Below are 57,671 nucleotides of genomic sequence, written 5' to 3' on the forward strand. Positions count from 1 at the left end.
TTTAAGATTAAAATTTATACTTAAGTCCTACTTGACCACTTAAGTAAGTTTCATTTTTATTATCTACTTTACCTGCTAGTATTTGTTTAGCACCAAAGCCAAGATTCATACTGAGTTGATTTGTAAAATCTATATTACCCCCTACGATAATTTGCCCATATGTTTTTTTCTTGTTGTTAGCTTCTACACTAGTAAAGAAAGCATTATTTACAGCTAGGTTAGCTGTGTAATCATCACCACTATTGATAACAAATTGTTCTATTTTTGGAGTTACAAAAATATAAGAGTTTTCATTCATATATTTTCTAAATTCAGCACCCACTTCAACACTTACAGAATTGTTTTTCATAGAATCAATATCTTTAGCAATAGCACCATTTTCTGTATGAGATGGAGTATAACTAAAATAATAATTTATCCCTGCAAAAGGTTTGATAAATAAAGTATTATCACTAAAGTCAAACACACGACCTGCATTAGCACTAAGTCCTAAGAATTTGCTTGTATAATCTGAGTTATATGCACCATCTGTTTGAATATTGTCTTGTTTAGTTGGAGAAACTTGAGCATAAGCTTTAAGATTAAGTTCCCATTGTGGAGCTACATTGATAGTAGAATACATACCTAATTGGAAGTTATCACTTTTTTGTTCTAAATTATTGTCTTTGATTTTAGCATTTGCATAAGTAAAATAAGCACCCCATAAAACATTATCATTAGCTTGTTTATCTACCCCTACGGTAGCACCATACATTGCACCACTATCTCCATCGATAATGTTAGCACCACCAAAAGCATTAGCCCAAATACTATTGGTATATTCATTTACATAGCTTGGTCTCATATCACTATCTAAAGCAGCAAATTTAAGGCCATTCATTTTAGAAGCATAAGTTCCAAAAGGATTGTTTAGCATTGCTACACGAGAACCTATAGAAACATCATTAGAAATATTCATAGTGGTATTTACTGCACTAGAAGCTGAATTGAGATTGGATACAGATTTACCTGTATTGTCTGTGTCTTTTTTGATTTGTAGGGCTAGTTTTACACCTTCTCTACTTGCTAAATCTGCTCCTATACTTCCTAATTGTTCTGTGATAGAACGAAGTGCTAGGATAGAAGCTTTATCATTAGCACTAAGATTTAAATTTAAGTTTTTATTTACTAAATCAACGTATTTTTCATCATCGATTTTACCGCCGTTTTGCATAGCTTCTTGTTGAAGCTTTTTAAGCTCTTCTTTTTGTTTTTCAAGGGCTTCTTTAACTTTTGTCCATTCTTCTTCTTGACTAGGATCAAATTCATTTTTAAGCAATTTATCTATAGCATCTATATCTACTGTGATTTGATTAGTTAAATTTTTAGCCGCTGCAGTAGCACCTCCATTGATCACTAAGCATTTATTGCCACCGCAGTTTTGAACGTTAAGTTTATAATCTACTAAGCCTTTTATTCCATCGCCATATTTCTCTTCATCGCTAATATCTATAACAGCTCCTGTTTCTAATTCATCTTTGCCATGAAGATCAGTTGAAACATAATCATTTAAAAATTTTACAAGTAATGCACCTGCATTGTTCTTTGCTTTTAAGATATCTTCATTGAAATTTTAGCTTGACCATCACTACATTATTTGCTTCTAAGTCTGTATAAGAGCGTTTGATAAGTCCAAAATTTGAATTTGTAAGATTTGCAGTTCCATTTACCTTAACAAAATTTCCATAAGTAGCAAAAAGAGTTTCATTAGCGGTAAAATTTCCATTTATAGTTAAGCTATCATTAGCACTTTTTCCTTCTGTTCCATTATAAAGAATTATACCTGAGCTTTTTTTCATCCTCGGTAATGGCTTCACCTCCTAAGCTAGTCATAGTTAAATCTCCATTAATCACCGAAGGTGCAAAAGCTTGTAAAATTATATCTGTTGTTTTAACCTCTTTAGCAGTAGCATTTAAATTTGTTACATAAGCAGGATGGTCGCCATTATTGTGTTTAAAGCTTAAAGTATTGTTTTTACCGATATCAATGTTCAATCGATAATCAGCACTATCAGAGCCATCGCTTGGTAAATCTCCAATGCCCATTTTAATACTTAAATCTTGCCCTTTGTAATTATCAGGATTTTTGAGATTGATATCCTTACCATTTTCTTCAAAATAATTTCCTATATCTGAAGACTCTGTAAGATTGATTTCTTGTGCAAAAGCACCTGAATAAAGCAAAGTTGCTGCACCTAAGCTTAGCAATATCTTGCTCGAAGCATTTTTCTTCATAAGTTTCTCCTTCAATAAATTTAAACTGAAGGAAAAATTATACCCCCCCCCCCTTTTTTTTTTTAAATAAGCTTAAAAATAAAACTATAAATTTTTAATGAAAAATTATAAAACTTAATATATCAAAGTTTTAAGGGTAATAAATCGATCTTAACTTCATATAAAAAATTCTAAAAATTTGAAATAAACTTATGATTTACTTAAAATTAGCATGATGGTGGAAGCGAGGGGAATCGAACCCCTGTCCAAAAATAATCCCACAAAGACCTCTACATGCTTAGCAAAGATGACTACTTCACCCTACTTCGCTCATCTTCCAAAACTCAAAAGCAAGGCTAAGACTTTATTTCACCTCAACGCTTGTCAAACGCAAGGCTACACTATCAAAAATGACCGAAAATTAAGCTAGATAGTATGACTTAAATTTCAGGCTCGACTGAACTTACGCAGCTTTAGCGTAAGCAGGAGCGAATTTAACGTTGTTTGCGTTTAATTTTATTTGGGCTTTTTACGCTTTGCCCAAAGCGACATGCCATCTAAGCAGACTTACTCCTGTCGAAGCCAAGTCGCTCCCTTATTTAGAAATAATATTTGGAACATTAACAATTAAAGGATTAAAAACCGCTAAAACAGAATCATCATTTTCATATGAACGACAATATTTTTCAAACTGATCACTCATCAAAAGCATCCAATCCGTAAATTCATCACTAGCAGGCCCGTTAAAGCGATTTGCTTGTGCCATCATCTCTTCGCAAAATACGCAAAAATCAGTCACTTCTTCAAGATTTAAGCGTCTTGCTGCCCAAGCGGTATTGTGTGCTAAAGTTTCAAGCTCTTTTATAGCTTCTTTATAACGCACACTATCGCTTCCAAGCTTGATGATTAAAGGTTCAAACCTATCGCACATGGTTCTAAAAAATTGTAAAAATTTTTCTATATCGTCAATTTCATAATCTAATTCTAATTTTGTTAAAATTCCCATTTTTAAACCATAATCATTAAAGTTTAATGTAAATTCTAGCAAATTTTAGCTAAAATCTTATTTTAATTTTTCCAAAATATAAGCAAAGATATGGATAGAATAGTAGAAATAGAAAAATACTCCTTTGATGAAACTTACGAAACTTCGTTGCGTCCTTCAAATTTTGATGGTTATATAGGTCAAGAAAGCATTAAAAAAAATTTAAATGTCTTTATAGCTGCAGCTAAAAAACGCAATGAATGTTTAGATCATATACTTTTTAGCGGTCCTGCAGGACTTGGAAAAACAACACTAGCTAATATCATCTCCTATGAAATGGGTGCAAATATCAAAACAACCGCCGCTCCTATGATAGAAAAAAGCGGGGATTTAGCCGCTATTTTAACCAATCTTAGCGAAGGAGATATACTTTTTATTGATGAAATTCATCGCTTAAGCCCTGCTATCGAAGAAGTGCTTTACCCTGCAATGGAGGATTACCGCCTTGATATTATCATAGGTAGTGGTCCAGCCGCCCAAACCATAAAAATCGATTTGCCAAAATTTACTCTTATAGGAGCTACAACGCGTGCAGGTATGCTTAGTAATCCTTTGCGAGATCGTTTTGGTATGCAATTTAGATTAGAATTTTACAAAGATAGCGAACTTGCTCTCATCTTGCAAAAAGCAGCTTTAAAACTTAATAAAACTTGCGAAGAAAAAGCCGCACTTGAGATCGCTAAAAGAAGTCGTTCAACCCCTAGAATAGCTCTAAGGCTTTTAAAAAGGGTAAGAGATTTTGCTGATGTTAATGATGAAGAGATTATCACAGAAAAAAGGGCTAATGAGGCCTTAAATTCTTTAGGAGTGAATGAGCTTGGTTTTGATGCGATGGATTTAAGATATCTTGAACTTTTAACTGCTGCTAAACAAAAACCTATCGGACTTGCAAGCATTGCTGCGGCTTTAAGCGAAGATGAAAATACCATAGAAGATGTAATCGAACCTTATTTACTAGCTAATGGCTATATAGAACGCACTGCAAAAGGGCGTATAGCTAGTACAAAAAGCTATAGTGCTTTAAAATTAAACTATGAAAAAACTTTATTTGAGGAGTAAATTTTGCAAAATGGAAAATTCTTTCTTATAAGCTTTATTTTAGTTATTTTATTTCTTTTGCTTTATCTTTTTAAAGGTTTTTTACTTGTAATTATCATAGCTAGTTTAATGGCGGTAGCTACCTCAAATATCAATGCGAAATTTTTAAATCTTACTAAAGGGCATAAATTTTTAGCTTCCATTCTTACAACAACTTGTATGGTTTTGCTTTTCTTTGCACCTTTTGTTTATGCTATGATAGAACTTGCCAAAGCTTTAAAAAATTTTGATATTAATTTAGTCACACAAACACTTGATTATGTCAAAAACTATCAATTTACCTTGCCTGAAAGCTTTAATTTTTTAGAACCTAAAATCAAAGAATTTTTAGCTTCTATAGATTTAAATAGCATTTCTAAACAAATTCTAAGTTATGCTTCAAGTTTTACAAAATCAGGAGCTAAATTTCTTATAGATATGGTTTTAATTTGCGTATTTTATTTCTTTGCAAATCTATATGGAACAGAACTTGTTATCTATCTTAAATCCATCATTCCCATTGATAAAAAAGAACTCGATGATGTTTTAAGCGAAGTGGGTAATGTTATGGCTGTTGTGCTTTACTCTATGGTAATTGTAGCAATATTTCAAGGTGCACTTTTTGGTTTAATTACAATGTTTTATGGTTATGATGGAATTTTAATGGGAGTAATTTTTGCTGTAAGTTCTCTCATACCTGCTATAGGAGGAGCTTTAATTTATGTGCCTGTAAGTCTTTATGAATTTGCCTCAAACAATCTTAACTCAGCTCTTGTTATTTTTATTTATTCTGTAATTGTAATTTCTTTTATAGCAGATACTTTAATCAAACCTTTAATCATCAAATGGATCAACAAAAAACTTGTAAAAACCCCAACCAAAATCAACGAACTTTTAATTTTCTTGGCTATGATAGCAGGAATTTCAACCTTTGGTTTTTGGGGTATTATACTAGGTCCTGCAATTTTAACCTTTTTTGTATCAACTTTAAGAATGTATGTGATTTTAAAAGATAAGAATTTAATTTAACTTGCCTTAAAAAGGCAAGTTTTATGTTTTAAGCTTTTGGGCCTATCATTTTAGTAGGATCAACAAATTTATTGAAATCTTCTTCGCTAACCAAACCAAGCTCCATTGCACTTTCTTTTAAAGAAATACCTTTTTTATGGGCATTTTTGGCTACTTTAGCAGCATTTTCATAACCTATGTGTGGATTTAGAGCGGTAACTAGCATTAAAGAATTATGAAGATTATGATCGATTTTTGCACGATTTGGTTCTATACCTACAGCACAATGGATATTGAATGAATGCATAGAATCAGCCAACAAATCAAGACTTTGCAAGAAATTATAAATAATCACAGGCTTAAACACATTAAGTTCAAAATTTCCTTGACTTGCTGCAAATCCAATAGCTGCATCATTTCCCATCACTTGTACAGCAACCATAGTAACAGCTTCGCACTGGGTAGGATTTACCTTACCCGGCATAATCGAACTTCCTGGCTCATTTTCAGGGATGATAAGCTCACCAAGACCGCATCTTGGGCCTGAAGCTAACCATCTTATATCATTTGCAATTTTCATTAAATTTGCAGCCAAACCTTTCATAGCTCCATGAGTAAAATTGATCGCATCATGACTTGTTAAAGCATGAAATTTATTTGGACTTGAAACAAATTTCGTACCTATAAGTTGAGTTAGTTCTTCGCTTACTTTTTGACTTAATTCTGGATGCGCATTAAGCCCTGTTCCTACTGCGGTTCCTCCTATGGCAAGTTCTCTTAAAGTTGGTAAAGAAGCGATGATTTGCTCTTTTGAATGCAAAAGCATAGAAAGATATCCACTAAATTCTTGTGCTAGAGTAAGTGGCGTAGCATCTTGTAAATGCGTGCGTCCTATCTTGATAATACCATCAAATTCTTTTACTTTTTTTTCAAAAGTTGCAATAAGCTCATCAAGCGCAGGGATGAGCTTTTTCTCTACTTGCTCAACCGCAACAATACTCATAGCAGTTGGAAAAGTATCATTTGAACTTTGACTCATATTAACATGATCATTTGGATGTACAAGCTTTTCTTTGCGAAAATCCCCGCCCATGATTTCAGTGGCACGATTTGCAATAACTTCATTCATATTCATATTGCTTTGCGTACCTGAACCTGTTTGCCAAATCGCAAGTGGAAAATTATCATCAAATTTACCTGCGATAATCTCATCACAAGCTTGAACTATAGCATTTTTTTTAGCATCATCAAGTTTGCCAAGTTTGTTATTGACTAAAGCTAAAGATTTTTTAAGATTTGCAAAAGCATAGATTAAAACCTTTGGCATTTTCTCACAACCGATTTTGAAATTTTCAAAACTTCTTTCAGTTTGCGCTCCCCAATATTTGTCATTTGGGACCTTAACTTCACCCATGGTATCATGTTCAACTCTGTATTCCATAATTTTTTTCCTTTGATTAAAATTTTATTTATTATAAGCTAAAAAAATAAATACTTTCAAAAACGTTTTCCTATTGAACTCATTAAATGCAATTCATAGGCATTATGAGAAAATCTATTCATTAACATAAACTGCCAAAATACATTGTTTTTATATAAAAATTCTGAATTAAAACCTTGACTTAAAATATTATCTTTTAATTTATATTTTTGAATAAAAGCAATAGGAAAATCAACAAAACTAGCCTTATTTTCTAAAGTTCTTCCATAAATTCTTTTTTCAAAAATTACAAAACTAGAAAAAGAAGCTTGATAATCATCTTGCTCTATATTTTTAGCAAGATTAAAACCTAAATTTGCATTTATGCTATGATGTTTTAAACTTTCGTAATTTTTAGCAAAAGGACTTTTATTTTCTTTAAAATCTTCTTGATAAAAAAAACTATGTGTAAAATACATTAAAGGATTAAAAATAAAATCTTGACCTAAAATAATATCTTTAGTTACACCAAGCTGGGCTGAAGTTTGCAATGTTTTATACTTGCCTTCAATTGGCTGTTCTACTACAAAACGATTAAGAGTATTAAATCCTACACCTATACCTAATCCACTTAATATTTTTATAAAATCTAAATCATGGTTATAATTAAACAATAAGTCCATATTATAACTCTTCAAATCACTACCATTATTAAAATTAAATCTAGCGCTAGAAAGAGATAAAGCATAAGCTAAAAAGCCTGATGAGAAATTTTCTCCTAAAGAGATATTAGCACCTGTTTTTTGACCTGAAAAATCTTTATCTTTATAGTATTTATAGCTTGGAGTAAGGTGCCAAAAATATTCTTCATTACTAAAAATTCTAGGTAAATAAGCACTAGCAAGTAACATATTATTGTTTTGTGCAAAATTATTAATATTAAGAGGATGAAGAGTAAACAATATGTTATTTTGTATCAAATTAGATTGATTATGATTACTAAAAGTGCTTAAATACTCTGAACCTTCTATTCTATTTAATTTAGTCTTTACATCTATTCCATTATCTAAAGAAGCAAAAAATTCCTGATAAGTCCGACTCAAGTCTGCTCTAGATCGCAATTGTCTTAAAGCATTTCCCAAGCTTGTATTAGGAATTTCATAAGCATTGGGTTTTAAATTAGGTTTTATTAAGGTTTTATTAATACTCACTAAATCATCACTTAAAACAAAGTCAAAATTTAAAGCATAAGTATTTTGCACCAAAACATGATTAAAAGATGATAAACTTTTTTCCAAATCTCCTAAATTAATTTTCACTGGCTTATTTAAGATATAGTATTTAGGTAAAGGAATATATTCTAAATTCCCGCTCTTAATATCATAAGTTTTTGCAATCAGTTTAGAATTTTTATAATTACCAAAATCAAGTTGTAATTTAGAGTCAACTCCTTCTTGAGTATAAGTTCCTTGCACGGTTAAATCACTCAAATCTTCATTTCCAGGTCTAACTATGCCTTTATTGTTTAAATTTTGCCCTACAATACCATTACCGCTTAGCATTGCTTCTTGTTCTACATAAGCATTATTTTTAACTTTTCCTTTGAGCTTTAATTCTCCTTGTTTGATTAAAGTTGCACCCTCATAAGTATTTTGACCACTGATAATCAAAATACCTTCACCTTCTTTAGATAATCCTATGTTAAGATTAGCTAAATGTGTAGGTTTATTAATAGCGCTTGATAAATGAGTACTTTCATCCCATTTTCTTTGACTAATATCATTAGAAAATTCAGCATCATAACCTGCAGTATTTATAGTATAATAAGCTGTATTAGGTTCTTGATCATATTTTAATACATCCTGGTCACTGAGTCTGTTTGCATCTAAAATACTCAGTCCTTTTAACGCCTTTTGTGCATCTAAAATTCCTTGTCCAAATAATTCTTCTTTTTCAACCCTAACTACTCCATTAATAGAACTAATAGTGGAAGTATTAAGTTTTTGCGACTGCGCACTATCTCTATTATCCCAAATATAATCACTATAATCAATCCATTGTCCATTAACTTGAACTTGCATTCCATTGTAAAGCTGTTTTAAATCCCGTTTTATTTCATCTTCTATCTTAGGTGGATCTTGCGAAATATACACAATAAGAAATTTAGGTTGATTTGTTCCATCGGTTACTTGTTTAACAGTAAATTTTGGAGCCTTATAATTTTTATTTGCTGTACTTAACAGTATATCAGCAATTTGCTTACCATCCAAAAAGGGGAAATTTTGCTTGACCAGTGCCGCTGTTCCACTCACCATAGGTGCTGCCATAGAAGTTCCACTTTTTTTTGTAAAGTTATCATTAGTGCTTGAATCAACATTATTAATATTTACTCCAGCAGCAACTAAAGAAAAATTCGTAGCTCCCTTAAAACCATTACTAAAATCGGCCAAACCTTGACTTTTAATTGTTAAAGTCCCATCTGATTCTAAAGTAATCTCATTTGCATCCAAAGCTCCAACAGCCAACCAAGCTCTTAAAGATTCATCATAACTTGGTAAAATCGCATGCAAAGCAGGGCTAAGAATTCCTTCATTACCAGCAGCAAATACATTTAATACTCCCTTATCCTTGCTAAGCCTCATCATATCATTAGCAACTTTATCTGCTTTCATAACATACTCCAAAGGAGTATTACAGATATTATAGCTTTTCCCTTGATTAGTTTGAGTACAATCTACTAATCCAGAATTTGAAGCCCTAAGATTAAAATAAGGATAAAATTTAATACCCCAGCTATTATTAATAATACTCACATTTTTGAAAAAATTATAAATATTAGGATTTTGAGTGTAAGAGCCATTTGGAAACACCCCAGCTCCATAAAATTTTGCCCCATAAGCCACTCCATAAGGTTTACTATCGTCTATCTTTGCTCCAACAGCTATACCTGCTACATGACTTCCGTGTGTTGATTTTTGCAAATCAGGTATAAGCTGTTTCCCAGCTGTATCAGTAGGATAAGTAGACTTTAAAATCTTATCCTTTAAACTAATATGATCTTGATTAAAAGCATCATCGGCTACACCTATTATAATAGTATCTCCACTATACCCTAGCTTATGTACTTTATCAATATGATGAAGTTCAAATTCACTTAAAGCAAAAAGTTTACAAACGAAAGTTAAACAAAAAAATTTTTTCATTTCTATTCTACCGTTACGCTTTTAGCCAAATTTCTTGGCATATCCACATCATTACCAAGTCTTATAGAAATTTCCATTGCTAAAAGTTGAGTAATTATCATCATTTCAAAAAATTCACACATATAGTGATCTTGCTCATTGGTTTTTATAAAATCATCACTCAAATCAAATTCTAAAGGCGAAATGCTAAGCACTGTAGAATCCCTAGCTATAAGCTCTTCAACATTTGATTTTGTTTTTTCATAAAGCATATGCTTTGGCATTAAAGCTATAGTATAAAGTTTAGAATCAGCCAGAGCAATAGGGCCATGTTTCATCTCTCCTGCAGGATAACCCTCAGCGTGAAGATAAGATAATTCTTTAAGTTTTAAAGCTCCTTCTAAGGCCAAAGGATAAAACACATCTCTACCTATAAAGAAAAAGCCATGTCCATCTAAATAACGCTTGGATAAACGATGAATTTTTTCATGTAAAGCCTGTTTTACACTCACACAATTTGGAGTATGTAAAAGCGCTTTAATTTCAGCAGAAACATTTAAATTTCTTTTTTGCGCCATAAAAATAGCAAGCATCCAAAGTGTTAAAACCTGAGTGGCAAAAGCTTTAGTTGAAGCAACTCCTTTTTCTATGCCCGCACGAGTTAAAAGACTTAGGTGTGCTAAACGTACTATATTAGAATTATCCACATTACAAATTGCAAAAGTCTTAGCGCCCTGCTCTTTTGCAATCTTTAAAGCCTCTAAAGTGTCTGCTGTTTCTCCACTTTGAGAAATAACGATAAATAAAGAATCTTTTTTTATAATTGCTTCACGGTATCGAAATTCACTTGCAATTTCTACTTTAGCTTTAACTTTAGCAATTCTTTCAAACAAATAAGCACTTGCCATTGCAGCATGATAGCTTGTTCCACAAGCACAAAGCGTGATTTCATCTACTTGACTTAAATCTTCATTGTTTAGCTCATCAAAAACGACTTCATCGCCTTGAATACGTCCCATTAAAACTTCACTCATCACGCGACTTTGTTCATAAATTTCTTTTTCCATAAAAAAACGAAAGCCGTCTTTTTTTGCATAAGCCTTATCGCCTGAAAGCTTAGAAAAACAAAGTGATTTTAAAACATCATTTTCATAAACAACAAGCTCATCTTTACTCGCGTATCCCAAGCTTAAATCTTCAAGATACATTACCTCATCACAACTTCCTATCAAAGGTGCATCACCTGAAGAAAAATACCATTCTTTATTTGCATTTTTACCGATAATCAAAGGAGCAGCATTTTTTGCAAAATACACATGATTGGGATCTTTTTTTGTTACTAACAAAGTAGCAAAAGCACCGCGAAGTTCTTTGATGGTTTTTTGCCAAGCTTCAAAAACTCCCAAATTTCTTGCGTAAAATTCAAAAAGCTGGACAATAACTTCAGTATCGGTTTGACTTAAAAAACTCACGCCTTCTTTTTCAAGTTTATCTTTGATTTCTTTATAATTTTCTATAATACCATTGTGAATCACACAAGAATACTGTCCTAAATGAGGATGTGCATTGATTTCAGTAGGCTTACCATGAGTTGCCCATCTTGTATGACCTATAGCAAAACCATAACCTTGACTTTCAAAATCCGTGCATTTATTCGCCAAATTTTCAAGTTTTCCTACAGCTTTAAAAAAACTAAGCTCTCCTTCTTGCATCACTGCCATACCCGCACTATCATAGCCACGGTATTCTAATTCTTTAAGTCCATTTAGTATAATTTGTTTTTTTTCATTATTTCCTATATAGCCTACAATTCCACACATTTTTTACTCACTTATTAATAAATTAACTAACTTTTGCTCGCTATGTTCTAATTTTTCATTCTTTTGAAAAATAAAAATATTACGCGTCCTTTGTCTTATGGTTTGAATTTTTGCTGCACATAAAACAAGTTCAAGTTCATTAAAAACATTCATCAAATACGCCATTAAACCCTGCTGATCTTTAGTATTAAGACCTAATTTGGCATACATTTTAGAATAATTTAAGTCTAATTTTAACTCATCTTTTTTAATGATTGGCTTTTTAATTTTTTTCAAATTAAAACCAGAAAGATTTGAATTTAAAAGCTCGCAAAGTTTTAGTTTTTGTTCATCACTGATAATATTATCATATTCAAATCTTAAATAAATTTTATCATCAAAAAGTTCAAAAAAATTCATGAAAATAAGATTTAAATTTGTTAAAGAACTTAAAATAATGGCAATATTAAAATGAAGTGGTGCAACAATTTGCAAACTAAGATTTGTTTCATTGCTAAACCAAAATTTAAAATCATTTTCTTTGGCTAATTTAGAAATCATAACAATATCTTCAAAAGTATTTTTTATAATAAAAAGATTTGATTTGATATGTATGATTTTATCTTGCAAAATTTCATCTTGCTCTAAAAAAATCTTACTTCTTTTAAGTGTTAATTCTTTTTTTACTCTTCTTGCGCTTTCTTCAAGTAGATTTTCATCTTCAAAACCTTGTTTTGCATTTTCTAAAAGTTTATCAAGAACTCTAAAATAAAAAGCATTGTAATTTAAAGCCTTAGCCTTTAGCCAAGTTAAAGTGTATAAAAGCTCTAAATTTTCTAAATTTTCTAATTTAGAAACCAAACTACTTACAACAATAGGATTATATATATCTTCTTTTTCTACAAGATCTTTTAAGGCATTATTGTTTTTAAATATTTTAAGACCCCATTCTAAAATTTCATTCTTTAAATCAAATTTGGAGCAATACGCTCTATATATGCCTGCTAAAGAAATTTCATTTTCACTTTCTATAGCGCTTAAAAGTATCACAAGCTTTAAAATCATTTTTTCATCGGTTTTAAGTTTTTGGAGTATCTCAAGCTCATCTTCGTATTTTTCAAATTCACTTAACATAAGAAAAACTTGCTCATCAAAACTATAATTTCCTTCTTCATCACTTAAAAAACGAACTGTCCAAAAAGGCTTGCATAAATCTTTTAAAATTCCACTATCAAGCAAAAGTTTTAAAACACAAAAACTATGCCTTTTATAAAAAATTTTCTCAAAAAGTATTAAAGCTTTTTCTATATCTTTTTTACCGTATTTCAATCTTCTTAGGGCAAAAACCAAGTTAAGATCGAAAATAACCTCTTTATCTTCAAGTTTTAATAAGTATTCTAAAACTTCTATAAGAGTTTTAAATTTATACTCTTGTTTAGGGGTATGATTTAATCCATCTTGAATTTGCTTTGCTAGAAAGTGTGTATAAAAACCTATAGTATGCATACTTTGCAAAGCCTTTTGAACCAACAACTCATTTGCTCCAAAATGTTTTTTAGCTTTTTTATACATTAATTCACTCAAATCATGAACATTAATAAGTAAAAACTCATCCTCATCTTTAGCACTTAATAAATTCATCGCTGATTTTAAAGAAAGTAAAAAATCTCCAGCTAAACGCAACTCGCTTAAATTTTTTTCATCTATAAAATTTAAAGCATAATTTTTTGGAGAAGTCTTAAAAAGAACAAGCAAACTCTCTAAGAATCTTAAATGATTTAATCCGCCAAAATCTTTTAAGATATTAAATTCTTGCTTTATAAATGGAATATCAAATTCTTTAAAATTTTCTAGCAAAAGCTTGGCAAAATCATTTTTATTTTCTTCTAAAATACTCTCAAATTTCGTCTTAATCCCTTTAAATAAAATCCTAGAACCACATATGAAACGAGTTTGTATTATAGAAGTCTTAAGCTCATTGCTAGCATTATAAAGTCCATTAAATTCTAAGATAACAGAGTCAATTTGCAAATGTGTATCATTTAAAATTTCAATAAAAGCCTTAATCATAGGTTTTAAATGAAAAGCCTTAATATCTTTATAAACAAAAATCAAAGAAATACTTTCATTAAAACAAAGACTATTGTTTGCATATGCTTTGCTTGCTAAAACACAAAAAGGGATATTATCACTTGGAGGTGAAAAATCATCAAAATAATCTTTAAGAACTATATCATAAGCTTTTTTTATGAAATTATCCATATTTTTAGAATGATATAAACTAAACGCCCCTTGCTTAAGAAAAAATTTTCTACAACTTTGGGTATAGGAACTAAGATTTTTTTTAAAAATTTCTAATTCTTTATTTAACAAAATTTCCACTCTCTTTTAAATTTTAATATTTTAATAATAATCTTAACAAAAATATCTTTTATTTTGGCTTTTTCTATAAACTCTTTTTCAGTAAGCAAAAATTATAATGCTTTATTTAAAAACAGCAAAAGAGTAAAATTAAAATGAAAAATTTAATTACCAAACTAGAAAATGAAGAAAGATTAAACCAAGAAGAAGCCAATGCACTTTGGGATCTAGATCTTTTTACCCTAGGCAAATACGCCCATAAAAAACGCACCAAACTTCATGGAAAAAAAGTTTATTTTAATATCAATCGCCATATCAATCCAACTAATATCTGTGCAGATACCTGTAAATTTTGCGCCTTTTCAGCACACCGAAAAAATCCTAATCCTTATTTGATGACTCATGAAGAAATCATGAAAATCGTCGATGAAACTGTAAAACGAGAAACTAAAGAAGTACATATCGTTTCAGCTCATAACAAAGATACAACTTGGCAGTGGTATTTAGAAATTTTTAAAATGATAAAAGAAAAATATCCTAATCTTCATGTAAAAGCTATGACTGCTGCTGAGATTGATTTTTTACATCGTCGTTTTAAAATGAGCTATGAAGAAGTGATAGAAAAAATGCTTGAATACGGCGTTGATTCCATGCCAGGCGGTGGAGCTGAAATTTTTGATGAAGAAGTGCGTAAGAAAATTTGTCATGGAAAAGTTAGCAGTGAAAATTGGCTTAAAATTCATAAACTTTGGCATGAAAAAGGCAAACAAAGTAATGCTACCATGCTTTTTGGACATATAGAAGAAAGACATCACAGGATCGATCATATGTTAAGACTGCGTGATCTTCAAGATCAAACCGGTGGATTTAATGCTTTTATCCCTCTAGTTTGGCAAAGGGATAATAGCTTTATACAAACTGATAAAATCATGGATAGTGAAGAAATTTTAAAAACCATTGCCATTGCTCGTTTAGTGCTTGATAATATTAAAAATATCAAAGCTTACTGGGCAACAATGACTTTAAATTTAGCCATGGTAGCACAAGAATTTGGGGCTAATGATTTAGATGGCACTATAGAAAAAGAAAGCATACAAAGCGCAGGTGGTGCAAAATCTGCCAAAGGCACAAGTTTAAAAACTTTTATCGATATGATAAAAACTTCAAATCTTATTCCTGTAGAACGCGATAGTTTATATAACGAGCTAAAAACCTACTAAGGAGAAAAAATGGACTTTTTTAAACTCAAAGAAAACAATACGAGTTTTAAAACTGAAGTTATAGCAGGGCTTACTACTTTTTTGGCTATGGTTTATATTATCCCTGTAAATTCTAGCATAGTAGGAAATACAGGAATGCCTATAGAAGCTTTAATCACCGCAACAGCTTTAATCACCATAGTTGCAAGTGCTTTTAATGCTTTTTTTGCCAATACTCCTGTAGCTATGAGCGTGGGAATGGGTTTAAATGCTTATTTTACCTTTGCGGTTTGTTTAGGTCAAAACATAGCTTGGCAAAGTGCCTTAGGAGCTGTTTTTATTTCAAGTATTATTTTTCTCATACTTTCTTTTACACATTTTCGCCTTTGGGTAATCCGCAATATCCCAAAAGATTTACGCCTTGCAATTTGTGCAGGCATAGGTTGTTTTATTGCATTTTTAGGCTTAAGTCAAATGGGTGTGATAATGCATAATAAAGATACTTTAGTCAGCATAGGAAATTTCAAAAGCCCTCATGTGCTTTTTGGAATTTTTACCCTAGCTTTAATCATCTTTTTTTGGGCTATAAAACTTCGCGGAGCTTTTATTTTGGGGGTATTAGTAAGCTCTATTATCGCTTGGATTTTTCATTTAGATAATGCAAGTTTTCCTGTGCAAATCTTTTCTTTGCCAAATTTTAGCATGGAAAATGGTTTAGGAGCCATCTTTTTACAACTTGATATCAAAAGCGCCTTAAATATTACTATGATACCTATAATTCTTACTTTTTTCATCACTCAACTTTTTGATAGTATAGGAACTATCACAGGTGTGGGTGAAAGAGGAAAGATTTTTGATGATCCCAAAAATGGAGAAAAAAAACTAAGCAAAACCTTAATGGCAGATGCAACAGGATCAGCCTTAGGAGCTATGACAGGCACTTCCACAGTTACTGCTTTTGTAGAAAGCACTACAGGGGTTGAAAGCGGAGGAAGAACGGGGCTTACAGCTTTAGTTGTAGCTATTTGTTTTGCTTTTACACTTTTTTTACTGCCACTTTTTAAAGCCATTCCTGCAAACGCAATATACCCCGTACTTGTAATGGTTGGAATTTTAATGTTTATGGAAGTTAAAAATATAGATTTTAAAGATAGTGCTATAGCTGTAGCAAGCTTTTTTACTATTATCATGATGCCTTTTACTTACTCTATCACCACAGGTTTTGCTTTTGGTTTTCTTTCTTATTTGCTTGTAAGAATTTTTAAACGCGAATGGGATAAAATCAATCTTGGCATTATAGTTTTAAGTTTATTATCTTTGGGTAATTTTTTACTTATGGCACTACAATAAATTAAGGATATATAATGATATTTTACTCCTATGAAGAATTTAAAGAAGATGTAAAAATTCTTGCTAAAGAAATTAAAAAAGATTTTAACCCTGATGCACTTTTAGCTATAGCAAGAGGAGGAATGAGTTTAGGACACTCTTTAGCAGTAGCTTTAAAAACACGTCAGCTTTTTGCTTTAAACTCAATTCATTACGATGATACAAAAAAACTTGATACTATTGAAATTTTTAATATTCCTGATTTAAGCAAGCACAAAAAAATTCTACTCATTGATGATATAGTAGATAGCGGAGAAAGTTTAGTAGAAATAAAAAAAGTTTTGCTTGAAAAATTTCCTCATATAGAACTTAAAATTGCAACCATTTTTTACAAAAAAACTGCTCTTTTGGAGCCTGATTTTAAAGCAAAAGAAGCTACTGAATGGGTGGATTTTTACTGGGATATAAATCTTGATTAAAAATTTGCTATAATTTTACTTTTAAAATTTTTAGGAGTTTTTGCTTGAGAATAAAATTTATATCTTTTATTTTAATTTTTTTTACTATTTTTGCTTTTGCTAAAGAACAAAATTTAGATGATTTTGAACAAGAATACCAAAACTATCAAGTAAACGATCCGCTTTCAGGATATAACAAAGCTATGACAAGCTTTAATGTGGCTTTGTATGATTATGGTTTGCGTCCCGTTCTTAAGGGCTATAACGCTATCACTCCTGAATTTATAAGATTAGGAGTAAGAAATTTCTTTGATAATTTACTTGCTCCTTTGCGTTTTATAGGCAATGTTTTGCAGTTTAAATTTGAAGAAGCGGGAGAAGAATTTAAAAGATTTACCGCCAATACCATTATGGGCTTTGGTGGACTTATGGATGTGGCATCAAAAATGGGTCTTAAAAAACATCCCGCGGACTTAGGAACCGTTTTGGCTCACTGGGGTGTAGGAAGCGGTTTTCATATTGTCTTACCTATACTCGGCCCTAGTAATCTTAGAGATACTCTTGCTTTACCTGCAACTTGGTATGCAAGTTTTACTGCTTACATTGATCCTACTTGGGCAAGTATAGCTATAAGTGCTTATGGATTTGGTAATGAACTTAGTTTTAGACTTGATGAAATTGATGAAATTTATCACAACACGCCTAATTTATATCCATTCTTGCGTGATGCTTACGAGCAAAGACGCAATGAACTTAGCAAATAAAGGAAAATAATGAAAAAAATATTTCTAATCTTGGCTTTATTTTTTAATGCTTTTGCCTTACAGCTAGATGAAATTTCTAGTACTATGCAAAAAAACATTGATGCAAGCTTAAAACTTTTACAAGATAGCAAAGAAGATAAAAAACAAGCTGCTGATGGAATTTTTAAACTTTTTGATAGTATAATAGATTATAAACTCATGGCAAAACTCAGTCTTTCAAAAAATTATTCTAAATTAACCCCAAAAGAACAAGAAAAATTTACCACAGCCTTTGAAGCAAGTCTTAAAAAAAGTTTTACCGATAAACTCAGTCTTTATAAAGATCAGGTTTTAAAGGTCAAAAATGGTGAGTTAAAAAATGAAAAACGCTATTTTTTAACCACTTCTATGGTAGTAGATGGGGAAGAAAAAAATATCATTTTCAAATTTTACAATGATAATAACAACTGGCTTATTTATGATGTAGATGTTTTAGGTGTGAGTATAATACAAACTTATAGATCACAATTTGGAGATATTTTAGCCAACCAAGGCTTTGATGCCCTACTTCAAAAACTTGAAAGCATTGTCATAGAATAATGTTTGCAAAGCTTTTAAAGTTTTTTATTTCTCGTCCAAAAAGTACTTTTTTTGGAACCTTATTTATATGCCTGTTTTTAAGCTTTTTTGCTTTTAAGCTTAGCGTAGATGCAAGTGCTGAAAGTTTGCTTTTAGAAGATGATGCGGATTTAAAAACTTTTAGAGAAATTTCAAAACATTATAAAAGTGATAATTTTTTACTTTTAGCCTTCAAACCCTATGATGAAAAACCTTTTTCAAATGAAAATTTAGCCAAATTAAAAAAACTTCATGAAGAATTAGAAAAAGCCCCTTTAGTAGAACGCGTTTTTAGTATCATCAATGCCCCTTTGCTTCAAAGTTCGCAAAATACGGATTTAAAAGAACTTTTAAAAAATATCCCAAATATAGAAAGCCAAGATATAAACCGCACAAAAGCCCAAAATGAAATTTTAAATAGTCCCTTTTATAAAAATAATATCATCTCAAAAGATGGAAAAGTAACAGGGCTTATTATTTACTTAAAGCCTGATACAGTTTATAATAATCTTATAGAAAAACGCGATCTTGCTACCGATGAAAAAGAAAAAGATCAAATTCGTCTTGCCATAAAAGAACATCAAGACAAGCAAAAAGTTATCACGAAACAAAGTCTAGATACTATTAAAAGCATAGCTCGCACTTATGAAAAAAACAAAGATACGCTCTACCTTGGTGGCGTAAGCATGATCGCTGATGATATGATAGCTTATATAAAATCTGATCTTGTGCTTTATGGTGTTTCTCTTGTATTTTTACTAGGACTTGCACTTTATTATTTTTTCCGTTCATGGCGCTTTGTTTTTTTACCTCTTTTTATTTGTTTTATAAGCCTAAGTGCGGCTAGTGGAGTTTTTGCACTTTTAAATTTTCAAATCACGGTTATTTCATCAAATTATGTTGCTTTGGTTTTAATTATCACCTTAAGTGTAGTTGTTCATTTGATCACGCATTTTATCGAAAGCACCCAAAATCATCCCAAAGCTAAAGTTGAGCGCATAGTGCTTCAAACCTTACTAGCCAAAGCAAATCCTAGCCTTTATGCCATTGTTACAACGATGATAGGATTTTTTTCTTTAATCCTATCAAATATCGAACCTATCATAAAACTTGGCATTATGATGAGTATAGGTATAGGTTTAGCTCTTATCTTTAGTTATTTGTTTTTAGCAAGTATCTTAGTTCTTTTAAAACCAAAAAATTATCATAAAAAAGAGTTTAAATTTAATCTTTTAGCCTTTTGTGCTAAAACCGCTCTTGATCCTAAAAAGCGTCGCATGATTTATGGAATTTCAGTTCTTGCTATAATCTTAGCTTTAATAGGCATTTCAAAACTCAGAGTTGAAAATTCTTTTGTCAATTATTTCAAAGATGGTAGTGAAATCAAAAAAGGACTTTTGGTTATTGATAAAAATCTAGGTGGAACCTTGCCTTTAGAAGTAATCATTCGTTTTCAAAATAATAAAAACGATCAAAATACAAGCGATACTCTTGATAGTTTTGAAAGTGAATTTGAAAATTTAGCCACACAAGAAACTTATTGGTTTGACTCTAAAAAAACACGCATTGCAAAAAAAGTTCATGAATTTTTAGAAAACAAAGAATTTGTAGGTTCGGTTTTAAGTCTTAATAGTCTTTTAACCCTAGGGAAAAATATCAACGATGGAAAAGAGTTAAATGATTTTGCCCTTGCATTTTTAAATGAGAATTTACCTGCTAAATTTAAACAAGACTTGCTTTCGCCTTTTGTAAGTATAGAAAATAACGAGTTAAGATTTAGTATGCGTATTGTTGACTCTGATCCGAATTTAAGACGTAATGAGTTTTTAATAGATCTTAAAAAACAGCTCAACGAGCTTGTAAAAAACGATGGAGTAGAAGTACAAATCACAGGTATAATGGTGCTTTATAATAATATGCTTCAAAGTCTTTTTTCATCGCAATTTGATACTCTTATATTTGTAATTTTAACTATTTTTATACTTTTTATCATTGTTTTTAGAGATTTAAAATTTTCAGTTGCGGCTATATTAGTAAATGTTATTCCTTTAAGCGTGGTTTTTGCTCTTATGGGACTTTTAGGTATTCCTTTGGATATGATGAGTATTACTATAGCTGCTATTGCTATAGGCATAGGCGTTGATGATGCCCTGCACTATATTTATCGTTTTAGGGAAGAAATTAAAAACAAAAGCCTAGAAGAAGCCATTATGATTTCTCACCTTAGTATAGGTTCGGCACTTTATTATACCACAATTAGCATAGTTTTAGGTTTTAGCGTGATGATGAGTAGCAATTTCATTCCAACAATTTATTTTGGAATTTTAACCGTTTTTGTAATGATTTTGCTTTTAAGTGGAAGTTTGTTCTTGTTACCAAGCTTTTTAATTACTATTTATTCTAAGAAAACCAAGTTTCCAAACCAACATAAAGAGCATATATTAAAACAATAATAGCTATATATTTTAAAAAATTTTTCATTTTTATCCTTTATTTAAAATCTTTAAAATGATTTTTGCAAGCTCTAAGGCTTTAAAACGATGAGAGATATTATTCTTCTCATCCACGCTAAGTTGGGCTAAGGTTTTATCAAAACCCTTTGGAATAAAAAGACTATCATAACCAAAACCATTTTCACCTTTTTCTGTATCTATTACTTTTCCATGCATGCTTCCATGCGTGCTAAACTCCCCCATCAAACCCACCATAGCAATAGCAGCAACATAATGCGCCTTACTTTGTTTAAAACCTTTTTTTACCATTTCATTGACAAGTTTATCACGGTTATTTTTATCATCGCTTTTACCACTAAATCGAGCAGAATAAATTCCTGGATTTCCTTCTAAAACATCTACACAAATGCCACTATCATCACTTAAAGCGATAAAATCTTTTTTTTGTTTTTCATCTAAAGCATTAAAAACCGCTCTTGCTTTAATCAAGGCGTTTTCTTTAAAAGTTTTTCCATTTTCTTCAATCTCAAAAGGCATTAAAACTTCATCAAAAGCATAAATTTCAAAATCTTTTAAAATTTCTTTAAGTTCTAAAACTTTATGCTTATTGCTCGTAGCTAGGATAATCTTCATAACAAAAGCTCCAAAATAATATCAAAAACAAAAATATGATTTTATAAAATTTATCCTTGTGCGTAGCTTTTAAATATCAAATGATAAAACGATGTTAATCAACGCTTAATACATTTCATAGTAAAATTATCCTAATTTAAATTTCAAATTTAATAGGAAATTGATAATGCTAAATAATGTCTTACCCTTATCTTTCATAGTTGGAACAAGATTTTTTGGGCTGTTTATAGTTTTGCCAGTTCTAAGTCTTTATGCTTTAAAACTTGAAGGTGCTAATGAATTTTTAGTGGGACTTTTAGTTGGTGTTTACGCCTTAACCCAAATGATTTTACAAATGCCTTTTGGAATTTTAAGTGATAAAATTGGTCGTAAAAAAACCATGTTCATTGGACTGATTATTTTTATAATAGGCTCTTTAATCTGTTCTTTTGCGGAAAATATCTACATCATGCTTTTAGGAAGAATGCTCCAAGGTGCAGGAGCTATTGGAGCAGTAGCTACAGCAATGATAAGTGATTTTATCACAGAAGAAAATCGTGGTAAAGCCATGGCGGTAATGGGTTCTTTTATAGGACTTAGTTTTGCAGCTTCTATGGTGATCTCTCCTTTAATGAGTGCAAAATGGGGTTTATCTAGCCTTTTTGATCTTAGTGCAGCTTTGTCTCTTTTATGTATAATTTTACTTTATACCGTTATACCTAAAGAAAATAAAATCACTCATGAAAATGAAAAAACTCCTTTTTTCCATCTTATTAAACAAAAAAATTTAGCCCTTATGAATCTTACTAATTTCATGCAAAAAATGCTTATGAGTATAGCATTTTTAAGTATTCCTATTATTCTAGTAAAACATTTAGGCTTTGCTTCTGATAAACTTTGGATTGTTTATAGCGCTTCTATGGTAGCAGGTTTTATCGCTATGGGCTTTGCTGGAAGTTTAGGTGAAAAAAGAGGTTTAGCTAAACAAATTTTACTCTTAGGAATTGTTTTTTTCATACTTTCTTATCTTTTTTTTGCTTTTAGTAATTCTATGGATTTTTTTATCATAGCAGTTGTGATTTTTTTTATAGGTTTTAATTTACACGAACCTATTATGCAAAGTTGTGCATCAAAATTTTGTAAAGTTCATGAAAAAGGTGCGGCATTAGGGTTGTTTAATGCTTTTGGATATGGTGGAAGTTTTATAGGTGGTATTATCGGAGGGATATTTTTACATCTAGATGCCTTAAATCTTTTGGCTATTATTTTAGTAATTTTAGCCCTAATTTGGCTTGTGGCATTATTTTTCTTAAAAAATCCAGCTGATTTTAAAAACCTTTATCTACCTTTAGACACACCTTTAAATTTTAGTAGTTTTAGTGAAAATTTAGGGGTTGTAGATATTTATAAAAACTCTAAAAATCTTGTTGTTAAATTTGATAGCAAACTTACAAATAAAAAAGAATTAGAAGAAAAATTATGAAAAAAATATTATTTTTATTCTGTTCTTTTTTTCTAGCTTTTGCAAAACCAAGTCTAGAGATACCCAAGCTCTCAAAACAAGCAAAACAAAACTTTATTTTAGAAAATGTCAAATTTAATTATAATGACACAATATATAAAATTTTTATAGCTAAAAACAAGAATGAAAACTCAAATTATAAATATAAAATCATTTATTTACTCGATGGAAATGCTTTTTTTCCTCTTTTTTTAAATCTTTTCAACACTCCTGTCAAAGAAAATCTTTTAATTATTGGAATAGGTTATGATAATAATTTAGCTTTTGACACACAAAAACGCACTAAAGATTATACGCCTGCAACAAATTTAAATAAACAAGGTGGAGGTAGTAAAGAATTTAGAAATTTTTTAATAACCCAACTCATCCCTTATATCAACAAAATGTATCCTATTGATTTTAGCCATCGAATTCTCTTTGGACATTCTTTTGGAGGACTTTTTGCCATTGATACACTTCTTTATGATAGTAAGATTTTTAGTCATTATTTTATTATTTCTCCTTCTTTATGGTGGGATAATAGTGAGTTTTTACCTAACATCATAAAATTACAAACTTGCCCTAAAATTTACATCGGATTAGGTTCATTGGAAACAAATTCAAGTATTATCAAAGGTGTAGCTAAGCTCAATGCTCAAAAACTTAGCGAAAAAATATCCAAAGAAACTAATTGTAAAACTCATTTTAAACTTTTTAAAAATGAAACTCATGGAAGTATCATATCTAAAGCTATGCTGTGGATGAAAAAGCTTCTTGATCTTAATTAATCATTGCTTTTATCATCACTTTTGCCTTGCAATCTGCACAACAATAAAGTGTTTTGATTTTATTCTCATCATTACCAAATTTAGGTTTCATTAAATTGGCTATTTTTTCTACAGCTTTTTTGGTGGCAAATTCTTTACCGCATTCTATACAGGCAAAAAGCTCATCTTTTGCCATGGTTTGATATTCAAAATAAGAAGCTCTAAACTCCATTCCACTACGAAATAATTTTAAAGTATCTTTTTCGGCACAACTTAACTCACAATACCCACAAGTCGTACAAAGAGAAGCATTAAATTTCAAAGCATTTTCTTGTTTATCAGCGATTAAAGCTCCTACATTACAGGCACCCACACAAGAAAGACAAAGTGTACAGGTGTTAGGATTGATTTCTACCTTGCCATAACGCAACCATTCGCCACTTTCTATACTGCCAAAATCTTCATTTTTTATCATTTCTTGCATTCTTTTGGCAAAATTTTCTCTTGTAGTTAAGGTGTTGTTATGAAAATCATATTTTAAATCTTGTATGAATTCTTGCTCTTTTAAAACATTTTGCAATTCTTTTTCATTTTTAGCAACAAAAATAGCTTTTTTTTGAAATTTTCTTTCAAAAAAAGTATTTAAAAGTACAATAGCCTCATTGCTACCACGAGATACAAAGTCCGTATAAAAAACCAAATTTGCTCCACTATTTTGCAAAAGTGTTAAAAAATGCATGGAAGAAAGCCACTTTTCACCCTCTATCATAAAGGGTAAAACATCTTTTGGTAAAGCAAGATTTAAATTTTCTAAAGACATTTTTTTAGGAATGATTAAAATTTTTTTATCTTTATAAAACTCACAAAGGGTAAAAAAACTTTCTCTTGGCATGGGAGCATAATCAAGTGATCCACTAGGACATACACTAATACACCCTCCACAACCCAAACAATCCACTTGAGAAAATTCTAAATGCTTTTTTTCATCATCTTTTAAAATCGCCACAGTAGGACAAATTTCAGCACATTTTGCACAATGCTCACTGCGTCTTTCGTGGTATTGACACACGCTAGCATTATAGCTAATATAAGTTTTATAATGATATTTTGGACTTTTGCTTTGCAAAAACTCTAACAATACTTCAAGATTTTCAAAATTTAAAAGATTATAACATCCACTTTGTCTTGTAAAATCTTTACGCACAACGCTTAAATCCTTAGCTTTAAAAAGCAAAAAATCAAAATCTATTTCCACTTCTTCGCCTTGATTTTTAACCACAGCACAAAGTTCCCCTACACTTCCAAAAACAGCTAAAATTTCTGCACTACTTAAAGCAATAACCTTAAATCCATGTTCTTTTAAAAACTCTACGGTTTGAGTATCGCTATCTACTAAAATCAAACGATTTTTCACTTCTTTGCTTTGTTCCAAATCAAGCCCTAAATCATAAACGCTAGCTCTTGCTTCATAAAGCGTTAAAACATTTTTACTTTGCTCTAAAATTTCATCTTGAGAATTTTTAAGATAAAAATTAATCTCAGGGGCATAAATTTGTGCTTTTTGATTTTTATCATTGCAAACTAATGCTTCTTTATCATTTGCCTGATCTAAAATTTCAATAGCATCAGGCAAAGGGATTAAAACATCATTTTTTATATAAACAAAATCTTGCATTATCTTCCTTAATCTCTTTAAAACATCATTTTATAAATTCTATGTTAAAATAACCAAATATTTTCTTAAGGCTTAAGATGAACAAATTTAGAACTTTTCCACAAATTAACACTCTTATTGAAGATGAGAACTTAAAATCCTATCCTTTTTATATCAAAGCATTTTTTTGTAAAAAAGTTGTCGCAAAACTAAAAGAAAATTTTTCCCAAGATGAAATTTCTAAAAATAAACTACTTTTAGAAATCAAAAAAGAAATCAAAACTTTTTACCGTAAAGACTTACAAAGTGTGATTAATGCAAGCGGAGTCGTTATACACACAAACCTTGGCAGAAGTGTAATCCATGAAGAACTTTATGAAGCGTGTAAAGATATCATTTGTAATTATTCTAATGTAGAGTTTGATTTAGAAAATGGAAAAAGAGGCTCTCGCTATGCTTTGGTGCTAGAAAAACTTAAAATGCTTTTTGAATGCGAAGATGCTTTAGTGGTCAATAACAACGCTGCGGCAGTTTTTTTAGTACTTAATTCTCTTTGTTACAATAAAGAAATCATAAGCTCAAGAGGAGAACTTGTAGAAATTGGTGGCAGTTTTCGCGTGCCTGAAGTAATAAAAGCTGCAGGTGTAAAGCTTTGCGAAGTTGGAACTAGCAACAAAACACACTTAAAAGACTATGAACAAGCTATCAGTGAAAATACCGCTCTAATTTTAAAAACCCACAAGTCTAATTTCGCTCTTATGGGTTTTCACAGTGAAGTAAATATAAAAGATCTACATGAACTAGCAAAAGAAAAAGGGCTTTTGAGTTATTATGATCTAGGTTCTGGCTGGTGTGAAAATTTAAACGAAAAACTGATTAAAAATGAACCTAAAATCAAAAAACTCGTGCAAGAATGTGATATTTTAAGTTTTAGCGGAGATAAACTTTTTGGTAGTGTGCAAGCAGGCATTATACTTGGAAAAAAAGAACTCATAGAAAAGCTTAAACAAAATCAACTTTTAAGAATGCTAAGAGTGGATAAATTAACTCTATCTTTTTTAAACGAAAGCTTAAAAGCTTATTTGCAAAAAGATTATGAAAAAATTATTACCTTAAAACTTTTAAATGATGACTTATCCTTTATAGAAAAAAAAGCTTTAAGAGTGCAAAAAGAATTAATTTTTCAAACCCAGCTTAAAAAAAGCAAAAGTTTAGTAGGAGGAGGTTCTATGCCTGATAAAAGTTTAGATACTTATATACTGACTTTTCAAGGAGATGCTTTAAAACTACAAACTCGATTTAGAAAAGAAAATATCATAGGACGCATTGAAAATGATGAATTTGTTCTTGATTTTAGAACTATACGAGAAAATGAACTTCAAAAACTTATTCTTATAATCAATCAAATGGAAAACTTATGAAATCTGTTATTATAGGAACCGCAGGACATATTGATCATGGAAAAACTTCACTCATTAAAGCTTTAAATGGTTTTGAAGGCGATAGTTTAAAAGAAGAACAAGAAAGACAAATCACCATTAATTTAAGTTTTTCAAATCTTAAATTAAAAGATAAAAACATTTCTTTTATCGATGTTCCAGGACATAAAGATTTGGTTAAAACTATGGTAAGTGGAGCTTTTGGCTTTAGTGTTTGTTTATTTGTCGTAGATATTAACGAAGGTTTAAAAGAACAAAGTTTAGAACATTTAGAAATTTTAAAAATTCTTGATATTAAAAATATCATTTTAGTGCTTAGCAAATGTGATCTTTGTGAAAATATAGAGCAAAAAAGTGTAGAAATTTTAGAAGAGTTAAAAAATTTAGATTATCCCATTTTAAAAGTATTTCACACCAGTATAAAAAATAATCAAGGCATAGAAGAATTAAAAAATTATCTTTATACCATAGAAAACAAAGAAAACGATGAAGAACTGATTTTTCATTATTATATCGATAGAGTTTTTTCTCTAAAAGGCATAGGAACTGTCGTTACAGGCAGTCTTAATGAAGGAAGCATCACTTTAAATGAAAAAATCATCTGTTTAGACACTCAAAAAGAACTCATTGTTAAAAATATACAAAACCACGATACTAATTTAGAGCAAATCAAAGCTTGTAACCGTGTGGCTTTAAGTTTAAATTGTGATTATAAAGAGTTGAAAAAAGGTTATTTGCTAAGTAAAAAAGGTTATTTTAAAGCCTTTAAAGAATGCGATGCTTTAGTTAAAGCAAAAAATTTACAAAATAGCAAAATGATTTTTTGCGTGGGTTCAAGACAAATAGAATGCAAAATAAATATATTAAAAAAACTAGAAAATGATGAATTTTTTGTGCATTTTAGTTTTGATAAAAATGTATTTTTAAGTTTTGATGAGGCTTTTATTTTATTACAAAACAATCGCGTTATAGGCGGTGGTAAGGTTTTAAATCCTTTAAGCGAACCTTTAAAAAAAGAACAAAAAAATAAATTTTTAATGTTTTTGAAAAATAAAGATTTTAAAGCAGCTTTTTCTTTCTTAAAAGACGCACATAAATACGGCTTTGGTTTGCTTTCAAGCTATCAAAGATTTAAACTCTCTCATCAAAAAGCATTGAAATTAGCAAAAGAATTAAATCAAGTATTTGTCGATGAAAAAAATCTTAATGTATATCATTTACAAAGTCTAGAAGAAATTAAAAATTTCATCAAATTTATACTTGAAAAAAATCCTTATGCCATGCTTTCAGCACATTCTTTAGCTTTAAGGATTACTTGGGCAAGTGAAAATTTTTGCGAACTCGGACTTAAAGAAATGTCAAATTTATTGGATTTTCAAAATGGAATTTATTTTAAAAAAGGCATAGATTTTGAAAAACTTCAAGAAAAAAATAATAATCAATTATATGAAATTTTAAAAAAACAAGGTATTAAACCCGAAGCTCCTTATAATCTTTATGATTTTTTAGAACTTGATAGAAAAAGCGGAGATAATATACTCAAAAAACTTACCCAAAAAGGCTTAGTTGTAAGACTTTCACACAATCTTTTTATAGAAAAACAAGCTCTTGAAAAACTTATGCAAGAATGTTTAAATTTATTAAAAAATCAAAGTCTTGATGTGCAAAGTATGAAAGAATATTTCAATCTTTCAAGAAAATATGCTATTGCTTATTTAGAATACTTAGACAAATTTCCTCAAGTAAGTAAAGAAGCTGAAAAAAGATTTTTAACAAACATTTAGAAAATCATTATAGAATTAAACATAATTTATTTAAAGGATTTATAAACTATGAAAAAATTAAGTTTAATTCTTGCCTGTTCAGCATCTTTGTTTGCTGCAAGTAATTCAGAAATTAGTGATTTTTATTCAAAAAGCATTAAAGCACAATTTCCAAATGCTACCGTTAGTGTATCAAATCGTCAAAAGGTTGGTAATACGGGTTTTGAAAGTGTTATTGTAAGCGTTGAATTAAATGGACAAAAACAAGAAAACATTCTTTTTACAAAAGATAGTCTTATTACCCCTGATCTTATCGACTTGAAAACGGGAATTTCTTATGCTCAAGAATATGAAATGAAAAAATTTCAAGAAGCAAGAGAAAATTTTACAAAAAATGCTAAAGCTGTAGCACAAAAAGAAACCATGGTAATAGCTTTGGGAGATAAAAATAAACCTGCAATTTATGTTTTTTCGGATCCTGAATGCCCTTATTGTAGAGAACATTTAGCTCAAATTGATGATGAACTTAAAAACTATCAAGTTAATTATATTTTAACTCCAGTACATGGAAAATCTGCTTTTGAAAAATCCGCTCTAATCTACAAAGAAGCAAAAAAAGCAAAAAATGATAAAGAAAAAATCGCAATTTTAAACAAATACTACGATGCAAATATCAAAAATTATCCAAAAGTAAGTGATGCAGAATTAAAAGAAGTTTTTTCCTTATATGAAAAATATCGCTCATTAGGTCTTAGCGCTACTCCAACTATTATTAAATAAACCTAATGTCTAAATTTGCTTTAATTTTAAGCTTTTTTATAGCACTCTTTATGAGTGCTTGCACCAATGCAACTTTCATACAAAGCTTTATTCAAACAAGCAATGAAGGCATTTTTATCAGATCACAAAAACAACAAAGTTTTAAAATTTCCTTTCAAAATCCTAGCCAACTTCAAACTACTTTGGATAGAGATTTGGCTTTAAAACTTAAAAATTTAGGCTTAAAAGAAGTAAAAGAGAATGCAGATTATGAAATTTTAATCAATCTTGTAGATATGAAAAAGCATTCTTATGCTCAAAAAATTACAACTTCAGCAAGATTTTTTTATGATTTTGATCCTTTGGAAAGCGATGGAGAATGGATGGTGGAAAACTACTATACTATGCAGGTTAATTTACAAATCAACTCTAAAAATCACAATTCTCAAAAAACAAGTCTTCTTGCAAGAACGGCTTATCTTGGAAATAAAGAACGCTGTCAATTATCTTTAGAAAATAAAATTATAAATCAAATAGTGAGTTTTTTTTATTTTTAAGAAAAGACAATCAAGAGTATAAAGACTCTTGATTTTAAGAATTATTAAGCAAAATAAGGTTTAATTTGTTCTACCCAAGCATCAATTCTTGATTCAGTTTGATCTTCTTGATTATCATTGTCAAGAGCAAGTCCAACAAATTTACCATCTACAACCGCATCGCTTGCTTCAAATGTATAACCATCAGTTGAAACTTCTCCTACCAAATTTGCACCTGCATCTTTTAAATTTTGAGCTAATTTACCCATGCCACCACAAAAAGTGTCAGAATAACTTTCACTATCACCCATACCAAATACAGCTACAGTTTTTCCACCAAGACTAAGTCCTGAAAAATCAAAACCATCCCAATCATCTTGTAAATCACCACTTCCCCAAGTTGAAGTTCCACAAATTAATTTATCGTAAGAATTTATTTTAGATGCATCAATATCTGAGATATTAAAAACATCACTAATTCCAAGTTTTGAAGCAATTGTATTAGCCGCTCCTTCTGTATTTCCCATAGCACTACCATAGATTACTGCTACTGACATTATTTTCTCCTTATAATTTGATTTGATATTTTATACGGAACTAATTTTAACATAGTTTTGTTTAAATCACACAAAAAATGTTTTATTTCAATAAAATGTGTGAAATTTTTGTTACGCGGACAAACAATATAAAATTTTTCAAAATTATTTTCTTTTATTAAATCCAATAATCCATGAATTTCATTTTCAATTTTTAAATTATGTATATTAATCTCTTTGCAAAGTGGTAAAATTGCAAATTTCTTATCTATTATAATAAGATCACCATCTTGATCTATATTTTTTCCATTATTTTGAAAAGAAACCTTATCATAAACATAAGAGCTAAATAAAATTTGCACATCAAAACAAATGCCATAAAGATAAATTCTTAAAAGTCTTAAAAGATCGATATTCTTAGATATTTTAGTATTAAAAATTAAGCTTTTTCTTTTTTGAAAGTAGAAAGCGTATGTATTAAGCTTGATATTTATATTTTGAATCTTACCAAATGAAACATGCATTATATCATGTAAAAAATTTCCAAATATCATTTTTAAACTCTTGGTATTTTTTGCATATAAAAGAGGAATTTTTAGAGCGCTATCAACGCTCGCATTATATTGAGTTAAAAAAGTCAACATAAGCTCTTGATTGTTTAAATAGCGATAAATTTGCGGTATAAATTCTCGCTTATCATCAAATCCAAATAACATCTTTAACCTTTATAGCAAGAAATTTCTTTATTAAGATTAAAAATTTTACAATATTCACAATACACACAACTTACACTTCTTTTTGCACAAACTAATGGAATTTTACGCTTTTTAGCTTCACTTTTGATTTTTTTCATAGTATTATGATTTAAAAAGCTTGTTAACATTACTATACATTCTGTATCACAAGGAATCGGCTTGCGATTAACTCTATTTTCATTACGCGCATCCCAGTGTTCTATTTTTTTAGCGCCTAAATCATGTAAAACAGCTCTAATAGGAGTGATTTCATCTGCACCAATAACCAAAACTGACATAAATTCTCCTTTGTGATTTTTAAAATATATTTTGATAATTATTATTATAATATAAAAAAACTAAATTTATTTTGAAATTTATTATTAATAAAATGCAATTATTCAGTTAATTTTAATTTTTAATAGATATAATTTACTAATTAATAAATTTTATTATTTAGGAGAAAACAATGAAAAAATTGACTAACGATTTTGGAAACATTATAGCCGATAACCAAAATTCATTAAGCGCAGGCGCAAAAGGACCTTTACTTATGCAAGATTATCTTTTACTTGAAAAACTTGCTCATCAAAATAGAGAAAGAATTCCAGAAAGAACCGTTCATGCTAAGGGAAGTGGAGCTTATGGCGAAATAAAAATTACGGCAGACTTAAGTGCTTATACCAAAGCTAAAATTTTTCAAAAAGGCGAAGTTACTCCATTATTTTTACGCTTTTCAACAGTAGCAGGTGAAGCAGGTGCAGCAGATGCTGAACGCGATGTGAGAGGTTTTGCTATTAAATTTTACACCAAAGAAGGAAACTGGGACTTGGTAGGAAATAACACTCCGACATTCTTCATCCGTGATGCTTATAAATTCCCTGATTTCATCCATACTCAAAAAAGAGATCCAAGAACACATTTAAGAAGCAATAATGCTGCTTGGGATTTTTGGAGTTTATGTCCTGAAAGCTTACATCAAGTAACCATTCTTATGAGTGATAGAGGAATTCCTGCAAGTTATCGTCATATGCATGGATTTGGAAGCCATACTTATAGTTTTATTAATGATAAAAATGAAAGATTTTGGGTGAAATTCCATTTTAAAACACAACAAGGGATTAAAAATCTTACCAACCAAGAAGCTGCCGAGCTTATAGCAAAGGATAGGGAAAGTCATCAAAGAGATCTCTATAATGCTATAGAAAATAAAGATTTTCCAAAATGGAAAGTTCAAGTTCAAATTCTTGCTGAAAAAGATATAGAAAAGCTTGGATTTAATCCTTTTGATTTAACAAAAATTTGGCCTCATAGTCTTGTACCTTTGATGGATATAGGCGAAATGATTCTAAACAAAAATCCTCAAAATTATTTTAATGAAGTTGAACAAGCTGCCTTTAGTCCAAGCAATATCGTTCCTGGAATTGGCTTTAGCCCTGATAAAATGTTGCAAGCTAGAATTTTTTCATATCCTGATGCACAAAGATATAGAATAGGAACTAATTATCATCTTTTACCAGTAAATCGTGCAAAAAGCGAAGTGAATACTTACAATGTCGCTGGTGCTATGAATTTTGATAATTATAAAAATGATGCTGCTTATTATGAACCAAACAGCTATGATAACAGCCCAAAAGAAGATAAAAGCTATCTTGAACCTGATTTAGTCTTAGAAGGCGTGGCACAAAGATATGCTCCACTAGATAATGACTTTTATACTCAACCAAGAGCTTTATTTAATCTTATGAATGATGATCAAAAAACTCAACTTTTTCATAATATTGCTGCTTCTATGGAAGGAGTTGATGAAAAAATTATCACTAGAGCTTTAGAACATTTTGAAAAAATTACACCTGATTATGCAAAAGGAATTAAGAAAGCTTTAGAAAAATAATTTTTACTTGCCACTTTTGGTGGCAAACTAAAGATTATAATAATTAAGGAAAAACAATGACAACTCTTAGTTTAGAAGAAGAAAAAAGATTTGAAGAGCTTTGCAAAATGGCTTTTAATTTTGCAAGAAATAATGAATGTGAAAATCTTAAAATCATGATAGAAGCGGGTTTAAATGTAAATTTAAAAACTCATAAAGGCGATAGCTTACTTATGCTTGCAGCTTATAATAATTCTTATGAAAGCGCTAAAATGCTTTTAGAAAAAGGTGCAAAAGTAGATGAAAAAAATGATCGTGGACAAACCCCATTAGCAGGAGTTTGTTTTAAAGGATACTTACCTATGTGTGAACTTTTAGTTAAGTATGGAGCAAATATTGATGAAAATAATGGTTTAGGAATGACACCTTATACTTTTGCTATTATGTTTGGACGCAAAGATGTGGCAGAATTTTTACTCAAAAAATCTAAAAATAATTTTTTAAAGAAAATGAGCCTAAAAATACTAAAATTTATCAAAAAATTTTAGTTATTTTTTAAATTTCTTCAGATACCTATAAACACTAGGTTCTGAAATTTTTAAAAATTTTGCTACGATAGGAACCGCTCCTTTTATATTAAAAATACCTTTTTCATATAGCTTTTCAGCAATTTCTTCTTTTTGAGTAATACTTAATTGATAATCAGAATTTAAATAACTAGAATCTACACTTTGAACTAAAATATCCTCTATCGAGTGACTTAATGTTTCTATGCTTGAATCATTTTGAGAAAAACTAATATTTCCTAAAATATCACCCATATCTCCAATTTTTTCTAAATCAATCATCTTGCATATTAAATCTCTCATAATGCTAGTATCATGATTGATACACAAAATACCTACTAATTTATCATGATTTTTAATAAAAAAAGTAGATCCTCTAATTAATTTTGATTTTCCAACAAGAGCCTTATAATCACATAAAAAATCTTTTTCTAAATATTTTTTATTTTGCATAAGCTCACTTGCAAAAGCAGTCAAGGGGGAATCTAAACTTCTCCCACTAATGTGATTATTAGCAATTGCCGCAATATAAGCTCCATCTTCAGTAATTACATGAAATACTATCTCATATTGCTCACCTAGAACTTCTCCTAAAAAATATGTCAACTTTATAAATTGTTGTTTTTGTCCCTCATCCATAAAACCGCCTTCAATAAAAATTAATATAATATTAAATTCTACTCTTTGTACTTTAAAACATTTCTTAAAAAATAAAATTTTATTATTATAATAATAAACTATTGACAAGTTATTATTGTAGTGATAAAATTCACTCTGCTTAATCTATATTTAACAAAGGAGAATTCATGTCAAACTATCCAAAAGCTATTGGTCCATACTCAGCTTACAGAGAAGCAAATGGACTTTTATTTATATCAGGACAACTTCCTATCAACCCTGCTTCAGGAGAAATAGAAAGCTCTGATATCAAAGAACAAACCAAACAATCTTTGAAAAATATCGGTGCTATTTTAGAAGAAAATGGTATCAGTTATGATAAAGTGATTAAAACCACTTGCTTTTTAGCTGATATTAATGATTTTATAGCATTTAATGAAATTTATGCTGAATTTTTTAAAGATCCTTATCCAGCAAGAAGTGCTTTTGCGGTAAAAGATCTGCCAAAAAAAGCTAAAGTAGAGATAGAGATTATCGCTCAAAAAGGCTAAAATATGCTAGGTATTGTTTTATCTCTATTTAGCATTTTTTTACTTGTTTTTATGCTTTATAAAAAAATCAATGCTCACATGGCATTGTTTTTAAGTGGTTTACTTTTACTTTCCTTAGCTGCTATTTTTGGACTTTCTCCACACATTGTCGCTAAAGGTTCTTTAAATTTAGGTTTTTTTGATATTTTTCAAGTTTTTAATCAAACCATGTCAAGTACATTAGCAGGGCTTGGACTTACACTTATGACTATAGCAGGTTTTTCCGCTTATATGGATCATGTAGGGGCTTCTTATGCACTTTTTAAAGTTTTTGAAAAACCTTTAAAAGCTGTAAAATCTCCTTATGTTTTACTCATAGTTGCTTATTTTATCGTGCAATTTTTAGTTCTTTTTATCCCTTCTCACGCAGGCTTGGCACTTTTACTTATGGTTACTATGTATCCTATACTTGTACGCTCTGGTGTTTCAAAGCTTTCTGCCTTAAGCGTGATTGCTATTTGTCAATATATCGATCATGGACCTGGGAGTGGAAATGTGATCATGGCGTCAAAAGTAGCTGAAGTTGATCCTGCAATTTATTTTGTTCATTATCAACTCCCTACGACTTTACCTATCATTATAGCTGTAGGTATTGCAATATATCTTTGCAATAAATTTTTTGACAAAAAAGATAATTTTGTCTTCAATGCACAAGAAATTGAAAAAGAACTAAATGAAAATGAAGGTAAAGAAAAAGAACTTAAAAAACCTCCTAGAATTTATGCGATTTTACCTATAATTCCTTTGGTTTTAATCCTAGGATTTAGTTCCGTGCTTGATAGCATCTTGGTTTTAATGGGAATAAGTAGCGCTGAAGAAGTTAAAGCAGCTGCTAGTACTGCCATTAAAATGAATGTTCCAGTAGCAATGGTGATTTCAACTTTTGTGGCTATTATTTTTGAAATGATACGCTATAAAAGCATAGTAGAAACTCTTAATTCTATTATGATTTTCTTTAAAGGAATGGGACATTTATTTGTTATCACAGTTTCACTTATCGTTTGTGGTCAAGTATTTGCAAGTGGTCTTTTATCTGTAGGTTTTGTAGATACTTTAATAGAATTTTGCAAAAATGCAGGATTTGGAGTTTTGGCTATTATTATCGCCGTTTCAATCTTACTTGCAGTTTGTGCTTTCTTAATGGGTTCAGGAAATGCAGCATTTTTTAGCTTTGCTCCACTTATCCCAAATATAGCAAAACACTTTGGAGTTGAAACTATCACCATGATAGCACCAATTCAAATTATGACGGGCTTTGGAAGATGTGTTAGTCCTATTGCACCAGCGATTTTAGCTATCTCAGCCATTGCAAAAGTAAGTCCTTTTGCCGTGGTTAAAAGAACAGCTATTCCTATGCTTGTAGCGGCTATTGTAAATGTTATTATGACTTATATTTATCTTTAAAAAGGAGAAAAAATGAACTCAAAAACTAAACTTATTCATTGTGGCAGAGGTGATCAAGGCGCTGAAGTAAGATCAGTTAATCCTACACTTATGCGTGCATCAACCATACTTTTTAAAGATCACGCAACTTGGCAAAAATACAGAGAATTAAGAAAAACAGATCGTGTTTTAAGTTATGGAGCTAGAGGAACAACAACCAATTTTGAACTTGAAAAACTTATTTGCACTCTAGAGGGTGGCTATAGAGCACAACTTTTCCCAACAGGACTTGCAGCATTAGCTATGGTGCTTTTAAACTATGCAAGCAAAGATGCACATTTTTTAATTACTGATGCAATTTATGGGCCTGTAAGAACGATTTGCGAATTATTTTTAGAAAAAATGGGTGTTGAAATTGATTTTTTAAAAGCTGATGCAAGTGATGTAGAAGAAAAAATCAAACCTAATACCAAGCTTATCTTATGTGAAAGTCCAGGTTCTATACTTTATGAAATCATAGATTTACCAAAACTTTGCAAAATTGCCCATGCGCATAATATCCCTGTAGCCATTGATAATACTTATTCTAGTGGATATTTTCTAAATCCTTTAGAACTTGGGGTGGATATTTCAGTTATCGCCGCTACAAAATATCTTAGCGGACACTCTGATGTAACCATGGGTATAGTAGTAATCAACGAAAAAGAATGGAAAAATTTTGACAAACTTCCAGAAGCTTTAGGCTTTACAACAAGCCCTGATGATGCTTACTTAGTACTTCGTGGTATGAGAACACTAGATGTGAGAATGAAAGCTCATGAAAAAAGTGCTGATGAAATTGTAGAGTTTTTACAAAGCAGAAAAGAAATTAAAACAATTTTCTATCCAAAACTCAAATCCCACCCAAATCATAAAATTTTCATGCGTGATCATAAAGGTGCAAATGGTATGATTACCATAGAATTTGCAGAAGGTTATAACAAAGATGATGCTATTAAATTTGTAGATAAACTAGAATACTTTTCAATTGGTGCTAGCTGGGGTGGATATGAAAGCTTGGCCACCGTAACTACTCCACCTAGAACTGCAACAAATTGGAATGCAAGAGGGCCATTTGTAAGATTTCATATAGGTCTTGAAGATACTAAAGATTTAATTGCTGATTTAACACAAGCTTTTGATAGTATTAAAAAATAAGGAGATAAGATGACAGGAATTAGCGTATTTGATCATAGATTACTAGCAGACTCATGGAGCACGCAGGAAATGCGTGCTATTTTTTGCGAACAAAACCGCATACAAAAATGGCTCGATGTTGAAGCAGCTTTAGCAAAAGCACAAGCAAAACTTAAAATTATCCCTAAAAAAGCAGCTGATGAGATCGCAAAAAAAGCTCATTATAAATTTATGGATATGGATTTTATCTTTGCTGAATTTAAAAAGACCAAACACCCTTTAGTTCCTACTGTAAGAGGATTAGAAAAAGCTTGCGATAATAATTTAGGCGAATATGTACATTTTGGAGTAACCACTCAAGATATCATCGATACAGGACTGGTTTTACAATTTAAAGAAGCAATGACTCTTATAAAAAGCGAATTAAAAGCTATCGCAAAAGCCTTAGCAAAACTAGCTAAAACCCATAAAAACACTGCTATGATGGGAAGAACTTTAGCACTTCAGGCTTTGCCTATTACTTTTGGACATAAAGTGGCTATTTGGTTAAGCGAACTTGAGCGTCATTTTGAAAGAATACTTGAGCTTGAAAAAAGACTTTATGTAGGCAGTATAGTAGGCGCTGTAGGAACTAAAGCAAGTTTAAGTGATGAGTGCAATGAGGTAGAAAAACTCACTTTAGAAAATTTAGGACTTGATGTGCCTAATATTTCTTGGCAGAGCGCACGTGATCGCTTTATAGAACTTGGTTTTGTGTTAGGTAATATCAATGCAACCTTTAACAAAATCGCTCATGAAATTTTAATCCTTTCACATAATGAAATTGATGAAGTTGCTGAACCTTTTGGCAAAGGACAAGTAGGATCAAGCACTATGCCACACAAAAGAAATCCTGCAGTAAGCGAAAATGCGGTTACAGTAAGCAATGCCTTTAAAGCAAATTTAGCCATTTTAAGCGATATTGAAAGACATGAACATGAAAGAGATGGTCAAGTTTGGAAAATGGAATGGAAGCTTTTACCTGAAATGTTTTTAATGCTTTCTGTGGTTTTAGCAAATATGAAATTCGCTCTTAGCGATTTAGAAGTAAAAAAAGATAAAATGCTTAAAAATTTAAATACTCTTAATGGTTTTGTTTTAGCAGAGCGTGTTATGTTTGCATTAAGCGATCATTATGGAAAACAACATGCCCATGAAATTGTTTATGAAAATGCTATGCTAGGTATCGAAAAACAAAAAACCTTTAAAGAAGTTTTACTTGCAGATAAAAGAGTATCTAAGGTATTGAAAGAAAAAGAAATCGATGCTTTACTTGATGCAACAACCTATGTAGGATATGCACCAAAACTTGTAGATGAATTTTTGGCAAAAATCAAAAATAGCGCTATCTTAAAATAGGAAAAATCATGTTCTATAGTGAAATTTTAGCGGATTTTATTTTCAATCTTAAATATGAAAATATCCCTAATACAGTTGTTCAAAGAGCTAAAGAGCTTATGCTTGATAGCCTTGGAACAGCTATAGCAGCAAGCAAAGAAGAATGTGTTTTAAATGCTTTTAAAACTTTTGAAAATTTAAGCACAGAAAAAAATACTCCTATTTGGGTAAATGATCAAAAATTAGATCCTATATACGCAGCCATGCTAGATGGCATTGCTTCTCATGCGTTAGATTTTGACGATACGCATACAGAAGCGATTTTGCATGCAAGTGCGATTTTAACTCCGCTTTGTTTAAGTTATGGTTTTCATGTCAGCAAAGATGCAAAAAAAATCATCAAAGCTTTTATAATAGGCTGGGAAATTGCAGCTAGAGTAGGCATTGCAAGCAAAGGTACTTTTCATAAGCGTGGTTTTCATACTACTGCTATTGCAGGAATTTTTGGAAGTGTGAGTGCAAGTGCAATCTTGCTAGATCTTAACAAAGAACAAATCATCAATGCTTTAGGACTTGCAGGAAGTTTTGCAAGTGGGATTAATGAGTTTTTATCCAATGGATCTAATTCAAAAGTTTTACATATTGCCAATGCTATTAAAAACGGCATTATGGTAGCTCATTTTGCTAAAAACAATATGAGTGGACCTTTGAGTATTTTTGAAGGTAGAGACAATATCTTTAAATGTTTTGGTATAGAAGAAGAATGCGATAAAACAGAACTTAGCAAAGCCTTAGGTGAAATTTGGCAAACCATGCAAGTTTCAATCAAGCCTTATCCAAGTTGTCATTTTGCTCATGGGCTTATTGATTGTGCTATTGCTTTAAAAAATAATGGTTTAAAAGCTGATGAAATTAAAAGTATTCATTGCTTTGTAGATGAAGTTCCTATTTCTTTTATCTGTGATCCTTTGGAAGCAAAATATACTCCAAATAGTGCTTATGAAGCTAAATTTTCCATGCCTTTTTTAATGGCTCTAGGATTCTTTGATGGTAAAATCACTCTTGAATCTTATGAAAATTTAAAGCGTAAAGAAGTACTAGAATTTGCTAAAAAAATCAGTTATGAAAAAAGAAAATCTCAAGGCTTTCCAAAATATTTTCCAGGGCATTTAGAAGCCAGTTTGCAAGATGGACGCACAATCCAAAAAGATGTTTTTATCAATAAAGGTAATTTTGATAATCCACTAAGTTTTGAAGAATTAAAAGCTAAATTTTTAGCCAATGCACAAATTTACCTTGATAATGCTAAAGCTAACAAAATTCTAGATCAAATCATCAATCTAGAAAATTTAAACCACTTTTCTTTTTAAATATTTATCCTTCTTTTTACAAGAAGGATAATTTCATTACACTTTTTTATTATAATATTTATTATTAATTTAGGAATTACAATGACTTTAAACGAGTTAAAAGATGGACAAAAGGCTATTATTGTCAATTTAAACGCTCACAAAGAACTCAAAAATAGACTTTTAAGCTTTGGATTTATTAAAAATAAAAACTTGAAAAAAATTCACTCCTCTTTAAAAAATGCCACCATAATGGTAGAACTTGATACAAGTTGTGTTATCCTAAGATCTGATGAAGCTAAAACCATAGAAGTGAATCTTATATGAAAAAAATCAAGATAGCCCTTGTAGGTCAGCCTAATGTAGGCAAAAGTCTTCTTATTAATGCGCTTTGCAAAGCCAATATGAAAGTAGGAAATTTTAGCGGAGTTACTATAGAAAAAGCAAGTGCAAAAACTTTTTACAAAAACTATGAATTTGAAGTCATTGATTTGCCAGGAACTTATTCTTTGGATGGATATAGCGAAGAAGAAAAAATCACACGTCATTTTTTAAATCAAAATGACTATGATGTTATTGTTAATGTTTTAGATGCCACCAATTTAGAACGTAATCTTATCCTTAGTGCAGAACTTTTAAGCCTTAATAAAAAAATGCTTTTAGCTTTAAATATGTGCGATGAAGCCAAAAAAGAAGGTATAGAGCTTGACACTTTTGTTTTAAGCCAAGAATTTCAAAGTCAAGTTGTTGAAATTTCAGCAAAAACAAAAGAAAATTTAGAACTTTTGCTGCAAAAAATTATTATTTTATTTGAAAGTAAATTTATTCCAAGATCTCAATTTTACACTCCGCTTTGCGAAAAAAGTCCAGAAAAAGAAGATTTATTATATTTTATTAATGAACTTTCAAAAAAAATTATTACACACAAAAAAGAAGAAAGAAATTTAACCAAAAAAATCGATGCCTTACTTATCCATAAATTCTTTGGCTTACCTATATTTTTATTTTTAATGTGGCTTTTATTTCAACTCACCTTTAGCTTAGGACAAATTCCTATGGATTATATAGAATCAGGCTTTAATGCCTTAGGTGAATTTGTTAAAAACAATATTTCTAATACCTTTATCGCTTCAGCTTTGGCTGATGGGATTATCGCAGGTGTTGGTGCTGTGATACTTTTTTTACCTAATATAATGATTTTATTTTTAGGCATAGCTCTTTTAGAAACCACAGGCTATATGTCAAGAGTAGCTTTTTTACTTGATGGGATTTTACATAAATTTGGTTTGCATGGTAAAAGTTTTATTCCACTAATCACTGGCTTTGGTTGTTCGGTACCTGCTTTTATGGCTACACGCACTCTTAAGAACAAAAGAGATAGGCTTTTAACTCTTTTTGTGATCAATTTTATGAGTTGCGGGGCAAGACTTCCTGTATATGTGCTTTTTATCGGTGCTTTTTTTCCAAGTGAAAAAGCAGGAAATTATCTTTTTGGAATTTATATTTTAGGTGCGATTTTAGGACTTTGTGCTGCAAAATTTTTAAGAATGACAGCATTTCGTGGACTTGATGAACCTTTTGTTATGGAAATGCCAAAATATCGTATGCCAAATTGGCATTTAGTTTGGTTTATGGTTTATAATAAAGCCAAAATGTATCTTAAAAAAGCAGGAACTTTCATACTTTTGGCCTCTTTGCTCATATGGTTTGCTAGCAATTTTCCAAAAAGTGAAGAAAATTTAAATGATTTTAATGCTCAAGAAAGAGCTATAGAACAAAGTTATTTAGGACAATTTGGCAAAGGCATAGAACCTATTTTTAAACCCCTTGAGTTAGATTGGAAATTAAGCGTATCTTTAATCAGTGGTTTGGCTGCTAAAGAAGTGATGATCTCAACTATGGGCGTGCTTTATTCACTAGGAAAAGATGTAGATGAAACAAATAATGATTTAAAAGGAATTATCGCTAAAAACATACCTATACCAAGTGCAGTGGCTTTTATTTTATTTGTAATGATTTATAATCCCTGCTTTGCAGCAACTATAGTTTTTTCAAAAGAAAGTGGAAAGCTAAAATACACTCTCTTTCTCTTTCTTTTTACCTGCACAAGTGCTTATATAGTAGCTTTTATAGGGCTTCATATTGCTAAAATTTTATTAAATTAACTTGCTTTTAATGATGAAATTTTAGTAATATTATCTTCAAAAGCTTTTAAAATACTATAAGCAATACCTTCAAAATCAAGCCCACCGCAAAGATAGATTAAAGTCATACGAAAAGATTTACTCACATCAAGCTTTGGTTTTTCAGCGTTTATATTTAACTTAAAATCATAAGGACTTGCATGTTTAAAAGCGTAATTTTTTGCCACAATTAAAAAATCATTCTTATCTTTTAAAAACTCGCCTTTAACTAAAATAAAGCTTATCTCAAGATATTTCCAAAAATCTTTTGAAGGCATGGAATTTTCATCAAAATTTTGTTCTATAAAAGTATAGTTTTTCTCAAAAGATTTTTTATAATTTTCTACAAGTAAAGCACCTAATTTATTTTTAGCTATATTTTGTAAAATAAGTTTTATATTGCTTTCAAATTCAAAATCTATTTGTTCTAAAATTTTAATTTGCTCTTCTAGAAAAAATTCTTGTTTTAACTCTTCATTGCAAAGTTTAGCGTAAGAAAAAATATTTGCCATAGGTTTTTCATAACTCCCAAACTCATCCCAAAAATTTTTCTCACTACAGGCTATACAACCATGTCCTGCAGCCACTGGCCAAGAAGTTTTAGCATTAAATTTCACTTTAGGACAGTTGTTGTAAGTATAAGGTCCTTTACAACCTATCTTAAATAAACAAGCTCCATTCTTTGCAGCCTCATCGTCAAAATGTTCAGCAAAAATCCCACTTTCAAATTTCGCCTTTCTTTCACACATATCATGCAAACATTTACCATAAGCCCACACAGGACGATTTTGCTCATCAAGTTCAGGCAAAACTCCAAATAAAGCAAAAAAACTTAAAGTCGCAATGATATTTATATCACTTGGGGGACAACCTGGGATATTTACTACTTTTTGACTTAAGACTTCACTAATACCACAGGTTTTACTAGGATTTGGATAAGCAGCCTGAATACCACCATAACTTGAACAAGTACCCACTGCAAAAATAGCCTTGGCTTTAGCAGCTAATTTTTCTAAAATTTCATAGCCACTCTCTCCTTGTGCTCCTATAGTAAGAAAAAAGGTATCAATGGCTGCAACACCACCTTCAACCGCTAAAATAAAATCTTCTTCTAAAACATGCTCTAAAAGCTCTTCAGCCTTAGTGCCATTTGCTGCCATTAAAGTTTCATGATATTCTAAAGAAAAAAAATCAAAAATAAGCTCATCAAAACTTGGCAACTCAGAACGCAACAAACTCTCACTACACCCAGTACATTCACAAAGATGAAGCCATACTAACTTTGTTTTAGGTGCGATTTGAAAAAATCTTTGAGCAAGAGCTGGAATTTCATTGCCTAAAGATAAATGCCTAGCAAGAATTTTTACACTTTCTTCATTAATAACCTTATCCACTTTTAAAGTAGAATTTTCAAGTTTTTTAATGCGATCTTCAAGTATATTTTTTAATTCTTCATTGCTAAGCTTTGCCATTTTTTATCCTTTTTGATTATCCCAACAAAGAACAGTTTGCCCTTCTTCATTTTTTTCAACATCGCCCATACCCATGATGTTATATCCTGCATCGACATAATGTATTTCACCTGTAACACCATTTGCCAAATCACTAAGTAAATACATAGCCGAATTTCCTACATCTTCTATACTAACATTGCGTTTTAAAGGAGAATTGATTTCATTGTATTTTAAAATCATTCTAAAATCCCCTATTCCACTTGCTGCTAAAGTTTTAATAGGACCTGCTGAAATAGCATTAACACGAATTCCTTTTACCCCTAAATCTCTTGCTAGATAACGCACAGAACTTTCAAGTGCAGCTTTTGCTACACCCATAACATTATAATGAGGTACATATTTAACCCCACCAAGATAACTTAAAGTCAAAATCGAACCCTTATCTTTTAAAATAGGTAAAACCGCACGTGTTAAAGAAAGTAAAGAATACACAGAAGTTTGCATAGCTATATCAAAAGCTTCTTTTGAAGTTTCTAAAAAAGAATTTTCTAAAGCTTCTTTTGGAGCAAAAGCAACCGCATGTACTACAAAATCAATCTCACCTAAATCTTTTTTGATTTTTTCAGCGATAGAATCTAAATGCTCATTATTGTTTACATCAAGCTCATAAACAAAATTAGAATTAAACTCTTGTGCTATAGGTTCTACGCGTTTTTTTAAAGCATCATTTAAAAAAGTAAAAGCAAGCTGGGCTCCTTGATCAAAACATGCTTTTGCTATGCCATAAGCGATAGATTTATTATTTGCAACCCCTACAATAAGGCCTTTTTTACCCTTCATAATCATCTTTTATCCTTTGATTAATTTTATAAAATTTTCTACTTTTAAAGCTGCAGAGCCTATCAAAACTCCGCTACAATGATTTACACTTAAAATTTCTTTGATACTATTTTCATTCACACTTCCACCATAAAGCAAAGGTACCTTGGTTAAACTCGCTAAAAATTCAAGCACTTTAGCGATATCTGTACTTTGTGCACTGACTCCCGTTCCTATAGAATAAATAGGTTCATAAGCAATAATGAGTTTTTCATAATTTAAATCAATAATTTCAAGTTGTTTTTTTAAAAACTCTAAAGTCTTGCCTGAATTTTTTGTATCTAAATTTTCACCTATACAAAAAACAATTTTATAACCATGCTCTTTAGCAAAATCAAATTTAGCCTTAATAAATTCTTCATCTCCTAAAGCTCTTCTTTCGGAATGCCCGATTAAAACACATTTGATCCCAAATTCGTCCAAATGCTCTTTTCCAAGCTCACCTGTAAAAGCACCATTAACACAAGGATAAAAATTTTGGGCTCCTTGTATGAAGTTATTTTCATTTTCTAAAAATGCTACACTAGGTGGGAAAACGATAATATCATCACATTTTGCTCCCATGGTTTTATTTAAAATTTCAGCATAAATTTTAAAGCTTGCTCTTGTGTGATTGCATTTTAAATTTGCAGCAAAGATCATTCATTTTCCTTAGATCTTAAAGCTTTTACGCCTGGAAGTTCTTTACCTTCTATAAGTTCAAGAGAAGCACCACCTCCAGTGGAAATAAAAGTCATTTCATCTGCATCACCTGCACGCGCAACCACATCAGCCGTATCGCCGCCTCCAACAACAGAAGTTGCATGTCCTTCGCTGATATAATGACTCATTTTAATGCTACCTTTTGAAAATTTATCAATTTCAAAAACACCCATAGGTCCATTCCACCAAATCGTTTGCGCATCAGAAATCACCTCCTTAAAAAGTCTCACACTCGCAGGTCCTATATCTAAACCCATCCAACCATTTGGAATTTCTTGCGCTGGAACAAATTTCATCGGCGCATCTTGTGAGCACGCAGGAGCGGCTACAACGTCTACTGGAAGATAAATTTTCACTCCTAAATTTTTGCCCTTGGTAAGAATTTTATTAGCTTCTTCTAAAAGTTCTTCTTCTAAAAGCGAATTTCCTATATCATAACCTAAAGCTTTTAAAAAAGTAAATGCCATACCTCCGCCTATGATTAATTTATCTACCTTTGGTAATAAATTTGTCAATGCTTGAAGTTTTCCACTTACCTTTGAACCTCCAACAACAGCAACAAAAGGACGTGCTGGATGTTTGATAAGATTGCTTGCAAAATCAATTTCTTTTTGGAGTAAAAATCCTGCACCTTTGTGTTTTTCATCAAAGAATTTAGTAATAGCCTCCACACTAGAATGTGCTCTATGACATACTCCAAAAGCATCATTGACATAAACTTGAGCCATAGAGGCAAGTTCTTTGGCTAAATTTTCATCATTTTTAGTTTCGCCTTTTTCAAAACGCAAATTTTCAAGAAGTAAAATTTCACCCGCTTTTAAATTCATAGCTTTGGTTTTTGCATCTTCGCCGATAACATCTTTTGCCATAATAATTTCTTTATCTAAAAGTCTAGCAAGACGCTTAGCCACAGGTTCTAAAGAATATTTAGAGCTAATTTCTTTTGGACGCCCTAAATGAGAGGCTAAAATCACACTACAACCATTATCCAAACAGTATCTTATCGTAGGAATAGCTGATCTTATGCGTCTATCATCAGTGATGTTTAAAAAATCATCTTGAGGAACATTAAAATCACATCTTATAAAAACTTTTTTCTTAGCTAAATCAATATCTTTTATAGAAATAATATCACTCATGATTAAGCCCTATTTGCAATATATACTGCCATATCTACTAGACGACTTGAATAGCCCCATTCATTATCATACCAAGCAATTACCTTGATGAAATCATCCATAATCGCTTGAGTTAAATCACTTGCCACAATTGCTCCATAAGAACAAGTGATAAAATCACTTGAAACTCTTTCATCATCATCTACCATTAAAATGCCTTTTAAATTTGTAGTTGCAGCTTTTCTAAAAGCTTCATTGATTTCATCTTTGCTGACTTTGCGGCTTAGTTGCGCAGTTAAATCCACGCTTGATACATCAATCACTGGCACACGCATACTTTGTCCGTGAAGTTTGCCATTAAGTTCAGGCATAACAAGTTTCATAGCTTTTGCTGCACCTGTAGAAGTTGGAATGATATTTTGTGCTGCAGCACGAGAACGGCGTTTATCTTTAGCTTTAGCATCAATAATACTTTGTCCATTTGTATAAGCATGTATTGTTGTCATAAGTCCTTTTTCGATGCCAAAATTATCTTGTAAAACACGACAAACAGGACCTAAACAATTTGTTGTACAACTTGCATTAGAAATAATGCTTTCACCCTTGTAAAGTTCTGAATTTACTCCTAAAACATAAGTAGGTGTATCATCTTTTGCAGGAGCACTCATGATCACTTTTTGCACTCCCATATCTATAAATTCTTGACATTTTGCGATGGTTAAATGCGCCCCTGTGCATTCTAAAACAATTTGTGCCCCGTATTTTGCAAAGTCAAGATCTTTTACATTGCGACTTTTAAATACTTTGATTTTTTTACCATTTACCACTAAATCATCGCCTTCACTATCAACACTGCCTTTAAATTCACCATGTACTGTATCGTATTTAAAAAGGTATTTTGTAAGTTCAATATCCGTAGTATCATTTATCGCCACAAGCTCAATATCATTTCTTTCTAAGATGATTCTTGCAACACATCTGCCTATGCGTCCAAAACCATTTATAGCAACTTTTACAGCCATTTAATTTCCTTTTGCAAAATATAATGTTAATATTCTACAAAAAAAAGGTTAAAATTTTAATGAAGATAGCACTTTTTGGTGGCAGTTTTGATCCGCCGCATAATGGTCATAATAGCGTTGTTTTAGAGGCTTTGGAAAAATTAGATATTGATAAGCTTATTATTATGCCTACTTATATCAATCCTTTTAAACAAAGTTTTAGTGCTGATGAAAAGCAAAGATTCTTATGGGTTAAAAAACTTTGGGGGCATTTGCCAAAAGTTGAAATTTGTGATTTTGAAACCAAGCAAAAACGCCCTGTTCCTAGTATAGAAAGCGTTAAGTATCTTTATAAGCTTTATAATCCTAGTAAATTTTATCTTTTAATCGGTGCTGATCATTTAGAAAAACTTCATCTTTGGCATGATTTTGAAAAACTTAATTCTTTAGTAGAATTTGTTATTGCCAATCGCAATGATATAGAAATTCCTAAGAATTTCAAAGATTTAAAAACCGATAAAAAAATCGCTTCTTCTTTCATACGCAATACTTTAAATACAAATGAAGTTTGTGAAGAAATTAAAGATGAAGTAAAAAAATATTATGAAAAATTACAAAAAAATTGATACAATTTCAAAAATTAAAGGAAAAGAATGCAAGAAAGAATAGATTTAATCGTTAAAATTTTAGATGAAAAAAAAGCTGAAGATATCAAAACCATTGACATGAGTGAGCAAGAATACTTTGTAAAATATGTCATTATCGCAGCTACTTTAGGAGAAAGACACGCTCTATCTTTGATCGATGAGCTTAAAACACAACTTAAAACCAAAGGTGAGGAATTTTTAAACATAGATAGTAGTGAAGAATGGAGCGTGATTGATCTTGGTGATATTTTAATCCATCTTTTAACACCAGAACACAGAGGAATTTATAATATAGAAGAATTATTAGAAAATCTTAAAAAAGGTAGGGTTTAAAAAGGCTAAATTTAATTAGCCTTTTAATTTTTAGAGATTATCAATATATTCTTTAATTTCTTTTTTGATTTTCTCTTTTTGTTCTTTTAAAGCTTCTTTTTTAGCTTTATACTCAGCCTTACTCATATAATCTTTTTGTTCTTTTAAAGCATCAAGTTCTTTTTCGATTTTTTCCACTTCTTGTTCTTTAAGTTTTTTAGCTTCTAACTTTTTATCATAAAACATAGGATCTTTAGCACAATCATTTTGTACTTGTTTTAAAGCAAGCTCCAAGCTTAAAGTTCTAGCTGTATCATTATGCGCTTTAGAAAAACTGATTTCTTTATTAATACGATCAATTTTTTTATCGCATTCACTTACACCAAAAGCAAAGGCACATAGCGTAAGTAGAATAAGTATTTTTTTCATTTTTAATTCCTTTTTAAAATAAATTTAAATCGCGAAATATTATCTCATCAATTCTTAAGCCTAGCTTTTATCTCATTAAACAAACTGAATACCATACTTTCAAGCTCTTTTGCTCTTTCTAAAGAAGTTGCTTCAAAACGTGTGATAAGATAAGAGCTGGTATTAGATGCACGAAGCAAAGCCCATCCATCGCCAAAATCTATCCTAGCTCCATCAATTTCACAAAGACTTTTAACACCTTTTAAAGCTCCTTTTTCGATCTCTTTTTGAAATTCTTCCACAAGTTTAAATTTTTCTTCTTCATTTACAGGAATTTTAATTTCAGGCGTAGTATAAAGTTTTGGTAAAGCTTTAATCATACTTTCTAAATCAAAACCCTTATAAACAAGTTCTAAGGCTCTTAAAAATGCGTAAATTCCATCATCATAACCAAAATATCTATGTTTAAAGAAAATATGTCCGCTCACTTCAGCAGCTAAATCAATATCTTTTTCTTTCATCATTTTTTTGATATTAGAATGTCCTGTTTTTCCCATAAAAATAGTTCCAAATTTAGCCACTTCATCAAAAAGATTTTTAGAACATTTTACCTCACCTAAAATGCGTGGATTAGGAATATTTTTAGCAAACAAATAACAAAGCTCATCCCCACAAAATACATGAGTTTTACTCAAAGCAACCATTCTATCAGCATCCCCATCAAAAGCAAAAGCTAAAGAATAATCTTGATTTTGATTTAAAAACTCTCTAATCGCACTTAAGTTTTCTTCTTCTGTAGGATCTGGAGCATGGTTTGGAAACTGTCCATCAGGCTTTGCAAACATTACATGAGCTTTTAAATTTAAAGCCTTAATTAAAGGCTTTATCACCACTCCAGCCGCACCATTTGTGCAATCAACACCAAATTTATAATTAAAATCCTTTAAAAAGCTAAATTGCTCGCACATAAATTTCACATAAAGGTTTAAAATATCATATTTTTCTACTTCTAAATTTTCTTCAATCTCATCATCTAAATGCTTATAAACTTCTTTTGAAAACTCTTTTAATTCCATGCCAAAAAAACTTTCTTTATTGATAGTGATTTTAAAACCATTATAATCTTTTGGGTTATGAGAGCCTGTTATCATAACATTTGCATCAAATTTCAAGCCCTCATAAAGACTAAAATATCCCAATGGAGTTGGTACAAGCCCTATATCATAGATTTTTATTCCCGCTTTGTTAAGTCCACTCACTAGATAATTAAAAAGTTCATTTGCACTATATCTTGCATCATAGCCTACACTTACATTTTTACAGCCTTTATTTAGCATTGTTTGTCCCAAGCAAAAACCTATAGCCTTAACACTTTTTTCATTCAGTTCTTTGCCATAAAGTCCTCTTATATCATATTCTCTAAAAATCACATCTAACATTATTTTCCTTCAAATTCATCTCTTCTTTAACCTAAATTTATCGTTTTTCTAAAGCAAATTTGGATAGAAAAGAAATTTTTGCTACAATTTTACATTAATTTCACTAAATGAAGGAAAATTTATGGATGAAGAATTAGAAAACGAAGAAACGAAAAAGAAAAAAGGCGGTTCACTTGTAATTATTATTGTTATTTTACTTTTTGTTTTACTTCTTAGTATTATGGGAGTAATTGCTTGGCTTATTTCAAGCAGTTCAAGTGATGAAAGTGAAGTCAAAGAAGCTCCAAAAGAAGAGGCAAAAACTGATAAACCTAAAGTTTCAGCTCCTACTCAGCGAGGTAGTGATTTTGCTAATATAGGTCCTATGTATCCACTTGATCCTTTTACCCTAAATTTACTTAGTGATAGTGGTTCAAGATATGTAAAATGCACTATAGAACTAGAACAAAATAGCGAACTTTTAAAACCTGAACTTGACAAAAAAGTTCCAGTGATCCGTGATATTATTATTCGTACATTAACAGCTAAAACTTTTGAAGAAGTAAGTACGCAAAAAGGCAAAGAACGTTTAAAAGATGAGCTAGTTGGAAAAATCAATGAAATTTTAACCGATGGCTTTATTAAAAATGTTTATTTTACGGATTTTGTAGTTTCTTAAATGCGTGTAGGCTGTGATATCATCGCCATTTCTAGGATAGAAAAAATTCATTCTAGACATGGCAAAAATTTTTTGGATAAATTTCTAAGCCCAAAAGAACAAATACTCATTAAAAATCCAGCAACTCTGGCAGGTCTTTGGGCTGCTAAAGAAGCCGCTAGCAAGGCTTTAGGTGTTGGAATTTGTGAATTATGCAGTTTTTTTGATATTGAAATATCAAAAGATGAAAAAAACGCGCCTAAATTAAAATATTCTCAAAAAATTACAAAAGATTTTAATATCACCCAAACTTCTCTAAGTATTTCTCATGATAATGGCTTTGCTATTGCCATAGTGGCTATAGTTTAATTATTTTCCTATAGTTTGCTTGTCTAAATTTCTTGAAAGTATGAAATCCACCACAGGTTGTTCTCTTTTGTTTGCTCTTTTACAATGATCTTTTTGAAAAAAATCTGTGATTTTTATAACAATCCTTGCCCATTTTTTGCGATTTCTTTCACGCCACGCATGAGAAGAAACGCTCTCCCAAGCATAGCCATTAAATAAGCTTGCATTTACAAAATGATCTAAGGCTCTAACACCCTGTCTTGCTCGTGCAGTATTAAAAAAAGTTCCTATAATCACAATAAAAAGATATCCTAAAACTGCTAAAGGTACTATCGCACAAAGCAGAATAGTCCCTGCTAATTTTTCTTTTAAGCTTCCTTTTAAGGTGCGTTTTACACGACGACGAAAATTGGCGCGAATTTTAGTTCTAACTCTTTTCATAGCTTTCTTTTGCTAAATTTTATCCTCATACCATTAGCCGAACGCACTGTTAAACGCCCTACTACATCAGGTACAAAACCTTCTTCAAGTTCTAATTTGTAAGTTTTTAAAATATTAGCCAAAATCAAAATCGCTTCTTGCATAGCAAAACCTTGTCCTATACAAATTCTTTCCCCTACCCCAAAAGGCAAATAAGCATCTTTTTTGTATTCTCCCTCAAAACGAGAAGGATTAAATCCATGTGGATTTGTCCAAAATTCTTCATGTCTGTGTATCAGCCAAGGAGCAATCACCACCCCAGAACCTTTTTTAATAAGCTTATCTCTAACTTGGGTATCTTTTTTTGCCTCTCTTGCAAAAAATCCAACAGGAGGATAAAGCCTTAAAGATTCTTTAAAAATATTTGTTAAGTATTTAAACTGTCTTAGATGCGAAATTTCAATGGCTCCACCCTGTAAAACCTGAGTAATCTCCTCATAAGCTTTTTCTTGCTCCTTAGGATAAAGACTAAGCAAATAAAGCGTCCATGTCAAAGAACTTGCTGTGGTTTCATGTCCTGCTAAAAAAAGCATAGCCACTTGATCTAAAATTTCCTCAAAAGAAAAATGCTTATTCGTATCCGCATCCACTACTAAAAGCAAAGATCCTAAAATATCTTCAAATTCTGCATTATCCGCCATATCATATCTTGGCTTTATGATGTCACTTAAAACCTGTCTGATCACATCTCCAGCCTTAGCACGCTTACGATCTCCTAAAACATAAGAAAGCCATTTTGGAAAACGAAACATACGACGCATAGCTGTATGCACACTTTGCTCTTGAAAAGTCACAAAGGCATTTAAGATTTTTTTACCTTTTTCCTCATCGAGTTTTGAAGACATAATGGTGCGAAAAATCACATCAGCGGTAATAAAAGTCATAGCTTCATCTACTTCGATAATAGCATGATTTGGATACTTGTCAAAACGATCCATCATATCAGCTACGGCTTCACTCATAAGATTAAACACTTTATTGATACGAGTCATTTCAAAACTTGGACGCAAAAGCTCTCTTTGTTTTTTCCAAACTCCACCATTTGTAGTAAAAATACTCTCCCCTAAAAGCGGACTTAAAAGCTCATGCAAAAATGCACTTTTAGGAAATTCTCTAACCTCATCAACCATCATTCTTTTAACTTCTTTAGTGTCATTTATAACATAAAGATCAAAATTTGGCATCTTCACATAGCCTGTTTGCATTTTATAACTACGTTCATAAAGCCCATCAAGCCAAGATCTACGTTTTAACAAAAAAGTTAAAAGTGTAGAAGCTTTATTTTTATAAGGTTTTGGAAAAAAGGGGCATTCACTCATATTTTTACCTTTTCTTCTAAAAATTTAGGCATTATGATGAAAGAAAAAAAATCATAATCACCTTTAACGCTAATGCTATAAAGATATAAAAAGTGTGCTTTGTTTTTATCTCTTTTTATTTTTTTATACTCATGTTTTTCATATAAAGTGTGAAATTTAGCACTTAAAAATGGGGGTGTAAATTTAGCATTTACACCACTCGTGCGGAAAAAATCCACCTGAGGAAAACATGCTCCATCAATAATCGATGTGTAATCATACCATTTTAAATCAAACCTTGAAACAAATTCAAGCTTCTTTCTAAATTCATCTGCTTTTTTTTGATAACTTACTAAAGGTATGCATTCTCCTAAAGTAAGAATTTTTAATTTACGAAGTAAAGATAAATCTAAATTTTGTCTTAAAATACACTCCAAAACTTCTATACAAACTATAGTTCCAACACTATGCGCTACTAAAATAAGCTCATAATCTTGTTTGCTTTCGTTTTGTTTTAGCTTATCCACTATAACATTTGCAAAAAGCTTGATTCTTTCTTGCATAGTGCCTATTTTCTTATCTTGCCAGGTAGCACAAAAAGCACAAATTCTTGCTATCCAAAATACAGCTAATTTCTTACCTAATTTAAATAAAAAATGATTTAGCAAAAATCCTAAAAAACATCCTATGATGATAGCTAAAGAAAAATGCATATAATTTTGCAAAAAAGCAAAACTTCCAAAAGCTAAAACCAAAGAAAATAGCAAAGAAAATAACACATAAAAAAAAGGATAATAACCTGTGATAAGTTGATAAATCGACTCTTTACCAAATTTGATAAAAAGTCCTGTGATAGTATAAATTCTAAAAAAACTATAACAATCTGCTAGGGCATCTTTATAATTTTCTGACCAATTTTTTTTAACAATATCATTCCATGCTAAAAAATGATATTTAGTTTGCACTCCCTCACAAGAAATTTTAAAAAAAGGAAATTGCTCATTTTTTTCAATTTTACTTAAATCAGCTTTAATGTTAAAAGTATGAGAATAATCTTTTAGGTTTTTTTTAAATAAATCATAATAAAATCTATAACTTTTAGGATCATATCCTGCTATATAAAATACTTCCCTATCCATACAATATTTCTTTTTTTACTTTTAATTATAACAACTTTGCTTTAAAAGCTCTCTTAATCAAAGCTTTTAGTCTTATTTGTCTAAAAAGAAATTTTTATAAAAATTGCCGTTGAATTGATTAGTTTGTAAAAGATATTTCTTAAAATTACACACCAAAATAGGATTGGGTTTATAAGCATGAGCTTCACGCCAAAAAAATTGAAGTTTTTTTGGATAAGATAAGCCTTCAAAATCATAAAAAGCATTGCCACAAACCTTAGTCGGACAGCCTTCTAAAATAGCGCTAAGGCCTACTGTTGAATTTATAGTAATACAACCTAAAGCCTTTCTTAAGAGAACTGGCAAGTGGGTATCATGAACATATAAAACCCTTCCTTCTACATGATATTTTTGAGTTAAATCATTTATGAGTTTAGAATAATTCTTATAACCCCTATCCATGGGATGGTGTTTAAAAACTAGATAAGATTTAGCTCTTGCATGGTTTGCAAAAGAAAGTATGGTTTCCTCTATAAAGTGCTCTATGCTTTTTTTGTAATGATATTTAATTTGCGTATCACTATAAACTTGTAAAATTGCCAAAAAGTACTTTTTTTCTAAATTATAAATCTTTTCATTTAGTTTTTTTTCTGTAATCTTATAAAGGTATTTTCTATATAAAGATCTAAACCAAAATAAAAATTCAAAAGGATATAAAGTGCGATGATGAAGTTTGTTGTTAAAAAATGGAGCTAAAATAAAAGCAAACAACCAATACAAAAAAGCATCAAAAGCCATAAATTTAAATCCACCTGGAATTTCTTTTATGCTTTCTTTGGTAAAAATATTTTGAGAAAGATAAAAATTTTTATCACGCGGTAAAGAAGAATTTGCATTCACCCCATCTTTTTCCAAAGTAATACAATAAGGCCTTAAATATCCTTCTTCAAAAATCCATATTTCAATTCCTAATTCTTTAGCCACTTTAATAGCCTTAGCATGGATAATACGACAATCATTATACATTAAAATAGCATCGATTTTTTTGCTTTGAAAAAAATCTCTATAGAAATTTTCAAGATCTTTTTCATCGCACTTACACCTCGTTCCACTAGGATAGAAAAAAAAATCTCCACCGTTAAAATTGAGTTTAAAAACTTTGGTTTGTTTTTTTTCCATTCTTATTGCAAGATGATGAAAAAAATTTCCCACAGGCCCTTGCAAGAGTAAAACATTTTTACCGCTAAATTCTTTTTTAATTTTGGTGCTAAATCTCATTTCTTTGCTAAAAATTCATAAAATCTTCTTATTTTTCTAAGCATAAAAGTTTTAAAATCTATTGCCAATTTTATATGTTTTTTTGAAAAATAAGCTTTTTGTAAATTTAGCATTATATCTAAACAAACTTCAATTTCACATAAAGTTTTTGTTTTAGGATTTATATATCTTGGATATATGATCAAAGCACCTGCCACAAGCTCTTCTAGACTTAGTTTTCTTGTTCTTCTTTTGCATTTATGTTTATCTTTTGTTAAACCCCAGCCTGCATAAAAAGGCATGCCATAAGTAAAAACTTTTTTAGCTCTTAAAAGAGCATCAAAACCACTTGTAGAAGTAATAGTGTGAATTTCATCAGCAATTTTTATAGCACTATCGATACTGCAATCTTTTACAATCTCATCACAAAATTCCAAAATGAGTGTTTCATCTTTTAAACCCACACGGTTGCCACTTAACACATCAGGATGAGGCTTAAAGATGATATAAGCATCTTGATTTTTAGAACGCACCTCCTTAAGCAAATCAAGAGTAGATAAACCAAAACCCCCTAAAATCATCGAAGCATCGTCTTCAACTTGAGCAGGGATTAAAATAATCTTTTGTCCTATTTTGGCATTGATCTTTAAATTTTCATGCTTTAAGCCATTATATTTTGAAAAGCGGTTCTCAAGTAAGATTTTTATAATATTTTTTGCCCTATTTAGCATATTTTCATCAAAAATTTCATTTTGTAAATGCTCTTCTAATTTGCTTGCTTTATTTGGATCTATGTAAAGTCCTTTATCATCAATGATTAAAGAAAAAGGACGCGTAAGATCAGAACCTAAAGAAATTGAGCGAATAAACCCATCTTCCGTTAAAGAAATTTTAGGAGTAAAATTTGACAAATCCTCATCTTGTGCTTTTTTTACAAGAGTGCTTTTAAGAGTATTATAATCTATCCTTTTACCCCAAATGAAAAATTTATCATTTTCTTTAAGTTTATATCCAGCTAAAGATTTTAAAGAATTTAAAAAAATAATTTCATTATCTTTAGCGTTAAAAAAAGGCTTGATAAAATGCCTTTTCCATAAGGTAAAGCCTAGCATAAAAAGCCTGTTAGAATTTACCTTTTCTATATCTTTATATTTTGCTAAAGTTTGAATAGTATCAAAAATATTACTTTTTTGATTTAAATAAGGATTAAAATACTCGCTATAAAGTATATAAGCAGCATAGAAAACTTCTTCTAAACTTCTTTTTTGCATCCTTCTTTTACACTCTAATTTATCTTTTGTTAGACCCCAACCTGCATAAAAAGGCATACCATAACAAACACACTCACATCCTTGCATCAAAGCTTCAAAACCCATACCAGAAGTTTTGGTATAAACCTTATCAAAAAACTCAAGCAAGGCTATGGGATTAAAATTTTCAGTGATTAAAATACATTCTTTAGGTAAGAAATTTATATCTAAATCACTTTGTTTCTTACCGCTTAAAACATCAGGATGGATTTTTATATAAATTTTAGATTTAGGATTTTCTTTTATGGCATCTTTTATCATATCGACAGTTTTAAAATCTTTAGCAAGCCCAAATTCAAGCGAGGCATCATTTGCCGTTTGAGTGATGATTAAAACGCGTTTTTCATCTTTTTGAAAATAATCATCTGGGATATCAAGATTGTTATTATACTTGCTAATTTTATATTTTTTGATAAGCTCTATAGCTTTTTTAGCTTGCTTGATTTCTTCATCTTTAAATTCATAAGTATTTAAAAGATTTTCAAGCTTTGAAGGCATTGTTGCATCATAATAAATGCCTATATCATCTTTAACCATAGAAAAACTTGGGCTATTTTCAACCCCTAAGTTTAATGAGCGGATAAATCCATCTTCTAAAAGTATGAATTTAGCCTTATGTTTTTTTGCCAAATTCATAGCTTTTAAACCTGATTTTTTGCGTCCCCAGCCGAAGAAAAGATCATCTTCTTTGATTTTTAAATTTTCCTTATACAAAGAAATGGTATAAAAATTTCTAACATTAGCGATAAGTTTTTTTGATGTTGAGTATTTTTCATAACTCATTTTTCAAAAATCGCACCTTTATTTCTTTTTTTAATTTTGGAATATCTTGAATTATCAATTTAATATATCCTCCCTTATACCAATATTTATGAGCTTGGATTACAGCTTCACCAAGTTTA

52 protein-coding genes, 1 other RNA gene and 2 pseudogenes (1 of these 55 running past the window's edge) are annotated in these 57,671 nt (G+C 30.5%); 27 read left to right on the plus strand and 28 right to left on the minus strand.

From position 1 onward, the window contains the following. Nucleotides 1–7: 7 nt before the first annotated feature. From AJ936_RS10700 to AJ936_RS05530, 5 genes and pseudogenes are all read right to left on the minus strand, one after another. Nucleotides 8–1,480 (minus strand): annotated as a pseudogene (locus AJ936_RS10700) (autotransporter outer membrane beta-barrel domain-containing protein); the annotation flags it as partial. A gap of 121 nt (nt 1,481–1,601) precedes the next feature. Then, nucleotides 1,602–1,838 (minus strand): hypothetical protein, encoded by a 237-nt coding sequence (locus AJ936_RS10705; protein ID WP_250578761.1) that lies wholly within the window; start codon nt 1,836–1,838, stop codon nt 1,602–1,604. Then, nucleotides 1,807–2,274: a C4-dicarboxylate ABC transporter gene (locus AJ936_RS10710; protein ID WP_070274168.1), complete on the minus strand. Its 468-nt coding sequence runs from the start codon at nt 2,272–2,274 to the stop codon at nt 1,807–1,809. Before AJ936_RS10710 ends, AJ936_RS10705 begins: the two co-directional genes overlap by 32 nt. A gap of 215 nt (nt 2,275–2,489) precedes the next feature. Then, nucleotides 2,490–2,848: a transfer-messenger RNA gene (gene ssrA, locus AJ936_RS05525) on the minus strand. Then, nucleotides 2,849–3,259, minus strand: coding sequence for a hypothetical protein (locus tag AJ936_RS05530; RefSeq protein ID WP_002783915.1), 411 nt, complete (start codon nt 3,257–3,259; stop codon nt 2,849–2,851). It lies immediately after the preceding tmRNA gene. Between the two features lie 90 nt (nt 3,260–3,349). Here AJ936_RS05530 and ruvB point away from each other — a divergent pair, with 90 nt between their 5' ends. Beyond that, entirely contained in the window at nt 3,350–4,357 is a 1,008-nt protein-coding gene (gene ruvB, locus AJ936_RS05535) for a Holliday junction branch migration DNA helicase RuvB (protein WP_002862037.1), read from the plus strand. A 3-nt stretch (nt 4,358–4,360) separates the two neighbouring features. Next, on the plus strand, nt 4,361–5,404 hold the full coding sequence (locus AJ936_RS05540; RefSeq protein ID WP_002862038.1) for an AI-2E family transporter: 1,044 nt from the start codon (nt 4,361–4,363) through the stop codon (nt 5,402–5,404). Between the two features lie 28 nt (nt 5,405–5,432). On the opposite strand, the gene fumC is transcribed toward AJ936_RS05540, so the two are convergent. Genes fumC through AJ936_RS05560 form a run of 4 tightly spaced genes read right to left on the minus strand, consistent with a single transcriptional unit; the run spans nt 5,433 to nt 14,157 of the window. Beyond that, a complete protein-coding gene (gene fumC / locus AJ936_RS05545; RefSeq protein ID WP_002854099.1) occupies nt 5,433–6,824 on the minus strand; it encodes a class II fumarate hydratase in 1,392 nt (463 codons plus the stop codon). A 56-nt stretch (nt 6,825–6,880) separates the two neighbouring features. Continuing rightward, nucleotides 6,881–10,006 (minus strand): S8 family serine peptidase, encoded by a 3,126-nt coding sequence (locus tag AJ936_RS05550; RefSeq protein WP_070274169.1) that lies wholly within the window; start codon nt 10,004–10,006, stop codon nt 6,881–6,883. A 2-nt stretch (nt 10,007–10,008) separates the two neighbouring features. Further along, a complete protein-coding gene (glmS, locus tag AJ936_RS05555) occupies nt 10,009–11,805 on the minus strand; it encodes a glutamine--fructose-6-phosphate transaminase (isomerizing) (RefSeq protein WP_002871078.1) in 1,797 nt (598 codons plus the stop codon). Between the two features lie 3 nt (nt 11,806–11,808). Further along, on the minus strand, nt 11,809–14,157 hold the full coding sequence (locus AJ936_RS05560; RefSeq protein ID WP_044778859.1) for a nucleotidyltransferase: 2,349 nt from the start codon (nt 14,155–14,157) through the stop codon (nt 11,809–11,811). Between the two features lie 143 nt (nt 14,158–14,300). On the opposite strand from AJ936_RS05560, the gene mqnE reads away from it, so the two are divergent. From mqnE to AJ936_RS05590, 6 genes are read left to right on the plus strand one after another with little or no spacing between them, the layout of a single operon-like run. After that, entirely contained in the window at nt 14,301–15,365 is a 1,065-nt protein-coding gene (mqnE, locus tag AJ936_RS05565; protein WP_002862042.1) for an aminofutalosine synthase MqnE, read from the plus strand. Between the two features lie 9 nt (nt 15,366–15,374). Continuing rightward, a complete protein-coding gene (locus AJ936_RS05570) occupies nt 15,375–16,694 on the plus strand; it encodes an NCS2 family permease (RefSeq protein WP_002893965.1) in 1,320 nt (439 codons plus the stop codon). A 14-nt stretch (nt 16,695–16,708) separates the two neighbouring features. Further along, on the plus strand, nt 16,709–17,152 hold the full coding sequence (locus AJ936_RS05575; protein WP_002862044.1) for a phosphoribosyltransferase: 444 nt from the start codon (nt 16,709–16,711) through the stop codon (nt 17,150–17,152). A gap of 44 nt (nt 17,153–17,196) precedes the next feature. Further along, on the plus strand, nt 17,197–17,895 hold the full coding sequence (locus tag AJ936_RS05580; RefSeq protein WP_002882682.1) for a VacJ family lipoprotein: 699 nt from the start codon (nt 17,197–17,199) through the stop codon (nt 17,893–17,895). Nucleotides 17,896–17,904: 9 nt separating this feature from the next. Then, nucleotides 17,905–18,474, plus strand: coding sequence for an ABC transporter substrate-binding protein (locus AJ936_RS05585; protein ID WP_053872485.1), 570 nt, complete (start codon nt 17,905–17,907; stop codon nt 18,472–18,474). After that, nucleotides 18,474–20,945, plus strand: a complete 2,472-nt coding sequence (locus AJ936_RS05590) for an RND family transporter (RefSeq protein ID WP_002881492.1) — start codon at nt 18,474–18,476, stop codon at nt 20,943–20,945. Before AJ936_RS05585 ends, AJ936_RS05590 begins: the two co-directional genes overlap by 1 nt. A gap of 30 nt (nt 20,946–20,975) precedes the next feature. On the opposite strand, the gene rdgB is transcribed toward AJ936_RS05590, so the two are convergent. Further along, the gene (rdgB, locus tag AJ936_RS05595) at nt 20,976–21,578 is read right to left on the minus strand and encodes an RdgB/HAM1 family non-canonical purine NTP pyrophosphatase (RefSeq protein WP_002881493.1); all 603 of its coding nucleotides are present in this window, start codon (nt 21,576–21,578) and stop codon (nt 20,976–20,978) included. Between the two features lie 166 nt (nt 21,579–21,744). Between rdgB and AJ936_RS05600 the strand changes: the two genes are divergently transcribed. Next, complete coding sequence (locus AJ936_RS05600) at nt 21,745–23,040, plus strand: MFS transporter (RefSeq protein WP_002881494.1); 1,296 nt, start codon at nt 21,745–21,747, stop codon at nt 23,038–23,040. Beyond that, nucleotides 23,037–23,846 (plus strand): alpha/beta hydrolase, encoded by an 810-nt coding sequence (locus tag AJ936_RS05605; RefSeq protein WP_002881495.1) that lies wholly within the window; start codon nt 23,037–23,039, stop codon nt 23,844–23,846. Before AJ936_RS05600 ends, AJ936_RS05605 begins: the two co-directional genes overlap by 4 nt. On the opposite strand, the gene AJ936_RS05610 is transcribed toward AJ936_RS05605, so the two are convergent. Then, entirely contained in the window at nt 23,839–25,500 is a 1,662-nt protein-coding gene (locus AJ936_RS05610; protein WP_070274170.1) for a 4Fe-4S dicluster domain-containing protein, read from the minus strand. The genes AJ936_RS05605 and AJ936_RS05610 overlap by 8 nt on opposite strands. A 77-nt stretch (nt 25,501–25,577) precedes the next feature. Between AJ936_RS05610 and selA the strand changes: the two genes are divergently transcribed. The 4 genes from selA to AJ936_RS05630 are packed head-to-tail and all read left to right on the plus strand — an operon-like array spanning nt 25,578 to nt 29,997. Then, nucleotides 25,578–26,900, plus strand: a complete 1,323-nt coding sequence (gene selA / locus AJ936_RS05615) for an L-seryl-tRNA(Sec) selenium transferase (RefSeq protein ID WP_070274171.1) — start codon at nt 25,578–25,580, stop codon at nt 26,898–26,900. Continuing rightward, entirely contained in the window at nt 26,897–28,702 is a 1,806-nt protein-coding gene (gene selB / locus AJ936_RS05620; protein ID WP_002893949.1) for a selenocysteine-specific translation elongation factor, read from the plus strand. Before selA ends, selB begins: the two co-directional genes overlap by 4 nt. 48 nt (nt 28,703–28,750) lie before the next feature. Further along, nucleotides 28,751–29,461: a thioredoxin fold domain-containing protein gene (locus tag AJ936_RS05625; RefSeq protein WP_002855861.1), complete on the plus strand. Its 711-nt coding sequence runs from the start codon at nt 28,751–28,753 to the stop codon at nt 29,459–29,461. A gap of 5 nt (nt 29,462–29,466) precedes the next feature. After that, entirely contained in the window at nt 29,467–29,997 is a 531-nt protein-coding gene (locus AJ936_RS05630) for a hypothetical protein (RefSeq protein ID WP_002930951.1), read from the plus strand. 44 nt (nt 29,998–30,041) lie between these two features. On the opposite strand, the gene fldA is transcribed toward AJ936_RS05630, so the two are convergent. Genes fldA through AJ936_RS05645 form a run of 3 tightly spaced genes read right to left on the minus strand, consistent with a single transcriptional unit; the run spans nt 30,042 to nt 31,545 of the window. After that, on the minus strand, nt 30,042–30,533 hold the full coding sequence (gene fldA, locus AJ936_RS05635) for a flavodoxin FldA (RefSeq protein ID WP_002871975.1): 492 nt from the start codon (nt 30,531–30,533) through the stop codon (nt 30,042–30,044). Next, a complete protein-coding gene (locus AJ936_RS05640) occupies nt 30,533–31,228 on the minus strand; it encodes a hypothetical protein (protein WP_070274172.1) in 696 nt (231 codons plus the stop codon). Before AJ936_RS05640 ends, fldA begins: the two co-directional genes overlap by 1 nt. Nucleotides 31,229–31,230: 2 nt before the next feature. Continuing rightward, on the minus strand, nt 31,231–31,545 hold the full coding sequence (locus AJ936_RS05645) for a DUF2325 domain-containing protein (protein WP_070274173.1): 315 nt from the start codon (nt 31,543–31,545) through the stop codon (nt 31,231–31,233). A gap of 170 nt (nt 31,546–31,715) precedes the next feature. Between AJ936_RS05645 and AJ936_RS05650 the strand changes: the two genes are divergently transcribed. Further along, entirely contained in the window at nt 31,716–33,140 is a 1,425-nt protein-coding gene (locus AJ936_RS05650) for a catalase (protein ID WP_070274174.1), read from the plus strand. 56 nt (nt 33,141–33,196) lie between these two features. Continuing rightward, the gene (locus tag AJ936_RS05655; RefSeq protein WP_002862058.1) at nt 33,197–33,667 is read left to right on the plus strand and encodes a Cj1386 family hemin-binding protein; all 471 of its coding nucleotides are present in this window, start codon (nt 33,197–33,199) and stop codon (nt 33,665–33,667) included. On the opposite strand, the gene AJ936_RS05660 is transcribed toward AJ936_RS05655, so the two are convergent. Continuing rightward, nucleotides 33,668–34,324: a transcriptional regulator gene (locus AJ936_RS05660; protein WP_002859670.1), complete on the minus strand. Its 657-nt coding sequence runs from the start codon at nt 34,322–34,324 to the stop codon at nt 33,668–33,670. A gap of 167 nt (nt 34,325–34,491) precedes the next feature. Here AJ936_RS05660 and AJ936_RS05665 point away from each other — a divergent pair, with 167 nt between their 5' ends. From AJ936_RS05665 to feoB, 7 genes are all read left to right on the plus strand, one after another. Further along, nucleotides 34,492–34,854 (plus strand): RidA family protein, encoded by a 363-nt coding sequence (locus AJ936_RS05665; RefSeq protein WP_002870619.1) that lies wholly within the window; start codon nt 34,492–34,494, stop codon nt 34,852–34,854. 3 nt (nt 34,855–34,857) lie between these two features. After that, nucleotides 34,858–36,297 (plus strand): C4-dicarboxylate transporter DcuC, encoded by a 1,440-nt coding sequence (gene dcuC / locus AJ936_RS05670; RefSeq protein WP_070274175.1) that lies wholly within the window; start codon nt 34,858–34,860, stop codon nt 36,295–36,297. A gap of 12 nt (nt 36,298–36,309) precedes the next feature. After that, nucleotides 36,310–37,473, plus strand: a complete 1,164-nt coding sequence (locus tag AJ936_RS05675) for a PLP-dependent aspartate aminotransferase family protein (protein ID WP_070274176.1) — start codon at nt 36,310–36,312, stop codon at nt 37,471–37,473. 9 nt (nt 37,474–37,482) lie between these two features. Next, the gene (purB, locus tag AJ936_RS05680; RefSeq protein WP_070209806.1) at nt 37,483–38,850 is read left to right on the plus strand and encodes an adenylosuccinate lyase; all 1,368 of its coding nucleotides are present in this window, start codon (nt 37,483–37,485) and stop codon (nt 38,848–38,850) included. An 8-nt stretch (nt 38,851–38,858) separates the two neighbouring features. Further along, entirely contained in the window at nt 38,859–40,199 is a 1,341-nt protein-coding gene (locus AJ936_RS05685; protein ID WP_070274177.1) for an MmgE/PrpD family protein, read from the plus strand. A gap of 81 nt (nt 40,200–40,280) precedes the next feature. Then, complete coding sequence (locus AJ936_RS05690; protein WP_002779147.1) at nt 40,281–40,505, plus strand: ferrous iron transport protein A; 225 nt, start codon at nt 40,281–40,283, stop codon at nt 40,503–40,505. After that, nucleotides 40,502–42,343 (plus strand): ferrous iron transport protein B, encoded by a 1,842-nt coding sequence (gene feoB / locus AJ936_RS05695; RefSeq protein ID WP_044778873.1) that lies wholly within the window; start codon nt 40,502–40,504, stop codon nt 42,341–42,343. The genes AJ936_RS05690 and feoB overlap by 4 nt, the downstream gene beginning before the upstream one ends. Here the strand turns inward: feoB and AJ936_RS05700 are convergent. Genes AJ936_RS05700 through gap form a run of 5 tightly spaced genes read right to left on the minus strand, consistent with a single transcriptional unit; the run spans nt 42,340 to nt 47,536 of the window. Continuing rightward, the gene (locus AJ936_RS05700) at nt 42,340–43,833 is read right to left on the minus strand and encodes a hydrogenase small subunit (RefSeq protein ID WP_070274178.1); all 1,494 of its coding nucleotides are present in this window, start codon (nt 43,831–43,833) and stop codon (nt 42,340–42,342) included. The genes feoB and AJ936_RS05700 overlap by 4 nt on opposite strands. Before the next feature lie 3 nt (nt 43,834–43,836). Next, nucleotides 43,837–44,661, minus strand: a complete 825-nt coding sequence (gene fabI, locus AJ936_RS05705; protein ID WP_002887956.1) for an enoyl-ACP reductase FabI — start codon at nt 44,659–44,661, stop codon at nt 43,837–43,839. Between the two features lie 3 nt (nt 44,662–44,664). Further along, entirely contained in the window at nt 44,665–45,336 is a 672-nt protein-coding gene (locus tag AJ936_RS05710) for a triose-phosphate isomerase (protein WP_044780152.1), read from the minus strand. Next, on the minus strand, nt 45,333–46,535 hold the full coding sequence (locus AJ936_RS05715) for a phosphoglycerate kinase (protein WP_002922780.1): 1,203 nt from the start codon (nt 46,533–46,535) through the stop codon (nt 45,333–45,335). Before AJ936_RS05715 ends, AJ936_RS05710 begins: the two co-directional genes overlap by 4 nt. A gap of 2 nt (nt 46,536–46,537) precedes the next feature. After that, the gene (gene gap, locus AJ936_RS05720; protein WP_053872839.1) at nt 46,538–47,536 is read right to left on the minus strand and encodes a type I glyceraldehyde-3-phosphate dehydrogenase; all 999 of its coding nucleotides are present in this window, start codon (nt 47,534–47,536) and stop codon (nt 46,538–46,540) included. 59 nt (nt 47,537–47,595) lie between these two features. On the opposite strand from gap, the gene nadD reads away from it, so the two are divergent. Continuing rightward, nucleotides 47,596–48,141 (plus strand): nicotinate (nicotinamide) nucleotide adenylyltransferase, encoded by a 546-nt coding sequence (gene nadD / locus AJ936_RS05725; RefSeq protein WP_002862071.1) that lies wholly within the window; start codon nt 47,596–47,598, stop codon nt 48,139–48,141. A gap of 27 nt (nt 48,142–48,168) precedes the next feature. Continuing rightward, on the plus strand, nt 48,169–48,495 hold the full coding sequence (rsfS, locus tag AJ936_RS05730) for a ribosome silencing factor (protein ID WP_052804812.1): 327 nt from the start codon (nt 48,169–48,171) through the stop codon (nt 48,493–48,495). 30 nt (nt 48,496–48,525) lie between these two features. Here rsfS and AJ936_RS05735 read toward each other — a convergent pair whose 3' ends face one another. Beyond that, nucleotides 48,526–48,903 carry a DUF1090 family protein gene (locus AJ936_RS05735; RefSeq protein WP_070239527.1) on the minus strand — a complete coding sequence of 126 codons (378 nt, stop codon included), beginning with the start codon at nt 48,901–48,903 and terminating at the stop codon, nt 48,526–48,528. 47 nt (nt 48,904–48,950) lie between these two features. Next, nucleotides 48,951–50,340: pseudogene (gene pgmL / locus AJ936_RS05740) on the minus strand (phosphoglucosamine mutase PgmL). Between the two features lie 102 nt (nt 50,341–50,442). On the opposite strand from pgmL, the gene fliL reads away from it, so the two are divergent. Further along, the gene (gene fliL / locus AJ936_RS05745; protein ID WP_002868488.1) at nt 50,443–50,979 is read left to right on the plus strand and encodes a flagellar basal body-associated protein FliL; all 537 of its coding nucleotides are present in this window, start codon (nt 50,443–50,445) and stop codon (nt 50,977–50,979) included. Continuing rightward, the gene (gene acpS / locus AJ936_RS05750; protein WP_002825806.1) at nt 50,980–51,327 is read left to right on the plus strand and encodes a holo-ACP synthase; all 348 of its coding nucleotides are present in this window, start codon (nt 50,980–50,982) and stop codon (nt 51,325–51,327) included. Here the strand turns inward: acpS and AJ936_RS05755 are convergent, their stop codons facing one another. The 6 genes from AJ936_RS05755 to AJ936_RS05780 all read right to left on the minus strand — a co-directional run. Continuing rightward, nucleotides 51,328–51,747, minus strand: coding sequence for a hypothetical protein (locus AJ936_RS05755; RefSeq protein ID WP_002862076.1), 420 nt, complete (start codon nt 51,745–51,747; stop codon nt 51,328–51,330). It lies immediately after the preceding gene. Continuing rightward, nucleotides 51,744–53,105 (minus strand): cytochrome P450, encoded by a 1,362-nt coding sequence (locus AJ936_RS05760; RefSeq protein ID WP_070274180.1) that lies wholly within the window; start codon nt 53,103–53,105, stop codon nt 51,744–51,746. The genes AJ936_RS05755 and AJ936_RS05760 overlap by 4 nt, the downstream gene beginning before the upstream one ends. Then, the gene (locus AJ936_RS05765) at nt 53,102–54,223 is read right to left on the minus strand and encodes a DUF829 domain-containing protein (RefSeq protein ID WP_070274181.1); all 1,122 of its coding nucleotides are present in this window, start codon (nt 54,221–54,223) and stop codon (nt 53,102–53,104) included. The genes AJ936_RS05760 and AJ936_RS05765 overlap by 4 nt, the downstream gene beginning before the upstream one ends. Before the next feature lie 72 nt (nt 54,224–54,295). Next, entirely contained in the window at nt 54,296–55,480 is a 1,185-nt protein-coding gene (kpsS, locus tag AJ936_RS05770) for a capsule polysaccharide modification protein KpsS (RefSeq protein WP_070274182.1), read from the minus strand. Then, the gene (locus tag AJ936_RS05775) at nt 55,477–57,552 is read right to left on the minus strand and encodes a capsular polysaccharide biosynthesis protein (RefSeq protein WP_070274183.1); all 2,076 of its coding nucleotides are present in this window, start codon (nt 57,550–57,552) and stop codon (nt 55,477–55,479) included. Before AJ936_RS05775 ends, kpsS begins: the two co-directional genes overlap by 4 nt. Further along, on the minus strand, nt 57,542–57,671 hold the end of the coding sequence (locus AJ936_RS05780) for a hypothetical protein (RefSeq protein ID WP_070274184.1). Its footprint extends 1,931 nt past the window's final position; only the last 130 of its 2,061 coding nucleotides appear in the window; the start codon falls outside the window, past its right edge; its stop codon occupies nt 57,542–57,544. Before AJ936_RS05780 ends, AJ936_RS05775 begins: the two co-directional genes overlap by 11 nt.

This window comes from Campylobacter sp. BCW_6877, from assembly GCF_001762445.1.
In the GTDB taxonomy this organism is placed as follows: Bacteria; Campylobacterota; Campylobacteria; order Campylobacterales; family Campylobacteraceae; genus Campylobacter_D; species Campylobacter_D jejuni.

Bases quoted from the DNA above. Each gene is read 5' to 3' on its own strand.
- AJ936_RS05570 (WP_002893965.1), top strand. From the start codon at position 15,375: ATGGACTTTTTTAAACTCAAAGAAAACAATACGAGTTTTAAAACTGAA.
- dcuC (WP_070274175.1), top strand. From the start codon at position 34,858: ATGCTAGGTATTGTTTTATCTCTATTTAGCATTTTTTTACTTGTTTTT.
- acpS (WP_002825806.1), top strand. From the start codon at position 50,980: ATGCGTGTAGGCTGTGATATCATCGCCATTTCTAGGATAGAAAAAATT.
- AJ936_RS05765 (WP_070274181.1), bottom strand. From the start codon at position 54,223: ATGGATAGGGAAGTATTTTATATAGCAGGATATGATCCTAAAAGTTAT.
- AJ936_RS05550 (WP_070274169.1), bottom strand. From the start codon at position 10,006: ATGAAAAAATTTTTTTGTTTAACTTTCGTTTGTAAACTTTTTGCTTTA.
- AJ936_RS05610 (WP_070274170.1), bottom strand. From the start codon at position 25,500: ATGCAAGATTTTGTTTATATAAAAAATGATGTTTTAATCCCTTTGCCT.
- AJ936_RS05575 (WP_002862044.1), top strand. From the start codon at position 16,709: ATGATATTTTACTCCTATGAAGAATTTAAAGAAGATGTAAAAATTCTT.
- AJ936_RS05665 (WP_002870619.1), top strand. From the start codon at position 34,492: ATGTCAAACTATCCAAAAGCTATTGGTCCATACTCAGCTTACAGAGAA.
- AJ936_RS05675 (WP_070274176.1), top strand. From the start codon at position 36,310: ATGAACTCAAAAACTAAACTTATTCATTGTGGCAGAGGTGATCAAGGC.
- selA (WP_070274171.1), top strand. From the start codon at position 25,578: ATGAACAAATTTAGAACTTTTCCACAAATTAACACTCTTATTGAAGAT.
- mqnE (WP_002862042.1), top strand. From the start codon at position 14,301: ATGAAAAATTTAATTACCAAACTAGAAAATGAAGAAAGATTAAACCAA.
- rsfS (WP_052804812.1), top strand. From the start codon at position 48,169: ATGCAAGAAAGAATAGATTTAATCGTTAAAATTTTAGATGAAAAAAAA.
- selB (WP_002893949.1), top strand. From the start codon at position 26,897: ATGAAATCTGTTATTATAGGAACCGCAGGACATATTGATCATGGAAAA.
- AJ936_RS10705 (WP_250578761.1), bottom strand. From the start codon at position 1,838: ATGAAAAAAAGCTCAGGTATAATTCTTTATAATGGAACAGAAGGAAAA.
- fumC (WP_002854099.1), bottom strand. From the start codon at position 6,824: ATGGAATACAGAGTTGAACATGATACCATGGGTGAAGTTAAGGTCCCA.
- AJ936_RS05660 (WP_002859670.1), bottom strand. From the start codon at position 34,324: ATGGATGAGGGACAAAAACAACAATTTATAAAGTTGACATATTTTTTA.
- AJ936_RS05685 (WP_070274177.1), top strand. From the start codon at position 38,859: ATGTTCTATAGTGAAATTTTAGCGGATTTTATTTTCAATCTTAAATAT.
- AJ936_RS05585 (WP_053872485.1), top strand. From the start codon at position 17,905: ATGAAAAAAATATTTCTAATCTTGGCTTTATTTTTTAATGCTTTTGCC.
- AJ936_RS05690 (WP_002779147.1), top strand. From the start codon at position 40,281: ATGACTTTAAACGAGTTAAAAGATGGACAAAAGGCTATTATTGTCAAT.
- AJ936_RS05640 (WP_070274172.1), bottom strand. From the start codon at position 31,228: ATGTTATTTGGATTTGATGATAAGCGAGAATTTATACCGCAAATTTAT.
- fliL (WP_002868488.1), top strand. From the start codon at position 50,443: ATGGATGAAGAATTAGAAAACGAAGAAACGAAAAAGAAAAAAGGCGGT.
- AJ936_RS05700 (WP_070274178.1), bottom strand. From the start codon at position 43,833: ATGGCAAAGCTTAGCAATGAAGAATTAAAAAATATACTTGAAGATCGC.
- AJ936_RS05715 (WP_002922780.1), bottom strand. From the start codon at position 46,535: ATGAGTGATATTATTTCTATAAAAGATATTGATTTAGCTAAGAAAAAA.
- rdgB (WP_002881493.1), bottom strand. From the start codon at position 21,578: ATGAAGATTATCCTAGCTACGAGCAATAAGCATAAAGTTTTAGAACTT.
- AJ936_RS05710 (WP_044780152.1), bottom strand. From the start codon at position 45,336: ATGATCTTTGCTGCAAATTTAAAATGCAATCACACAAGAGCAAGCTTT.
- AJ936_RS05735 (WP_070239527.1), bottom strand. From the start codon at position 48,903: ATGAAAAAAATACTTATTCTACTTACGCTATGTGCCTTTGCTTTTGGT.
- AJ936_RS05655 (WP_002862058.1), top strand. From the start codon at position 33,197: ATGACAACTCTTAGTTTAGAAGAAGAAAAAAGATTTGAAGAGCTTTGC.
- ruvB (WP_002862037.1), top strand. From the start codon at position 3,350: ATGGATAGAATAGTAGAAATAGAAAAATACTCCTTTGATGAAACTTAC.
- fldA (WP_002871975.1), bottom strand. From the start codon at position 30,533: ATGTCAGTAGCAGTAATCTATGGTAGTGCTATGGGAAATACAGAAGGA.
- kpsS (WP_070274182.1), bottom strand. From the start codon at position 55,480: ATGAGATTTAGCACCAAAATTAAAAAAGAATTTAGCGGTAAAAATGTT.
- AJ936_RS10710 (WP_070274168.1), bottom strand. From the start codon at position 2,274: ATGAAGAAAAATGCTTCGAGCAAGATATTGCTAAGCTTAGGTGCAGCA.
- AJ936_RS05605 (WP_002881495.1), top strand. From the start codon at position 23,037: ATGAAAAAAATATTATTTTTATTCTGTTCTTTTTTTCTAGCTTTTGCA.
- fabI (WP_002887956.1), bottom strand. From the start codon at position 44,661: ATGATTATGAAGGGTAAAAAAGGCCTTATTGTAGGGGTTGCAAATAAT.
- AJ936_RS05625 (WP_002855861.1), top strand. From the start codon at position 28,751: ATGAAAAAATTAAGTTTAATTCTTGCCTGTTCAGCATCTTTGTTTGCT.
- AJ936_RS05755 (WP_002862076.1), bottom strand. From the start codon at position 51,747: ATGAAAAGAGTTAGAACTAAAATTCGCGCCAATTTTCGTCGTCGTGTA.
- gap (WP_053872839.1), bottom strand. From the start codon at position 47,536: ATGGCTGTAAAAGTTGCTATAAATGGTTTTGGACGCATAGGCAGATGT.
- AJ936_RS05590 (WP_002881492.1), top strand. From the start codon at position 18,474: ATGTTTGCAAAGCTTTTAAAGTTTTTTATTTCTCGTCCAAAAAGTACT.
- AJ936_RS05630 (WP_002930951.1), top strand. From the start codon at position 29,467: ATGTCTAAATTTGCTTTAATTTTAAGCTTTTTTATAGCACTCTTTATG.
- purB (WP_070209806.1), top strand. From the start codon at position 37,483: ATGACAGGAATTAGCGTATTTGATCATAGATTACTAGCAGACTCATGG.
- AJ936_RS05600 (WP_002881494.1), top strand. From the start codon at position 21,745: ATGCTAAATAATGTCTTACCCTTATCTTTCATAGTTGGAACAAGATTT.
- AJ936_RS05650 (WP_070274174.1), top strand. From the start codon at position 31,716: ATGAAAAAATTGACTAACGATTTTGGAAACATTATAGCCGATAACCAA.
- nadD (WP_002862071.1), top strand. From the start codon at position 47,596: ATGAAGATAGCACTTTTTGGTGGCAGTTTTGATCCGCCGCATAATGGT.
- AJ936_RS05760 (WP_070274180.1), bottom strand. From the start codon at position 53,105: ATGAGTGAATGCCCCTTTTTTCCAAAACCTTATAAAAATAAAGCTTCT.
- AJ936_RS05775 (WP_070274183.1), bottom strand. From the start codon at position 57,552: ATGAGTTATGAAAAATACTCAACATCAAAAAAACTTATCGCTAATGTT.
- glmS (WP_002871078.1), bottom strand. From the start codon at position 11,805: ATGTGTGGAATTGTAGGCTATATAGGAAATAATGAAAAAAAACAAATT.
- AJ936_RS05530 (WP_002783915.1), bottom strand. From the start codon at position 3,259: ATGGGAATTTTAACAAAATTAGAATTAGATTATGAAATTGACGATATA.
- AJ936_RS05645 (WP_070274173.1), bottom strand. From the start codon at position 31,545: ATGTCAGTTTTGGTTATTGGTGCAGATGAAATCACTCCTATTAGAGCT.
- feoB (WP_044778873.1), top strand. From the start codon at position 40,502: ATGAAAAAAATCAAGATAGCCCTTGTAGGTCAGCCTAATGTAGGCAAA.